Annotated in this window: 44 protein-coding genes, 2 tRNA genes and 1 pseudogene (2 of these 47 cut by a window edge); 25 read left to right on the plus strand and 22 right to left on the minus strand. The window is 63.4% G+C overall.

Features of this window, described 5'->3' with window-relative positions; all coding sequences use genetic code 11:
- The 5 genes in view from IPK75_13250 to IPK75_13270 are tightly spaced (at most 18 nt apart) and all read left to right on the plus strand, a layout consistent with a single transcriptional unit that may run on beyond the window.
- Positions 1-58: the final stretch of an ectoine synthase gene (locus IPK75_13250; protein MBK8199317.1), read on the plus strand. The gene continues 350 nt to the left of window position 1, outside the view; 58 of the gene's 408 nt are visible here — the last part of the coding sequence; its start codon lies beyond the left edge, outside the window; it ends in the stop codon at positions 56-58.
- The gene (gene thpD, locus IPK75_13255; GenBank protein ID MBK8199318.1) at positions 58-1,014 is read left to right on the plus strand and encodes an ectoine hydroxylase; all 957 of its coding nucleotides are present in this window, start codon (positions 58-60) and stop codon (positions 1,012-1,014) included. The genes IPK75_13250 and thpD overlap by 1 nt, the downstream gene beginning before the upstream one ends.
- A 1-nt stretch (position 1,015) precedes the next feature.
- Positions 1,016-2,461 carry an aspartate kinase gene (locus IPK75_13260; protein ID MBK8199319.1) on the plus strand — a complete coding sequence of 482 codons (1,446 nt, stop codon included), beginning with the start codon at positions 1,016-1,018 and terminating at the stop codon, positions 2,459-2,461.
- Entirely contained in the window at positions 2,458-3,780 is a 1,323-nt protein-coding gene (locus tag IPK75_13265; protein MBK8199320.1) for an MFS transporter, read from the plus strand. The genes IPK75_13260 and IPK75_13265 overlap by 4 nt, the downstream gene beginning before the upstream one ends.
- An 18-nt stretch (positions 3,781-3,798) precedes the next feature.
- Complete coding sequence (locus IPK75_13270; GenBank protein MBK8199321.1) at positions 3,799-5,253, plus strand: sodium/proline symporter; 1,455 nt, start codon at positions 3,799-3,801, stop codon at positions 5,251-5,253.
- A gap of 65 nt (positions 5,254-5,318) precedes the next feature.
- Here the strand turns inward: IPK75_13270 and IPK75_13275 are convergent, their stop codons facing one another.
- Positions 5,319-5,687 (minus strand): cytochrome c, encoded by a 369-nt coding sequence (locus IPK75_13275; protein ID MBK8199322.1) that lies wholly within the window; start codon positions 5,685-5,687, stop codon positions 5,319-5,321.
- Positions 5,688-5,840: 153 nt separating this feature from the next.
- Between IPK75_13275 and IPK75_13280 the strand changes: the two genes are divergently transcribed.
- A complete protein-coding gene (locus tag IPK75_13280; GenBank protein MBK8199323.1) occupies positions 5,841-6,608 on the plus strand; it encodes a TIGR00730 family Rossman fold protein in 768 nt (255 codons plus the stop codon).
- 14 nt (positions 6,609-6,622) lie between these two features.
- On the opposite strand, the gene IPK75_13285 is transcribed toward IPK75_13280, so the two are convergent.
- Genes IPK75_13285 through IPK75_13310 form a run of 6 tightly spaced genes read right to left on the minus strand, consistent with a single transcriptional unit; the run spans position 6,623 to position 12,008 of the window.
- On the minus strand, positions 6,623-7,309 hold the full coding sequence (locus IPK75_13285) for a TetR/AcrR family transcriptional regulator (protein ID MBK8199324.1): 687 nt from the start codon (positions 7,307-7,309) through the stop codon (positions 6,623-6,625).
- Positions 7,306-8,826, minus strand: coding sequence for an FAD-dependent oxidoreductase (locus tag IPK75_13290; GenBank protein MBK8199325.1), 1,521 nt, complete (start codon positions 8,824-8,826; stop codon positions 7,306-7,308). The genes IPK75_13285 and IPK75_13290 overlap by 4 nt, the downstream gene beginning before the upstream one ends.
- Positions 8,823-9,809, minus strand: coding sequence for an alpha/beta hydrolase (locus IPK75_13295; GenBank protein ID MBK8199326.1), 987 nt, complete (start codon positions 9,807-9,809; stop codon positions 8,823-8,825). Before IPK75_13295 ends, IPK75_13290 begins: the two co-directional genes overlap by 4 nt.
- Positions 9,806-11,500, minus strand: coding sequence for an amidohydrolase family protein (locus tag IPK75_13300; protein ID MBK8199327.1), 1,695 nt, complete (start codon positions 11,498-11,500; stop codon positions 9,806-9,808). The genes IPK75_13295 and IPK75_13300 overlap by 4 nt, the downstream gene beginning before the upstream one ends.
- A gap of 13 nt (positions 11,501-11,513) precedes the next feature.
- Entirely contained in the window at positions 11,514-11,768 is a 255-nt protein-coding gene (locus IPK75_13305) for a hypothetical protein (GenBank protein MBK8199328.1), read from the minus strand.
- Positions 11,769-11,771: 3 nt separating this feature from the next.
- A complete protein-coding gene (locus IPK75_13310; GenBank protein ID MBK8199329.1) occupies positions 11,772-12,008 on the minus strand; it encodes a hypothetical protein in 237 nt (78 codons plus the stop codon).
- A gap of 426 nt (positions 12,009-12,434) precedes the next feature.
- Here IPK75_13310 and katG point away from each other — a divergent pair, with 426 nt between their 5' ends.
- The 9 genes from katG (at position 12,435) to IPK75_13355 (ending at position 24,771) form a co-directional block, all read left to right on the plus strand.
- A complete protein-coding gene (katG, locus tag IPK75_13315; GenBank protein MBK8199330.1) occupies positions 12,435-14,594 on the plus strand; it encodes a catalase/peroxidase HPI in 2,160 nt (719 codons plus the stop codon).
- A gap of 148 nt (positions 14,595-14,742) precedes the next feature.
- Positions 14,743-15,462: a hypothetical protein gene (locus tag IPK75_13320; protein MBK8199331.1), complete on the plus strand. Its 720-nt coding sequence runs from the start codon at positions 14,743-14,745 to the stop codon at positions 15,460-15,462.
- Positions 15,463-15,562: 100 nt separating this feature from the next.
- A complete protein-coding gene (locus tag IPK75_13325; protein ID MBK8199332.1) occupies positions 15,563-16,348 on the plus strand; it encodes a glutathione S-transferase family protein in 786 nt (261 codons plus the stop codon).
- 116 nt (positions 16,349-16,464) lie between these two features.
- Positions 16,465-17,826, plus strand: a complete 1,362-nt coding sequence (locus IPK75_13330; protein MBK8199333.1) for an efflux RND transporter periplasmic adaptor subunit — start codon at positions 16,465-16,467, stop codon at positions 17,824-17,826.
- Between the two features lie 15 nt (positions 17,827-17,841).
- Positions 17,842-19,779: a MacB family efflux pump subunit gene (gene macB, locus IPK75_13335; protein ID MBK8199334.1), complete on the plus strand. Its 1,938-nt coding sequence runs from the start codon at positions 17,842-17,844 to the stop codon at positions 19,777-19,779.
- A gap of 6 nt (positions 19,780-19,785) precedes the next feature.
- Positions 19,786-21,138 carry an efflux transporter outer membrane subunit gene (locus tag IPK75_13340; protein ID MBK8199335.1) on the plus strand — a complete coding sequence of 451 codons (1,353 nt, stop codon included), beginning with the start codon at positions 19,786-19,788 and terminating at the stop codon, positions 21,136-21,138.
- Between the two features lie 135 nt (positions 21,139-21,273).
- Positions 21,274-23,007 (plus strand): AMP-binding protein, encoded by a 1,734-nt coding sequence (locus IPK75_13345; GenBank protein MBK8199336.1) that lies wholly within the window; start codon positions 21,274-21,276, stop codon positions 23,005-23,007.
- Positions 23,008-23,133: 126 nt separating this feature from the next.
- Positions 23,134-24,207, plus strand: a complete 1,074-nt coding sequence (locus IPK75_13350; protein ID MBK8199337.1) for a sensor domain-containing diguanylate cyclase — start codon at positions 23,134-23,136, stop codon at positions 24,205-24,207.
- A 135-nt stretch (positions 24,208-24,342) separates the two neighbouring features.
- A complete protein-coding gene (locus tag IPK75_13355) occupies positions 24,343-24,771 on the plus strand; it encodes a hypothetical protein (GenBank protein ID MBK8199338.1) in 429 nt (142 codons plus the stop codon).
- Here IPK75_13355 and IPK75_13360 read toward each other — a convergent pair.
- Together IPK75_13360 and IPK75_13365 are read right to left on the minus strand one after the other, a co-directional pair.
- The gene (locus tag IPK75_13360) at positions 24,768-27,137 is read right to left on the minus strand and encodes a serine/threonine protein kinase (GenBank protein ID MBK8199339.1); all 2,370 of its coding nucleotides are present in this window, start codon (positions 27,135-27,137) and stop codon (positions 24,768-24,770) included. The two genes, IPK75_13355 and IPK75_13360, sit on opposite strands and share 4 nt — an antisense overlap.
- Entirely contained in the window at positions 27,118-27,702 is a 585-nt protein-coding gene (locus IPK75_13365; protein ID MBK8199340.1) for a sigma-70 family RNA polymerase sigma factor, read from the minus strand. The genes IPK75_13360 and IPK75_13365 overlap by 20 nt, the downstream gene beginning before the upstream one ends.
- A 144-nt stretch (positions 27,703-27,846) precedes the next feature.
- Here IPK75_13365 and IPK75_13370 point away from each other — a divergent pair, with 144 nt between their 5' ends.
- The 5 genes from IPK75_13370 to IPK75_13390 all read left to right on the plus strand — a co-directional run bounded on the left by IPK75_13370 (position 27,847) and on the right by IPK75_13390 (position 33,784).
- Positions 27,847-28,392 (plus strand): hypothetical protein, encoded by a 546-nt coding sequence (locus IPK75_13370; GenBank protein MBK8199341.1) that lies wholly within the window; start codon positions 27,847-27,849, stop codon positions 28,390-28,392.
- A gap of 3 nt (positions 28,393-28,395) precedes the next feature.
- A complete protein-coding gene (locus IPK75_13375) occupies positions 28,396-30,063 on the plus strand; it encodes a hypothetical protein (GenBank protein MBK8199342.1) in 1,668 nt (555 codons plus the stop codon).
- Positions 30,064-30,069: 6 nt separating this feature from the next.
- The gene (locus IPK75_13380; protein ID MBK8199343.1) at positions 30,070-31,221 is read left to right on the plus strand and encodes an FHA domain-containing protein; all 1,152 of its coding nucleotides are present in this window, start codon (positions 30,070-30,072) and stop codon (positions 31,219-31,221) included.
- A 9-nt stretch (positions 31,222-31,230) separates the two neighbouring features.
- Positions 31,231-32,757, plus strand: coding sequence for a protein kinase (locus IPK75_13385; protein MBK8199344.1), 1,527 nt, complete (start codon positions 31,231-31,233; stop codon positions 32,755-32,757).
- A gap of 76 nt (positions 32,758-32,833) precedes the next feature.
- Positions 32,834-33,784: a C1 family peptidase gene (locus IPK75_13390; GenBank protein MBK8199345.1), complete on the plus strand. Its 951-nt coding sequence runs from the start codon at positions 32,834-32,836 to the stop codon at positions 33,782-33,784.
- Positions 33,785-33,796: 12 nt separating this feature from the next.
- Here IPK75_13390 and IPK75_13395 read toward each other — a convergent pair whose 3' ends face one another.
- From IPK75_13395 to IPK75_13405, 3 genes are read right to left on the minus strand one after another with little or no spacing between them, the layout of a single operon-like run.
- Entirely contained in the window at positions 33,797-37,060 is a 3,264-nt protein-coding gene (locus IPK75_13395; protein MBK8199346.1) for an error-prone DNA polymerase, read from the minus strand.
- Entirely contained in the window at positions 37,057-38,655 is a 1,599-nt protein-coding gene (locus tag IPK75_13400; protein MBK8199347.1) for a DNA polymerase Y family protein, read from the minus strand. The genes IPK75_13395 and IPK75_13400 overlap by 4 nt, the downstream gene beginning before the upstream one ends.
- Complete coding sequence (locus tag IPK75_13405; protein MBK8199348.1) at positions 38,558-39,286, minus strand: hypothetical protein; 729 nt, start codon at positions 39,284-39,286, stop codon at positions 38,558-38,560. The genes IPK75_13400 and IPK75_13405 overlap by 98 nt, the downstream gene beginning before the upstream one ends.
- Before the next feature lie 177 nt (positions 39,287-39,463).
- Here IPK75_13405 and IPK75_13410 point away from each other — a divergent pair, with 177 nt between their 5' ends.
- Positions 39,464-40,684: an alpha/beta fold hydrolase gene (locus IPK75_13410; protein MBK8199349.1), complete on the plus strand. Its 1,221-nt coding sequence runs from the start codon at positions 39,464-39,466 to the stop codon at positions 40,682-40,684.
- A gap of 13 nt (positions 40,685-40,697) precedes the next feature.
- Here the strand turns inward: IPK75_13410 and IPK75_13415 are convergent, their stop codons facing one another.
- Positions 40,698-41,564, minus strand: a complete 867-nt coding sequence (locus IPK75_13415; GenBank protein MBK8199350.1) for an alpha/beta hydrolase — start codon at positions 41,562-41,564, stop codon at positions 40,698-40,700.
- A gap of 164 nt (positions 41,565-41,728) precedes the next feature.
- Between IPK75_13415 and IPK75_13420 the strand changes: the two genes are divergently transcribed.
- Positions 41,729-43,696, plus strand: coding sequence for an MBL fold metallo-hydrolase (locus tag IPK75_13420; protein MBK8199351.1), 1,968 nt, complete (start codon positions 41,729-41,731; stop codon positions 43,694-43,696).
- A gap of 12 nt (positions 43,697-43,708) precedes the next feature.
- Here the strand turns inward: IPK75_13420 and IPK75_13425 are convergent, their stop codons facing one another.
- From IPK75_13425 to IPK75_13460, 8 genes are all read right to left on the minus strand, one after another.
- A complete protein-coding gene (locus tag IPK75_13425; GenBank protein MBK8199352.1) occupies positions 43,709-44,086 on the minus strand; it encodes a hypothetical protein in 378 nt (125 codons plus the stop codon).
- A 72-nt stretch (positions 44,087-44,158) separates the two neighbouring features.
- The gene (locus IPK75_13430; GenBank protein MBK8199353.1) at positions 44,159-45,175 is read right to left on the minus strand and encodes a DUF3137 domain-containing protein; all 1,017 of its coding nucleotides are present in this window, start codon (positions 45,173-45,175) and stop codon (positions 44,159-44,161) included.
- A gap of 78 nt (positions 45,176-45,253) precedes the next feature.
- Positions 45,254-46,981: a dihydroxy-acid dehydratase gene (gene ilvD, locus IPK75_13435; protein MBK8199354.1), complete on the minus strand. Its 1,728-nt coding sequence runs from the start codon at positions 46,979-46,981 to the stop codon at positions 45,254-45,256.
- Between the two features lie 61 nt (positions 46,982-47,042).
- A complete protein-coding gene (locus IPK75_13440; protein ID MBK8199355.1) occupies positions 47,043-48,032 on the minus strand; it encodes an isoaspartyl peptidase/L-asparaginase in 990 nt (329 codons plus the stop codon).
- On the minus strand, positions 48,029-50,869 hold the full coding sequence (locus IPK75_13445) for a valine--tRNA ligase (protein ID MBK8199356.1): 2,841 nt from the start codon (positions 50,867-50,869) through the stop codon (positions 48,029-48,031). The genes IPK75_13440 and IPK75_13445 overlap by 4 nt, the downstream gene beginning before the upstream one ends.
- Positions 50,870-50,955: 86 nt before the next feature.
- Positions 50,956-51,606: a DUF2497 domain-containing protein gene (locus IPK75_13450; protein ID MBK8199357.1), complete on the minus strand. Its 651-nt coding sequence runs from the start codon at positions 51,604-51,606 to the stop codon at positions 50,956-50,958.
- 112 nt (positions 51,607-51,718) lie between these two features.
- Complete coding sequence (locus IPK75_13455; GenBank protein MBK8199358.1) at positions 51,719-52,999, minus strand: TolC family outer membrane protein; 1,281 nt, start codon at positions 52,997-52,999, stop codon at positions 51,719-51,721.
- 100 nt (positions 53,000-53,099) lie between these two features.
- Positions 53,100-53,753, minus strand: coding sequence for a protein-L-isoaspartate O-methyltransferase (locus tag IPK75_13460; protein ID MBK8199359.1), 654 nt, complete (start codon positions 53,751-53,753; stop codon positions 53,100-53,102).
- A 145-nt stretch (positions 53,754-53,898) separates the two neighbouring features.
- On the opposite strand from IPK75_13460, the gene IPK75_13465 reads away from it, so the two are divergent.
- The 3 genes and pseudogenes from IPK75_13465 (at position 53,899) to IPK75_13475 (ending at position 55,992) form a co-directional block, all read left to right on the plus strand.
- Positions 53,899-53,972 (plus strand) — tRNA-Cys (locus IPK75_13465).
- Positions 53,973-54,263: 291 nt separating this feature from the next.
- Positions 54,264-54,339 (plus strand) — tRNA-Asn (locus IPK75_13470).
- 123 nt (positions 54,340-54,462) lie between these two features.
- Positions 54,463-55,992, plus strand: a pseudogene (locus tag IPK75_13475) (PAS domain S-box protein).
- A gap of 6 nt (positions 55,993-55,998) precedes the next feature.
- Here the strand turns inward: IPK75_13475 and feoB are convergent.
- Positions 55,999-57,671 carry the 3' portion of a ferrous iron transport protein B gene (feoB, locus tag IPK75_13480; GenBank protein MBK8199360.1) on the minus strand. The gene runs 157 nt beyond the window's last position, so 1,673 of the gene's 1,830 nt are visible here — the last part of the coding sequence; its start codon lies beyond the right edge, outside the window; the stop codon is at positions 55,999-56,001.

The raw sequence follows: 57,671 nt of genomic DNA on the forward strand, positions 1-57,671 counted from the left end.
AGTGCACGGTGCGGACGGCGCCTATCCCGCGGACGTCGATACGAAGGAGACTGTCTGATGCAATTGGAAGCCAAGGCCGACACAAAACCTGATCTTTATCCGTCGCGATTGAAGCCGCGAGCCGAATGGCTTGACCGCAGGGATCCTGTGGTCCGGGGCTTGCCCGGCATGACACCGCCGGTTTCACAAGACCAGCTGAATGCATTCTCCGAGAACGGATTCTGCGTGCTTGAGGAAGTCTTCCCTGAGGAAGAAGTTCGAAAGCTGCTGAACGAGGCAGGTGCGATGCGCGTTCGGGACGGCCTTGTGCCGGAGACGCGCATCACGGAGCGGGGCGAAGCCGGAGCCGGTGCTGTGCGCTCGGTGTTTGCGCCCCACCGGCAATCAGACGTGTTCGCGCGACTGGCAGCTGATTCGAGGCTGGCCGACGTCGCGCGGTTCCTGCTTGGCGACGACGTGTACGTTCATCAATCGCGTATCAACTACAAGCCGGCCTTTCGCGGGAAAGACTTCTATTGGCACTCTGATTTCGAGACCTGGCATACCGAAGACGGCATGCCGCGAATGCGGGCAGTCTCCATGTCGGTGATGCTGACGGACAATCACCCGCAATCGGGCCCGACAATGTTCATTCCCGGCAGCCACAACAAGTATGTGACTTGCGTGGGCGATACGCCGGAGAACCATTATCGCGAGTCCCTGAAGAAGCAGGACTACGGCATTCCGGATCAGGAAAGTCTGACGCGTCTCGTGCAAGCGGGCGGCATTGCGGCGCCCGCGCCGAAGGCCGGCTCCGTCGTCATCTTCGATTGCAACACAATGCACGGATCAAACAGCAACATCACGCCTTACGAACGGATCAACGCATTCCTTGTGTTTAACGCCTGGAGCAACCGGCTGGAAAGACCATTCGCGAACACCCGCCCGCGACCGGAATTTGTAGCGCACCGCGACGTCTCCCGGCCCATCCGCCCGCAGAAATCCTTCCCGGCCCCGCATTCGGGAGAACGATGAGATGACGCTTACAGTCGAGAAAATTGGCGGCACGTCCATCGCCGACACACGCGCGATCGTGGACAATGTCCTGATCGGACAGAGGAGGGGGAGTGCGCTCTACAACAGGATATTTGTTGTCTCGGCCTATGCCGGCATGACCAATCGATTGCTGGAGCACAAGACGTCAGGCGAGCCCGGGGTGTTTAGCCTGTTTGCGAGCGCCGCCAACAAGTGGGCCTGGACGGAGGCCTTGTCGGCAACCGCGATCGCAATGCAGGAGAAGAACGCAGAGATATTCCCGGATGAAGCCGAACTGTCGACCGCGAACAATTTCGTCCGTGAGCGGATCGAGGAGGTCCGAAACTGCCTGATCGATCTGCACCGTCTCTGCTCCTATGGCCAATTTCGTCTCGACCAGAACCTCGCGACCGTCAAAGAAGTGCTGTCTGCGCTAGGGGAGGCGCATTCGGCATTCAACACTGCATTGCTGCTTAAGAAGCATGGCGTGAATGCGCGCTTTGTGGACCTGTCGGGTTGGCGCGATGAGCGAGCCCTTGCGGTCGAGGAACGCATCGAAGATGCGCTCGCGTCAATCGATGTCACGACCGAACTTCCGATCGTCACGGGGTATGCGAATGGGCCTGAAGGCCTCGTGCGCCAGTTTGGCCGAGGGTACACGGAGGTGACGTTCGCGCGCCTCGCCGCGCAGGTAGGCGCGGATGAAGCAATCATTCACAAGGAGTTCCATCTTTCCAGCGCCGATCCGAAGCTCGTCGGGGCAGATAAGGTGCGAAAGATCGGAGCGACCAACTACGATGTTGCCGACCAGCTTTCGAACATGGGCATGGAGGCGGTACACCCTAAAGCCGCCAAGATCCTCCGTCAGGCCGGAATACCGCTGCGCGTGAAGAACACCTTCGATCCCGCCGACGAAGGTACCGTGATCCGGGCAGACCATACGCCGAATGAGTCCCGCGCCGAGATCGTCACAGGAATAAGAAGCATCTTCGCACTGGAAGTCTTCGAACAGGACATGGTGGGCGAGAAGGGGTACGATGCGGCGATCCTGGATGCACTGACACGCCACACCATCCGTATCGTTTCAAAGTGCTCGAATGCCAACACAATCACACACTATGTGGAAGGCTCGCGCAAGGCGCTGAAACGCGCGACAGCGGCTGTCGAGGCGTCGCTTCCTGGCGCCACGGTTTCAATTCGGCGGGTGGCGATTGTTTCCGTCATCGGTGCAGATATCGACGTGCCCGGTATCACGGCGACATCGCTGGTCGCGCTCCACAATGCCGGCATCGCCATCATCGGGCTGCAGCAGGTTTCCCGAAAGACCGATATCCAGATTGTCATCGATGAGAGCGATTTCGATGCATCCGTCTGTGCACTGCATAAATCGTTAGTCGAGACGTCGCAGGCGCAGCGCCTTGAGTCTCTGTTACGCCCCGCCGCATGAAACCCGGCGGGCGAAGGCCAATTGGGACGAGGACCGCACAGGGACAGCTCGGAGCGTACCGCGACGTGCTGGCCTTGGTCACGGCCTTGACGCTCTTGCAGGGCGCCATGGCGGCGGTTTCGGTCGTGATGTCGCTCAGTCTCCTGAAAGCGGGAGTAGGCGCCTCCGGCATCGGCCTCGTTGCTTCAGCCTACTCTGCGGGCTTCCTCGCGGGCACTCTGATCGCCCCGCTGGAAATCGCACGCATCGGCCACATCCGGGCGTTCACCCTGCTCGCAGGTGTTGCGGCGCTGGTCGCTTTGTCGTTGCCCGTCGTTCGCGCAAGCGTTCCGGGCTGGGCAATCTTGCTGTCGCTGGCCGGTCTCGCCGCTTCTGGAATGCTCACGGCGGGGGAAAGCTGGATCGCAAACGCCGCGCCGCCGCAAAGCAGGGGCGCGATCCTCGGATTCTACCACATGGTTTCGAAAGCCGGCGCGATCGCTGCGCCGTTCCTGGTGGCGTCCGCAATGTCCGGGTTGGCGGTCTTCATGCTTGTGGCTGCCTTTTTCATAGCCGCGTTGCTGCCGATCGCTGCCACGAACCGGAGCCAGCCTGCGCTCTTTGCCGCAAGCCCATTTGGTCCAAGACGATTGCTGCGTGCGGCGCCGGCCTCAGTGTTCGCCGCCCTTTGCGCCGGAGCCGTCAACAACTCAGTCGCGCAGCTCTATCCCGTGTACGCCGCGGACTTCCAACCCGGTGACCCGGCAGGGTTTGCAGCGAGGCTGAACGGCGCCATCCTGATCGGCGCAATGCTTGGCCTCTGGCCGATCGGACTTCTGTCGGACAAGCTTGACCGGCGCCTCGTGATTGCCGGCGCTGCGGCGCTCGGAGCGGCTGCCGCCGTAGGTCTTGCCGTGTTTGCGGGTGCAAACAGCCAAGGGATTGTACTCTTGTTTGCGGGCATCTTCGGCGCCGGCTCGCTTAGCTATTACGCCGTCGCGGTTGCAAACGCAGCCGACCGCGCAAGGCCTGAAGATATCACGTCGATGATGGCCGGTATCCTCGTAATATGGGGCGCGGGATCGATTGCCGGGCCGCCAGTTGCCGGCGCGCTCATGCAGGTCTTGCCGGGTGCGAGCGGGCTCTTCATTTTTGCATCCCTCGCGCTGGGCCTGCTGTGTGTGACATGTCTTTCGCGCATCGCGATATCGCCGCCGGTGCCCGCAGACGCCCGCGAACCTTTCGGCGTGTCACCTGCCACGAGTCTCGCAATCGCCGGGATCGATCCGCGTGGAGATGCTCAGCAGCCGGATCTCTTTTCAGCCCCGGCCGCAAACTGACAATCGGACTGCAACATCATGCTTACTGCGATCAGCTTTGTACTAATCCTCGCGACATTCCTGGCGATCGGGCTTGCCTCGGCGCGCAAGTCGAGCGGTGACCGCAAGGACTACTACCTCGCCAGTAGCAGCGTGCGCCCTTGGCTCGCTGGCCTGTCCGCGGTGGCCACAAACAATTCGGGCTACATGTTCATCGGCGTTATCGGCTTCACCTACCAGACGGGCCTTGCGGCGATCTGGCTGATGATCGGCTGGATCGCGGGTGACTTTATCGGATCCACCTTCATTCACCGCCGCCTCCGGCAAGTCACGGCGGCAACTGGCGAGGCGTCCTTTGCATCAGTATTAGCTCGATGGCACGGCGAGACATTCGGGGTCTGGCGCCGAATTGCGGCCGTCATCATGATCATCTTCCTGATTGCATACGCTGGCGCGCAGGTGTCAGCCGGTGGGAAGGCGCTGGAGGGCGTGCTCGGGATCGACCCGCGTGTCGGGGCGGTCTCGGTTGCGGCCATGGTGCTGATCTATTCGATTGCAGGCGGCATTCGCGCGTCGATCTGGACGGATGGCGCGCAGGCGATTGCCATGGTTGCTGCCATGACTGTTCTGTTTGCCGCGGGACTGGTCGGCCTCGGCGGTATCTCCGGAACATTGGAAGCGTGGCGCGGCGTGCCAGGGTTCCTTGATCTGTTTCCCGACAACCTGCTTCTGCCCGGACTTTCCGGGATTGCGTTGTTCGTGGTCGGGTGGCTGTTTGCCGGGTTTTCTGTGGTCGGCCAACCTCATGTCATGGTCCGCTTCATGGCGCTCGATGACGACCGCAACATGATCCGCGCGCGCGCGTGGTACTATGGCTATTTCACGGTTTTCTATCTGCTCGCCACGGGGGTGGGCATGCTTTCACGAATCTACTTGCCGGAACTGGGCAGCATGGATCCCGAACTTGCGTTGCCGCGGATGGCGGTGGAATTGCTGCCGCCCGTGCTGGTTGGCGTCATCCTCGCCGGCATCTTTGCGGCGACGATGTCGACAGCCGATTCCCTTGTGCTTTCATGTTCGGCCGCGTTCACGCACGATCTGGCGCCGCAACGCCTCGAAACCGCGCTGATGCTCAAGCTCGCCACTGCGGTCTCGGTCGTCATCGCGCTGGCGCTTTCCTTGTCTGAGAGCCGGAGCGTGTTCAGCCTTGTCATCCTGGCCTGGTCAACACTTGCGGCCGCCTTTGCGCCGCTCCTGTCTCTCTATGCCCTTGGACGGCGAGTGTCGGAGACGAATGCCATCGTGATGTTGGTCCTAGGTGTCTCGATTGCACTTTTCTGGCGTTTCGGCCTTGGCTGGCATGCAGACATCTATGAGGGGCTTCCCGGCATCATGGTTCCGCTTGTCCTTGGCTGGCTCGTATCCAAGCCTGCCTCGGCAGAGGTCCCCGCTGCCTGCGCCGAAGGCGCGGCCGGAGCATCAGCTCGCACATGAGAGACGCACTCCCGGATTGCAACGTTGCTCACAGCTCTCATGAGATTAGGGCGAACGATGGTCGCTCAGACGGGATCCTGTATGGCCTCGATGTAAGAGAGCAATTCGTCAATTTGGGTGGGTTCAAGCTGGAACGGCGGCATGTCCGGATGTCCAACCAGGATGCCTTCGCCAAGGGCTTCCTCGAGACTGCGTACAGGATAGTGTGATGAAATCCGCCGGAAGGGCAGGGCTTCAGGGTGCGGACTTGCACCCGTGCGCCCGGTCGCATGGCAGCCTGCACACAGCGATTCCGCGATAGCCTGACCGCGCAACTGAGGCGTCGCAATCTCCGTTTCGTGGCTACCGGGGGCGGCGCAAGCAGACAGTACCATCGTGAACGCCGCGAAGACCGGCAGCGAGCCAAAGCGCACTTCAAAACAGAACTTCGACATGCGATCCCTCCAAGTCTGCTGCTCACAGCGTCGGCGTCGCCGTGCAAGCTGTCAATACAGGCGATTGCGTAGTCCCGTTTCCGGCTATCGGCGCGTCGCGTGAAGCAGCAGATTGCATTGACGCGCAGCGATTCAGGCGTTTGATCCGACCACATGGAGGGACAGCTGCCGATGACCGATTACGACAATCAGCCCAGCTACCGCCTGGCTGCGCTCGATCAGGATTTCATCCTCGGCGACTCCATGCGCGGCGCGCGGTTCATGATGGAGTACGCCAAAGCCGAAGAACACCTTCGCAGGATGCGCGTGCGTTCGACGATCGTTGTGTTTGGCAGCGCCCGTATCCGCGAAGACGGCAATGCCTGGCAGGCAAAGACATACAATGCCGCGCGCGACTTCGGCCGTATCGCCTCCGAACGGGGCGGCGCGCTGGCGCCTCGGCATGAATGGCGAGACAACGTGATCGTCACAGGCGGTGGGCCCGGCATCATGGAGGCTGCAAATCGCGGCGCTGCGGATGCAGGCGCGGTAACGGCCGGCCTGAACATTTCAGTGCCCCATGAGCAATATCCGAACCCCTACATCACGCCGGAACTTTGTTTCAAGTTCCACTATTTTGCGATGCGCAAGATGCACTTCGCCATGCGTGCAAACGCGCTCGCCATCTTTCCTGGCGGATTTGGCACTTTGGACGAACTGTTCGAACTCCTGACCCTCACGCAGACCGGCAAGGCGCCAGCGATCCCGGTCGTCCTTTATGACAAAGCATTCTGGACACGGACCATAAACTTCGAGTCGCTCATCGAGGCGGGTGTCATCGCAGCGGAGGATCTTTCGCTCTTCGATATCGTCGATGATGTGGAAGAAGCGTGGGAACGATTGATTTTGCGGGGTCTGATGACCGACCTGTCCGGCACATGAGTGGCAAGGCCCGCTCAGGCGGGTTCGGACAGCAGCCGTCGGTTCGCAGCAATGTGGCGGTCAAGCAGCTTACGCCCAGCGGGTGTTGCGGCCGATGACAATACCAACGCGTAGCCCAATGCCGCGGACGGCAACAAGTCTCGTGTCGGAAGAGCGTCCATCGCCCAGGCCAGCATGATGCCATTGCCCAGATGGGACATCGTGCGTTCCAGCAGTTCGACCGGCATACCGATGTCGAGAAGTCCTTCCTGCTGCGCTGCAGCCAGGAGCCATCGCCAGGCGGCGCGTGTCTGTTCCTGCCGTTCGGGCGTCGCAAGGCCCGTGTCGTCGTCGCCGTTGGTGTCCAGAAGGGCTTTCCAAAGCGGCCTGTAGAAATCCGGGTCCTGAATGAAATAGCCGGCACCGAGCGCATGCGCCTCAAAGATTCGGTCGATGGCATTTTCGACCTTCAATGCCTTGAAGCGATGCAGGAAATCCCGCTCGTCTTCGAGTACGGCCATGACCACCGCACGCTTGGAGCCGAACAGGTTGTAGGGAGTCGCAACACTGACTTCCGCGCGCTGGGCGATCATCCGCATGGACAGGTTTGTGTCGCCGGTCTCCCGGATCAGGTCACGCGCGGCGCGCACGATCTTGAGACGGCGCTCAGCTTTCGCCTGCTCGCGCCGCCCAAGATCGGTGGCCGCCGGTGCGTCGGTCATGCGGCCAGCTTTCGCTGCGAGGCGAGGATGTTGATGTCGGCTTCATGATCAAGGTTCAGTGCACGCATCATTTCCGTTCGCTCCGGCCCTGGGCTCGGCGGGTACGCGGCCGCATTGAGGCGTTTGCCGCGCGCCCAATAGTACAGCACCGTGGCCAGGTTGCGCGGCTTGGCGAGCCAGGCGTCGGGGTGCTCGAGCATGTGAAAGCCGCGCATCGCCTCGCGCAGCAATCTCGTGTCGGAACGCACCGCGATGCGGATGCCGTCGTCAAGGAAGCTCTTGAGAAGGTTCGCGCGGAATGACGGCTTGAAGCCCGGCGTGAGCGCTTCCCTCGCTCGCTTGATGGCCGAGCGGTCCTGCTTGAGCTGCGTCATGTAAAAAGGCCGAAGCTCCGCCTGCAGCCGTTCGTGGAAAAGTATGGCCCGCTTTGTCGGCTCGCTCGTCTCATTTAGCACGCTTGCCAGCGCTTCAGCGCTGACAGCCGCAAAAGAACATCCACGGCCATAAAGCGGATTGGTGCGCACCAGCGTGTCACCCAGAGCGAAATATCCCTGAGTCGCCGGCTTGCCGTCCACAACCATGTCGCGCCAGCGGCTGATCAGGTCGCCCATACCGAAGACCTTGCTCGTGCGCACTGACCGCTCTTCGTTCGTCCAAGGCAACAACCCGGGAAGCTCCAGCGTGATCGCGTGGAAGATGTCGGGGTTCAGGATCGACTTGCGAAGTTCCAACTCGATTTCCGGCACCGCGATGGTGATTGAGAAGTTTCCGTTGTCGCCCGGAAACACGCCGTACTTCATGTAGCCGAGATCGCCGCTCGCTGGCGGATGATCGTTCCGATTCGGCTCTTCCTGGCCCGGGCGCAAGCGATAGTGCATCGTGAAGTAAAGGATGCCGGCCGTTTCGCTTTCCTCGCGTACATTGGCGCCGGCTTCGACAAGTTGGTCGAAGAGGATGCCACCCTTGCCGGTTGCATCGACGACCACATCCGCGGTCAACGCAACGGGCTCGGCATTTTGTTCTCCGATGACGCCGTTGATCTTGAGCGTACCGTCGGGGAGCATTGTAGAGTCCAGCCGATGAACGTTGAAGTTCGTGCGTAGCTCCACATTCGCGAGCGTTTCGACATAGCGCCGGATCACGAATTCCAGCGTTGTGCGCCGGCTGGTGATGAAGGTGAGTTCCTGGTCCTCAGGCACGGGCTTGTAGTCGGACTGTTGCTGCGCTGTGAGCATGTTGTCGAAGGTCAGATCGCGCACGCCGCACGCCTTGAGCTGTTCGAGCAGAAGGGGATGGCGGGCTTTCATGATGGTGCGCAGTCGTGCGAGGAATGCATGGCTTTGCCGCAGATGACCGACGCCCGTCCGCCGCCAGTCGCGGAATATTTCGTCCGGGTCGCCGCTTCCGATGGGGCCGTCTCGCTCGAGGATTGTCACCGGCCGTCCGGTCGGTGCCAGCATAAGCGCGGCGCAGAGCCCCCCGATGCCGGCACCGATGACGACAACCTGCTCGCTCATGCGGTGGCTCCAGACAATGCGGGTGCGTCGACCATTGCCAGGAAGTCCAGGATGTAAGCGTTCACCGCTTCAGGTGCTTCCTGCTGGGTCCAGTGACCTACCTTCGGGATCATCGCGTTGATCCGCAGGTCGGTCACGAAGTGCGGCATCATCTCGATCGCCGCCGCCGCCATCATCACGACGCCGTCATTTGCTCCGGCTACGAACATTGCCGGTTGCTGGATGGACATCGGCGCGCCGGCAGTCTGTTCCCAGTAGAGATCGTGATTGCGGTAATAGTTGATCGGCCCGCGCATGCCGGAGCCAGAAAACTCGCCAGCATAAAAATCGAGATCATCCTCGCTGAGCCAGGCCGGCAGGCTTTCCGGTTCCGGCAGGTTGGACAACAAGTCGTCCTTGTCAGTCTTGACCGGCAGTTTGGCCAGGTCGGTTTCGCCGCCGGCCAGGATCAGGAACTTGCGCAGCGAACGGCGGATGTCGGCCTCGAATTCCGCCTCTGCGACGCCCGGCTCCTGGAAGTAGAGCTGGTAGAAGAACTGGCCCTTGAACATTTCCCGCATCATCGGCATCGGCTGAACCGGCGAGCGCGGCATGAACGGCACTGACAGCGCGCCGACGGCCCTGACCTTGTCAGGATGGTGCAGCGCGGTTGCCCATGCGGTCGGCGCTCCCCAGTCATGTCCGATGACGATTGCCGTTTCATATCCCAAGGCAGGGATCAGGCCCATGATGTCATTCACGACTTCGGTCTGGCAGTAGGCCGTGATCTCGTGAGGCTTGTCGCTCTTGCCGTAACCGCGCATGTCGGGCGCAACCACGTGATAGCCGGCCGCCGCAATTGGTGCGAACTGATGGCGCCACGAGTACCAGGACTCGGGAAATCCATGCAGCAGGAGCACCAGCGGGCCTTTGCCCGCTTCAGCGATGTTCAGCGATATCCCGTTCGTCGCGACCCGGCGCTGAGTTACCCCCGGCCAGCTCATGCCGGCTCCAGCGCGCGAGCGGCGACCGGTTGGCCCGGAAGGATTTCGCCGCGTGCTTCCTGATAGCCTGCGGAAGCCGACCAGGCGACCCCGCCGCCGACGATCACGGTGTCGACGCCCTTGGCATCCCGAACATAGCGGCTGCCATCGCCCGGAACGTCCTGAACGTATTTTTCTTCGCCGCGATTGATCGTCTGCGGATCAAACACGACGATATCGGCGACGTAGCCTTGTTGCAGCAAGCCCCGATCTGAGATGCCCCAGATCGATGCCGTCTCGGACGTAATCTTCTTGACTGCTGCCTCGATGTTCATCGCCTTGAGGTCGCGCACAAAATGAGCGAACAGGTAACCAGTGTCGCCATAGGTCGAGAACGACAGGATGTGGGCGCCGCCATCGCTGGCGCCGATGTGCACACGCGGATGTTTCAACAAGCTGCCAACGGCTTCGTCGGAGTTGTGTCCCATGTCGGCCGCGAGGAAGTGGGCATCGAGGTTTTCTTCGATCGACAGGTCGATCATTGCATCGATCGGCGACACACCGCGCGCATCGGCAATTTCGCCTACCGTCTTGCCGACATATTTCTGGTTGCCGACGGTCTGCACCTGGCGAAGGCGCAGCGTGGGCCAGAGTGCAGTGTAAACGCCTGCTTCCGCCACCAGCTTTTCGCGCGTCGCCGGATCCTTGAACGCCGCAACAATCTGCTCCGGCGAGCCGAAGCGCATGATGCGGTACCAGCCGGGCAGGCGGATGAACAACAGGCTCGGCACGGCAAAGCAAAAACTGATGTCAATCGGCCGCGTCTGCACCTGCGGCCACACGCGCGCGCCGCGCGCGAATTGCTCGTCAACGCGCTTCATCACCTTGTTCACGGCATCCATGTTGTCGGCATTGACGAACAGCGGCGAGAACGTTGTGGGAATGGCATATTTCAGAGAGATCTCTGCAAGCTGGTCGAGCCGGGCGATGGTCAGGTCCGGATCGTAGAATTCCGGCACGATCTGCAGCATGCGGCCATATTCTCCCAGAACGCTGGCCAGTGCTTCAACCTCGCCAGCGTCCGCATAACGACTTGGCACCGGCTGCAGCTTCTCGTCCATATCGACATAGCTTGTCGACAGGCCGATGGCGCCCGCATCGAGGCATTCGCGCAGAACATCCTGCATGCCGGCAATCTCTTCGGGCGTCGCGGTGCGCTCCATCGCAGCGTCGCCCATCACCCAGAGGCGGATGACGCTGTGGCCGACCAGCGGCGCAACGTTGATGGCGAGACCCTTGCGGATGCGGGTGATGTATTCTGAGAAAGTTTCCCAATCCCACACCACACCTTCCTTGAAAGCCTTCAAGGGCATCTCTTCGATCTGGTTGAACATGCCAACCAGCTTGGTGCGATACTCGGCCTTGAGCGGTGCCAGCGACAGCGAGCAGTTGCCAGGCACAATCGTCGTCACGCCGTGCGACAAGGCAGGCTTGGCGTATCCATCCCAGAGGAGCTGCGCGTCAAAGTGCGTATGCGGATCAATGAAACCCGGAGCGACGACCTTGCCGGCCGCATCGATCTCCTTGCGCGCCTTGCCGTCGATTCGGCCAATCTTGGCGATGCGGTTGCCGCTGATCGCGATGTCCGCCATGAAAGCCGGCATGCCGGTGCCGTCCACAAGGCGGCCATTCCTGATTACCAGGTCGTACATTCGGTAGTCCTCCCTAATTCTCTACATTCTGCGCGCCGGAAAACCGGCTTGATGAGGCGACGAGCGCGTCGCGGACGTGTTCCCAGCCCGCGCCGATGAGGCCGTCGGGGGTATTGGCCTTGCAAGCCATCAGCAGCGAGCGAGCGGCGTATTCATCCAGCGTCACAAGGGAGCGCCCGCCGTTCTCGTGCAGCAGCGTCACGACAAGTTCGGCCTCGCCATCGTGCGCGGCGGCAATTTCCACATGGCTGATCTTTGCGTCGGCCATGTCTCAGGCGAGCGGCGGTTCTACAAAAATGACGTCGCTCGGCAGGATTGGATTGGAGCCTCGCACGCTGCCGGCAGCGCCAGCGGCGCGCATGAAGACATGCAGGTTCCAGCTTTGCAGCTTCGATACCGCGTCGTCTTCCGGCGTGCCTTTGAGTTCACGCGCTGCAATCGACTGCCATGTGTCACCGGACTGCGGCAGGATGGATTTGCGTACTTTCGACAATTCAGCTGCTGCCATGTCCGTATCCTTTGAAGTGATTTAAAAATTAGAACACGTTTTAAAAATAGCGGCAAGTTGAATTCCGGCGCAGGATCAGCATGACGCAAGGGATGCTTGACGCAGCGCTTTAGACCGCTCTCGCTGCATCCGTGTGCGATGGCAAAATGAACTGCGCTTTATGGAGAACGAATGCTCGCTGATCCAAGCACGCATCTCGCGCGCGATCCGAAGCTGCAAAGGCAATTGCAAAGATGTGCTGCGGATCGACGGACACAGCGCTGCCGAAACAGACCCGGCCCCGCCGTTCCTCGCCAGGAGGGACACTTTTGCTAGTGGCCGATCCTATAGCTGCGCACTCCAAAATCAATTTGATCAATGGAGGCAAGTCCGTCAGCTTGGGGCGACAATCCCGAATCCTCACATCGACCAGTAAGGGAATACTCGATGAGCACCGAAGCCAAATGCCCCGTCATGCATGGCGCTATCACTGTCGCCGGCGAATCAAACACTGCCTGGTGGCCCGAGACGCTGAACCTCGACATCCTGCATCAGCACGACACGAAGGTCAGCCCGCTCGGCAAGGATTTCAAATACCGCGAAGCCGTCAAGACGCTGGATTTCGAGGCGTTGAAGAAAGACATGCACGCGCTGATGACCAACAGCCAGGACTGGTGGCCGGCTGACTACGGCCACTACGGCGGCCTGATGATCCGCCTCGCCTGGCACTCGGCGGGCTCCTATCGCCTTGCCGATGGCCGCGGCGGTGGCAGCAACGGCAACATCCGGTTTGCGCCGCTGAACTCGTGGCCGGACAACGGCAACCTCGACAAGGCGCGCCGGCTGCTTTGGCCGATCAAGAAGAAGTACGGCAACAAGATCTCCTGGGCCGATCTCATCCTGCTCGCCGGAACCGTTGCCTACGAGTCGATGGGTCTGAAGACGTATGGTTTCTCGTTCGGCCGTGAAGACATCTGGGCACCGGAAAAAGACGTCTACTGGGGCGCCGAGAAGGAATGGCTGGCGCCGTCCGATTCACGCTACGAAGATGTGAACAAGCCCGAGACGATGGAAAACCCGCTCGCTGCCGTGCAAATGGGCCTCATCTACGTCAACCCGGAAGGGGTGAACGGCAAGTCGGACCCTCTGAAGTCTGCCGCTCAGGTTCGCGAAACCTTCGCTCGCATGGCGATGGACGACGAAGAGACTGCAGCCCTCACGTGCGGCGGCCACACGGTCGGCAAGGCGCACGGTAACGGTGATGCGAGCAAGCTTTCGCCGCCGCCGGAAGGCAACGACCTGGAGACGCAAGGTTTCGGCTGGATGAACCCGAACATGGACGGCAAGGCGGCCAACGCCGTGACGTCGGGCATCGAAGGCGCGTGGACCACCAACCCGACGCAATGGGACGCCGGCTATTTCAAGCTGCTGTTCGGCTATGACTGGGAGCTGACGAAGAGCCCGGCAGGCGCTGGCCAGTGGCGGCCGATCAATATCAAGCCGGAAGACATGCCGGTCGACGCGACCGACCCGACCAAACGTGTCATGCCGATGATGACCGACGCCGACATGGCCATGAAAATGGACCCGACGTACAACGCGATCTGCCAGAAGTTCATGGCAGACTTCGACTACTTCTCGAAGACGTTCGCCCGCGCCTGGTTCAAGCTGACCCACCGTGACCTCGGTCCGCGGGACCGTTACATCGGCCCGGATGCGCCGAAAGAGGATCTGATCTGGCAGGATCCCGTCCCGGCCGGCAACAAGTCCTACGACGTCGCGGCGTTGAAGGCGAAGATTGCGGCATCGGGACTCTCGATCGGCGAGATGGTTGCGACGGCCTGGGATAGCGCCCGCACGTATCGCGGCTCCGACCTGCGCGGCGGTGCCAACGGCGCGCGGATCCGTCTTGCGCCGCAAAAGGACTGGGAAGGCAACGAGCCGGCCCGCCTGCAGAAGGTCTTGTCGGTGCTCCAGCCGATTGCGACGGAAGCAGGTGTCAGCATTGCGGACGTAATCGTGCTGGCGGGCAATGTCGGTATCGAAAAGGCCGCCAAGGCTGCAGGCATCGACGTCGCAGTTCCGTTCGCTCCTGGCCGCGGCGACGCGACCGCCGAGATGACGGACGGTCCGTCCTTCGCCTCGCTCGAGCCGCTTGCAGACGGTTTCCGCAACTGGACGAAGAAGGACTATGTCGTGAAACCGGAGGAGATGTTGCTCGACCGGGCACAGCTCCTCGGGCTGACGGGACCGGAAATGACCGTGCTGGTCGGCGGTATGCGCGTGCTCGGTGCCAACTACGGTGCAAGCAAGCACGGCGTGTTCACCGACAAGGTCGGAACGCTGTCCAACGACTTTTTCGTCAACCTGACCGACATGGCAAACCGGTGGGTGCCGCGCGGCGCGAACGCCTACGATATCGTGGACCGCAAATCGGGGGCAGTGAAATGGACCGCCACCCGCGCCGATCTAGTTTTCGGTTCGAACTCGATCCTGCGGGCATATGCCGAGGTCTACGCCCAGGATGATGCCAAGGAGAAGTTCGTGAAGGACTTCGTCGAAGCCTGGACCAAGGTGATGAACGCCGACCGGTTTGACCTCCACTAAGGCCAATCCGACAACTTGATCGAACAAAGGCGGGCAGCAATTGCCCGCCTTTTTTTTGGGAGTGCGCCAGCATCATGAACTTGAGGGCGACGGCGACGGCGACTAGCGTTGCCGGGAATTGCGCACACCCCGAACCAAGGACGCCGTCATGAGAATCGCAGCCCTGTTTACCTCACTGCTTTTGACTGCCTGCGCGAACGCGCCTGCGCTGCCACCAGCCGATACGGCAGAGACCATCCAGCTCAGCCCCGGCGTCGCCTGGGTCGTTGCCGCCGAGGGGTGGGCAACTGAGGCGGAAGAGGTTTACGCAGACGCGGCAAGCTATGTGCAGGACCTGGCTTCCAGCCGGCCAGCCAAGAGCTGGGCCGTTGTGCTCGACATCGACGAGACGGTTCTGAACAATGTTGAGTACCAGGTTTCGCGAGAGCGGATCGCCGCCGGCTTTTCTGCCGAAAGCTGGCACGCCTGGACTCAGGAAGCGCGCGCCACTTTGGTTCCGGGCGCGGCAGGGTTCATTGAGGCCGTGAATGCGGCCGGCGGGCATGTGGCGCTGGTGACGAACAGGTCGGACACCGAGCAGTTGGCCACGGAAATCAATCTCGCGTCGGTCGGCCTCCTGCGCGGCGAGGATTTCCGGGTTCTGCTCACCCGCGCTTACCCCACAGCCCCCGGCGAGAAGGACGGCAGGTTTGACCTCGTTCCCGCAATGCTTGCGGCGCAAGGGTTCGCGGACGTGGAGGTGGTTGCATTTGTCGGCGACAATGTTGGCGACAAACCGAAGGCTGAAGGAGATTGGAAATTCTTCTGCATCGATCAGGGAGCTATGTACGGCGCGCCTTGCGCCGCCGTTCCCGGTCCCGGCAAATAGGTCGACGCGGGGTCAAGCGTCCTCTGGACTTGCGCTCGGCTGAAGCCCCCGACAGCATGCTGTCCTGAAGCGCGCCGCCGCGCCAGGGAGGAAATGCCTAATGTCTGATTTGCTGCTCTATGAACACCCGCTGTCGCCCTATGCGCAGAAAGTGAAAATTGCCCTGCGCGAAAAGGGAGTTCCCTTCACTGTTCGGCTGCCCGAAGGCATCGGCACCGGCGTGACGGGCACGGGATTTTCGGCGGCGAACCCGAGGGGCGAGGTGCCGGCACTTGTGCATGGCGACACCGCCATTTTCGACAGCACCATCATTCTTGAATACATCGAAGATGTCTGGCCTGCGCAGCCGATGCTGCCCGCGACGCCGGCCATGCGCGCCAAGGTGCGCATGATCGAGGACATCATGGACACCCAATTCGAAGCGATCACCTGGGGCCTTGGCGAGCTCAACTTCTTCAAGCGCGCCGAGGGCGAACTGAAGGCGCAAATGGAAGCACGCGCAGCCGAGCAGGCCGCCGCCTTCTTCACCATGCTGGAGGCGCAGCTTGGACAGCGCGACTGGTTCAATGGTGACGCATTTGGGTGGGGCGACCTGGGCGTCGTGCCATACCTCAACGGCGCTGCAGGCTTCGGAATCACGCCCCCTGAGGGCAGCCGCCTTGGTGCCTGGTTCGAGCGGGCGAATGCTCGCCCCAGCGTCTCGCTGACCCGTCAGGAGTCGCAGGCGTCGATCAGCGGCATGGCGCAGGTCGACCAGGCCGTTAAGGCAGGCCTCTTCAAGCGGCAGTACCGGGATCACCGGCTGGAATGGATGCTGAAGTCCGGAGGAAGGGACATCGTTCTCAACGGGATCGACAGCGGCACAATACGCTTCACCGGTCCATAGATCAGTCCGGCGAACGCGGGTTACGTGAGGTTCATCTGGTTGGCTGTTGAATGGGGCGACGGAAAGGAGGCTTTCAGCCGTTGAAGCCCTGAACGCAGTCTCAAGAATGAGCCCGAATGTCGAACGTTTACGCCCTTAGATCGCGCTGGAAATGGATATTGGCTTCGGTCGCCGCGCTTTCCGTGGCCGCAGTCGGCTGGAACATGGTCTTCAGCGGCGAGAAGACGCCTGAGTACCAGACTGCCGAAGTCACGCGAGGCGACATCGAAGTCACGATCTCTGCAGCCGGCAAGATCGTGGCCAAGGAGTCGGTTGCCGTCGGTGCGCAAGTCTCCGGCCAATTGACCGAGTTGATGGTGGAGGCGGGCGACGAAGTGCAGAAGGGCAACCTGCTCGCCAAGATCGATGCGACGATAGCCACAACCAGCGTTGAGGCGAACCGCGCCCAATTGCGTGAGCTTCAAGCCAGCCGGAAGCAGCAACAGGCCACGCTGGAGCTCGCAAAGTCAAATGCCGACCGCGCAACCATGCTGTTCAAGGCGGACGCCATCGCGCGGGCGGACTATGAGTCAGCGGTCGCTGAGTCAGTGGTTGCCGCGGGTCGCCTTGAGGCCATTGACGCGCAGATCTCGCGCCAGACCTCATCATTGCGCGCAGATCTCGCGACGCTCGAGTTCACCAACATCTACGCGCCGATCTCCGGCACCGTCGTCTCGATCGAAGCGGTTGAGGGCCAGACGCTGAATGCCAACCAGACTGCACCGACCATCCTCACGCTTGCGGACCTCAGTGTCATGACGGTCGAGACTGACGTCTCGGAAGCCGACGTGTTGCGCATCGCCCCGAAACAAGCTGCCTGGTTTACCACCCTTGGCGATTCCAATCGCCGCTGGGAAACCACGATCCGCCAGGTCCTGCCGACGCCGGAAGTGCTGAACGACGTCGTCCTCTACAAGGCGCTGCTCGATGTGCAGAACCCGGAAGGGCGGCTGAAGCCGCAAATGACCGCACAGGTGTTTTTCGTGACCGGGTCGGCGAAGCAGGCCGTACTCGTTCCCGTGACCGCTCTCCAGTCTGCATCACCGCGCCGCCAGCGGCCTGACGGCGCCGAGCGCGTGGCCAGTGGCAGCGCGGAGCGGCCCGCCCGAACCGGAGGTATCATGCAGGCCGAAGCCGCAGAACCTCCATCCGGGGAGGGGGGAGACAGCCGCCGCGCCGCGATGCGCGCCGCGCGCGAGGCCAACCCCGATGCGGAAATGGCAACGGTGCTGGTCATGGACGCCAAGGGCCAGCCGCAACCGCGTCCTGTGCTGGTCGGCCTCAAAACCCGCACGCAGGCCGAAGTGTTGTTCGGGCTGGAGCCGGGCCAGGTAGTCGTGACCGGCGAAGTTTCAAAAGACAAGCCGGCCTCCGAACCGCAGGCCCAGCAACGCAATCCGATGGGCGGCGGTCCGGGCGGCATGCGACGTCCCGGCTGATCGGAGGCGCGTGCCATGAACCAGCCTTTGATCGAACTGCGAGATGTTCAACGCTACTACGGCGCGGGCGACACGGAAGTGCGTGCGCTGGACGGTGTATCCCTGACCATCCAGCCAGGTGAATTTGTAGCCATTGTTGGCCAGTCGGGCTCCGGCAAGTCGACCTTGATGAACATTCTGGGCTGCCTCGATCGGCCGACAGCCGGAACATATACGATCCGTGGCCAGAATATCGCGGGCCTCGATCCGGATGAGCTTGCTGCGCTGCGACGCCAGACCTTTGGTTTCATATTCCAGCGCTATAACCTGCTCGCCAGCGTTTCGGCGTCGGAGAATGTCGAGATACCCGCCGTCTATGCAGGGCTAAACCTAGCGGAGCGGCGCGAAAAGGCCGCCGGGCTGCTCAGCACACTCGGTCTCGGCGAGCGGATTCATCACAAGCCCGGCCAGCTTTCCGGCGGGCAGCAGCAACGCGTGGCTGTAGCGCGCGCACTCGTCAACGACGCCGAAGTAGTGCTTGCCGACGAGCCGACCGGCGCGCTGGACTCCGGCTCGAGCAATGAGCTGCTCAACCTGCTCGAGTCGATGCACGCGAGCGGCCGCACCATCATCCTGATCACACACGATTCAAAAGTAGCCGCGCGCGCCAGACGGGTCATCGAAATCCGCGACGGAAAGATCGTGTCCGACACAGGCGCTTCCGCGCAGGCTGTTTCCGAGGTGAAAGCCGAACCGGCGCAACGCAAGGGCCCGTCGCCCCTCGTTCAGGTCATCGAGTCAGTAAAGATGGCTTTCCGGTCGCTGCGGGCCAACCTGTTCCGCACGGCGCTGACGCTACTGGGCGTGGTGATCGGCGTCTCGGCAGTCGTGGCGATGCTCGCCATCGGTGAAGGAAGCCGTTCGGAAGTCATGGCACGATTTGAATCGATGGGACCGAACCTGCTCTTTGTGCGGCCCGGAGCGCCGGGCACGCGCATGCGCGGCGGCGCAATCGCCACGCTCACGCTGGATGACGTCAAAGCGCTCGGCGAACTCGACAATGTCATCGCAGCAGTGCCATCCCGGACCGGAAACGCAACCCTGCGCGTCGGAGGCAAGGATTATTCTAGCTCCATCGAAGGCGTCTCCGAGGATTGGCCGATCGCTCAGAACAGGGACATGAAGTACGGCACATTCTTCACGAAAGACGATGTGGATAGTCGCATTGGTGTGGTCGTGCTTGGCACGACGGCCGCCGGCAACCTCTTCGACAATGTGGAGGGCGCGATCGGGCAATATGTGTTCCTGGGCGGCGCGCCATTCGAGGTCGCTGGCATCCTGGAAGAGAAGGGCGCTTCATCCTGGGGACAGGACCAGGACGACGTGGCCCTTGTGCCGATCACCACCGGCATGATGCGGATCTTTGGCCAGAGCTATCTGTCGTCGATCACGATCGCCGTCGATGACACCAAACAGATCGCTGAGACGGAAACGGCTGCGCACGATCTGCTGATGGCGCGGCACGGGACCGAAGATTTCCAGATCCGAAATACCGCCTCCATCCTTGCATCCGTCGAAGAGACGCAGAACTCGTTTTCGATCCTTCTTGGATCAGTGGCCGCAATCTCATTGCTGGTCGGCGGCATCGGCGTAATGAACATCATGCTCGTGAGTGTCTCCGAGCGCACCCGTGAGATCGGCGTGCGGATGGCAACCGGCGCGCGGCGGTCGGATATCATGACCCAGTTCGTGGTAGAAGCTCTGGTTGTGGGCGGCCTGGGCGGAATCGCCGGCGTGCTTATAGGCCTTGGCGTCTGTTTCATCCTTTCGCAGTCCGGAATGACTATCGCCATAACGGCGCTGCCAGCCATCCTTGCGTTCAGTTCGGCGTTGGGCACCGGCCTCGTGTTTGGCTTGCTACCCGCGCGTAAGGCGGCCCGCCTTGATCCGGTCATGGCGCTCGCTTCGGAGTAATTTCGTATGATCCGCTCACTGATCCTGACAGCATCCATTTTCACGCTTTCTGGCTGTGCGACGACCGAGCGCGCGCCCGATGCTGGCAATCGTGCGGGTCTCGTCATGCCTGACGGTTTCGATTACGCGCAGGAGATCGACGGATTGAGTGAACCGGAGCGGAAGTGGTGGGCCGCGTTCGATAGCCAGCCGCTGGGTGAATTGGTCGCGCGCGCAATGGCAGCGAACCAGACGCTCGCTCAAGGCGTTGCGAACGTGGATGCGTCGCGCGCCGCCCTCAAGGTCTCGAATGCCTCGCTGCTCCCACAGGCCAGCGCTAGCCTGTCAGCGTCGAGCGACACGCAGTCTGGCCTGGACGACATGAGTTCCTCAGGTCGGCTTTCCGCCTCATACCAGCTCGACCTCTTTGGGGCCAACGCGGCGAGCCGGCGCTCAGCGCTCGCGAACGTCGACGCTGCCGTTTTTGGCCAACGCGCACTGGAGCTTACAGTTCAGTCGGATGTTGCCACAACCTATTTCAATCTGCTTTCAAGCCGCGAACAATTGAGCGTGGCACGCGAGAACCTTCAGACAGCGGAGCGAATCTTCGAGATCGTGAAGGTACGCTATGAAGCCGGGACGATCTCGGGCTACGATGTGTCGAGCCAGTCAGCACAACTCGCAAACGCGCGAGCGCGCATCCCGCAACTCGAGGCTCAGATTGCGAGCCTGGAGACAGCGCTCGCGATACTGCTCGGACAGGTGCCCCAGGGCTATGTGGCGCCGGACCAGGACATTTTGGAGATCGACCTGCCACTGGCCGCACCTGGCCTGCCTTCCGATCTGCTGCTGCGCCGGCCTGACCTCATGCAGCTGGAAGCGGGGCTGCGGGCGTCGGACGCCAACATCGATGCGGCACGGGCGGCGTTCGTTCCAAGCATCGACCTCGGCGCCGGCTTGTCCGGACTTCTGACGGGCGGCGGAGACATCACGGGATCACTTTCTTCCACGATTGCGGCGACTATATTTTCCGGTGGCCGGCTTGAAGGCCAGCTTGAAGGAGCGCAGGCGCGCCGCGCGGGCTTGATTGCAAACTATCGGCAGGCAGTGCTCAGCGCGCTGAGGGATGTTGACGTCAGCCTGAATGGCATCAGCGCCAGTGCGGCGCGTGAGGAGCAACTGCTGATCGCGCGGCGCGCAGCGGCGGATGCGCTAGAGGCAGCCGAACTGAGATACCGGACCGGGGCAGGCGACCTGACAAGCTTGCTGACGGCTCAGCAGACCTATGCAGACGCCTCGAACAATTTTGTGCTCGGCCGCCTGGATCGATTGACTGCGGCGATAAACCTGTATGTGGCGCTCGGAGGCGGCTACACCTAGCGGGCCCGCTTGCTTGGCGCGCAAGTGTTGCCGACAAGTTTACGACTTCCGTGCAACTCGGCCAATCGTTGTCAGCCGACCCAAACCAAGATGTGCAATGGGTGACGTCTCCTCTGATTCAGGAACGGCCTGCCAATGCGCGCTCTTCAGCACCCATCCGTCCAACCCCGTGAAGCGGCGCTGCACGCACACACCTACAATCCGGAAGCCAGTGCTTTTCACGCAGCGATCAGCGACTATTCGCCTGAACGCCTGGAAGCGATCATAGGCCACGCCGCAACCGCCTTTGGCAACGAACCTTATCTCACGACAGTGCTTCCAAACGGATTGTCTGCAACGCTGTCCTTCGCAGACGTCGCGGAGCAGTCGGCAAATCTCGCGCGATATCTGCGAGAAGATCTCGGACTACTGCCCGGCGCTGTGGTGGCGGTCCAGTCGCCGAATTGTATCAGTTACGTTGTGTGTCTGCTCGGCATCCTGCGTGCCGGGCTCGTGCTGTCGAACGTCAACCCGCTCTATACCGAGACCGAGACACGCCGCCAGCTGCGCGATTGCAAAGCACAGGCTCTTATCGGTTCGGAAGTCTTTTCGGCCACCATCGACCGCGCGGTGGTCGGAACCGGGGTCGCGCATGTCATATCGGTTTCGCTGACGGACTTCTTCCCGGCGCTGAAACGCTCCGGCTTGGATTTTGTGCTCCGTCGCATCAAGAAGCTGGAGCGGCCTTTGAACGTGGCGCATGTGACCCTGCGCCATGCACTTCAGCGCGGATCGAAACACTCTGTTCCAGTCGGTTTGTACACCGAGCAATTGAACGACAACCGCGACGCGATCTTCCAGTATTCGGGTGGCACGACCGGCACATCGAAGGGTGTGCGGTTGAGCGTGGCGGGGCTGGTGACCAATATCGACCAGTTCGTCAGCCTGTCTCCGTCATTGGCGTCGATGCGCGGACAGTCAATGCTGCTCGTCTTGCCCGTTTATCATGTCTTCGGCCTCTTCGCCTCAGTCATTGCTCTTCGGCATGGTGTGCGCCTTGTCCTCGCGCCCAGCCCGAAACCACTGTCGAACCTCAAGGCGTGCTTCGAGAAGTTTCAGCCAACCATCTTCCCGGGCGTGAACACGTTGTTCGCAAAGCTGATGGAAGAGCCTTGGTTCGTTGCCAATCCGCCGAAGCTGAACCTGACGATATCCGGCGCAGCCGCGCTCGATCCGTCGATCGGCAAGCGCTGGCGCGAAATGACTGGATCGGAGGTCATCGAAGGTTACGGCATGACGGAAGCGACGACGCTGCTGACGGTCAATCCGGCAGATGCGCGTCATCGTCCGGGTACGGCCGGTGTGCCGCTTCCTGGTACGCAGGTCCGGATCCTGCTTGATGATGGCCGATTTGGCTTGCCGGGCGAGGTCGGCGAGATTGTTGCCAAGGGGCCTCAGTTGATGGCGGGCTACCTGCACCGTCCGGAAGAGACGGCCGCCGCGTTCAGGGATGGCTGGATGCGTACCGGTGATATCGGCGTGCTTGATGACGAGGGCTATCTCAAGATTGTCGACCGGGCAAAAGACATGGTCTTGGTCGGTGGCTTCAACGTTTTTCCGGCAGAAGTGGATGAAGTGTTGAATGCCTGTCCCGGCGTGCTGGAAGCGGCCAGCGTTGGCATCAAGAAAGAGAATTCGGAAGAGGAACTGGTGGCGTTCGTCGTGAGGCGCGATCCCGGTCTCGACGAAGCGAGCGTCTTGCAGTTTTGCGGACAGCAACTGACTGGCTACAAACGTCCGCGCAAGGTGCATTTCGTGGAAGAATTGCCGAAGTCGCCAATTGGCAAGATTCTTCGCCGCGAGCTGCCCTTTCTTGCGCAGCGGGTTTGACGGACCGTTAAGGTAGATTGAGGCCGTCGTTGGCGGTATTTTGGGTCGCCCACGCGATAACGAATGATAAAGCAGCTTCGATTATCGATTCTGGTTCAGGGGTGAGCCAGTTCGAGATCCGGGTGCATGATTTATCCGCCACAAGGGTTTGAGCAGCAGAAGAGCGAAGTGCTTCAGCGCTATCGCATTCTCAATGGCGCTGAAGTGCATGTCGCCAGTCAGATCGCTCAGACGGCGGCAATGGCGCTTGGCGTGCCGACCGTCCTGGCCGTCCTGAACGAGCGCTATCGAACCTGGTATCGCTCCGACTACGGCGTAAATCCGCGCTGCCTGAGCCAACTGCAAGAGTTTTGCACACACGCCAATCTTGCCGAGTCGGCATTCACCGTTCCCGACGCGCGCGCCGAGGCCTACTTTGCAGCCGACCCCGTTGTCACTGGCGCCCCGGGTGTCGTTTTCTTCGCCGGGGCGCCGCTGCGCGATCCGGACGGCAAGCGTTTCGGCACGCTCTGCCTGATCGATCACGTCCCGAAGCATCTCGACGACAGTCAGTTCCAGTTGCTCAAGAGCTTTGCCAGTATCATCAGCCAGGACATCTGCGTGCGCAGCGCCGCGCGCTACGCCGTTCGCGACCTCATCGAAGCTGAGCACGACAAGAGCGATCTGTTCGATCTGGCCATGACCGATCCCCTTACAGGCGCGCTGAACCGCCGCGCGTTCTTCAGGATGGCGGAACGCGAAGTCCTGCGCGCAAGCCGGCACGGAAAGCCGCTCTCAGCGATGATGTTCGACATCGACCATTTCAAGCGCGTCAACGACGTGCACGGCCATGGCGCCGGCGACGATGTGCTGGTGCGTCTGTCGGCTTGCGTGACGCAGAACATACGGGATGAAGATCTTTTCGGCCGGCTCGGCGGGGAAGAGTTTGCGCTCATCCTTCCGGAAACCGAGCCGTTGCGGGCCATGATCCTTGCCAACAGGCTGCGTCTCGCCGTGGCCGATCTCGATCATGCCGGCAAGGACGCGCCCTTCAAGGTGACGATCAGTGCGGGCATCAGCGAGCCGGGTTTCGCCGATCTTGATGTTGTCCCCGCGCTTGAACGCGCCGATGCCGCGCTCTACCGCGCCAAGCAAAATGGCCGCAACCGGGTCGAACTGGCCTTGGCGCGCGGCGCCGACGACGATCGCGACGTCGCATAGCGCGGCCGTCGCTGCGGGGTATGCGGCGCGTCTGCCTTGACCCGTTCTTGCCCGATTTGACGCCTTGCAGTTTGAAGGCGCATGTTTCCGCTTCGCGCCGCCAATGCTTGAAACCGCCAACGGGAGACAAATCGAATGATGCGAATGCTTGTGGTTGCCCCTCTCATCCTGTTGCCCGTGCTGGTGTATGCCTTGGTCGCCGTGTTTTCAGGCGACGGCGGCGCCGATGCCAACCTTCAGGGCGCGCTGTTCAGCATGCCCATGATGTCGGGCGGAAAATGGCGATTCACACTTGGCGACTTCGTTCTGTTGATCGGCCTCGTCACGCTGTTCATCGAAATTCTCAAGGCGGCGCGCACCCGCAACGACGCCATCGTCAATCACTCACTGTCGATGCTGCTCCTGCTGGTCTGCGTGATTGCATTCCTTGTTGTACCCGGCTTCGGCACGTCTGTATTTTTCCTGCTTGTAGTCATGTGCCTGCTCGATGTGATCGCGGGCCCGATCGTCAGCATCGTGGCCGCCCGGCGCGATTTCGGCGTGGGAGATGGTCTCGGTTCTTAAGCCGGGCAGTCTGCTTCGAGATAAGCCTTGAGGCCGGTCCGGTCGGGAACGAATTCCGGGTCCGCCAGTCGAGCCTCGACATCGAACGACGCGCGGACCCTGGAAATGACTCCGCAGGCCCAGCTGCGCGCGTCGGCAGGTGGGTCGATCTCGGCGGCCTGCGACGCAACGTGCAACAGGTTCGCTTCATAGAATTCGTTTCCCGGCACCAGTTTGCCAAGGTCGATCAGCAGCTGCGCCGCTTCCTCGATCGCCGCCCGAGCCTCCGGCAGGTTTCCGAGCGCCCATTGCGCCGTCGCCCGCTTCTGCAGCATGGCCGACAGTCCTTCCGGTCCGCCGGCGTCCTCGGGATCATCGGCGAGGATCTTGCGTGCCATTTCGACAGCATTGTCCGCATGCAGGGCCGCGTCTTCGAGGTTGCCCGCAAGCCGTGACGCTGTTGCGTGTTCGCCCTCGGCCACCATCAGCTGCGTCATGTGATAATAGCTCTCAGGCGTTTCGGCGAGCGCGCGCTTCCTGAAGTCTATCGCGAAATCCAGCGGCTCGATCGCTTCGGCGCCGCGGTCCATGCCGATCAGGGTCGTTGCATGCTGCATCGCGAGATAGGCTGCCATCTCTTCGCCGCCACCCATCCGTTCTGACATCTCCGGCGTAATCTCGGCGCGCCACTGCGCAACATTTTTCAGCGCCTCGTCACGTTTGCCCTCGTTCTCGAGGATCTGGAGCAGGTCCGTGCGCAAGCTCCAGAAATGCCTCAACACGCGCTGTTCGTTTTCATCCTTCAAGGCGAGGCCCTGTTCGGCGAGTTCAAAGCCGCGCGCGTTATGAAGCCGCGCCTTTTCGAGGTAGCGCACATGATACACGAACTGCATCGTCAGCATACGTTCGACCATGATCTGTTCAGCGATGGCAATCGTGTCGGTCGGATCTCGTGCGATCACTTCGTCCAGCGTGGCTTCAGCGTCGAGAAAGAGCTGCCGCGAGGTTTCCGTGTCGCCCAGGTTGGCTATGCCAACGCCCCCGTAAAGATCGGCGAGGCGGGATGTGATGATGCCGACTTCCAGAAGCACGTCAGTCGGCGCCTCCTGGTCCAGCTCCAATCCGTTGATGTAGTCGCGCACGACGCCTGCGAGTGCCTGGCGCGCTTCGAGCGAACCGGCGATCTCGTCCGCCTTGTCGTAAACATCGAATACCAGCGTCCGGCTGAGCTCACGGGCTTGCGTGAAACGCGCGTTTGCGAGCGCCAATGCCTTCTCGGCGCGGTTGTATTGCAACAGCGTCACCGTCAAGGCGGCCGAGAGACCGAGGACCACCCCCGCCACCGCGAGCGCGGTAACTTTGTGCCGGCTGATGAACTTCGCAAACCGGTAGCCGGATCCGCCGCGATAGGCCGACACGGGACGGCCGGCGCGCAAGCTCTTGAGGTCGTCGTCGAGCGCATCCACGGATGGGTACCGGTCGGCTGGATCGGCGGCGCAGGCGCAGGCAACGATCGCCCGCATCTCCGGGCTTTGGTCTTTGCCTGGCACCAGGTCGTCGAGCAGTTTGCCGAGAGAGAAAATGTCCGACAGCGTGGTCGCCATCGCGCCGTCCAGGCGCTCAGGTGCGGCATATCCTGGCGTGTAACTGAGGCTTGGCAACTTGCCAGAACGACCCGGTGAGACGGACGTCGAACCAGCGCGCTCGGGCGGTCTTGAAATGCCGAAGTCAATCAGCTTTACCTCGCCCTCGCGGCTGACGAGAACGTTCGAAGGTGTGATGTCGCGGTGGATGATCAGGTTCTGGTGGGCGAACTGCACGGCGGCGCAGAGCTTGGCAAACAGATCGAGACGCGCATCAAGCGACGCGGACGTCTGTTCCGCCCAGGTCAACACGGGCAGACCATCCACCAGTTCCATGATCATGAACGGCGAGCCGTCATCCATTTCGCCGCCATCATAAAGCCGCGCAATGTTCGGATGGTTCAGCGCCGCAAGGATCTGCCGTTCGCGTTGGAAGCGCTCAACCAGCACGTCCGACAAGACGCCGGGCCGAATGACCTTGATAGCGACTGTCTGGTCAAAGTTGCCGCTGACGCGCTCCGCCTTGTAAACCGCGCCCATTCCGCCCTGACCGATTGTGCCGACAACCTTGTAGGCACCGATACGCTCCGGGATCGGAGCATCCGAGGCATCATGGCCGGCGCCGCCGGTTTTGAGCGCGCCCGGATGCGCACGTTCGGCTTCCAGCAGCGCAAGCACGCGGCTTTCGACCGCGACGTCGCCGTTGCAGTTCGCACGCACCCATTCAACGCGGACATCGGATGGAACATCAAGCGCGCGGGAAAGTAGTTCGAGCGCCGCGCGCTCAATCGATCCGGTGCTCATCCTGCCTCGCTTCATTCAGGCAATCGAGCAACCAGGCCCGCGCCACACGCCAGTTTCGCTTGACCGTTGCTTCGGACACGCCGCGCAACGCTGCAATTTCTTCGAGTGTCATGCCGCCGAAATAGCGCAGCTCGACAATCTCGGCCTTGTCTTCGTCGATGACGCTGAGCCGGATGAGCGCTTTCTCCAACACATCCATTTCAATCCGGTCGGACTGGCCGTCGGACAGTCGGGAGACAAGGGTCACCTTTTGATGGTGTCGCTTGTCAGAGCGCTTCTTGCGGGCATGGTCGATGAGCACTCGGCGCATCGCGCGTGCCGCAAGCGCTAGGAAGTGGACCTTGTCGGCCCATTCAACCTGTTCGACACGCATCAGGCGAATGACCGCCTCGTTAACGAGGTCGCTGGTTGAAAGCGAAAGGTTGCGCTCCGCCCGGATCAGGCCCGCCGAAATCTGTCGCAGCTCCGAGTAGAGCTGGGTGAAAAGCCGGTCTCTTGCGCCAAGGTCCCCGGCGCGCCAGCCATCCAGCAGCTGCTTTGCTGTTTGATCGTCCGAGTGCGCCAATTTGGCCTCCCCTCAAAGGGTGAAGCAAAATCCATGCTTCGACAAGCCTTTGGCAGGCCTCCAAATATTTTTTGCGGCGCGTGACCCGAAAGCGCGACGGCCCGCGCCTTCATCTACAGGAGCGACAATGGGAAGGCGCCGCACATGGAACAAACCCTCGACAAGATCCCGCCGGAAGCGTGGCCAATCGTGGATTTGCTGTTCAACCTCACAATGGCGGCCGCCGGAATCTGGCTGGCGGTCACGGCGTTTGTCATCTGGCGACGCCATGCGTCCAACCTGACGCCGGTGAACGCCGCCGAGCGTAGTCGCAAGGCTCAACCCGACTTTCTGAAGGTGGACCAGAAAGCCCGGGAAGAGGCGATCGAGCGTGGGGACAAATTCGAAAAAGCGCTCGATCGGCGCGATGCCGCCGAAGAACGGGCGGCATCGCGTCTCAAGCCGGCAAAGTCGGCGCAGAAGGCGGCCGGTCTTGCCGCGCTGATCATGTCGATCTTTACGATGCTGTCGGTGGTCACCTCGTCGGTTTTCACGCTGACCGGCGCCGGCCAGCTCGCCGGGGAGTTTTCGACCTGGGAGCGCGCCCGCGCCATCATCGAGGCGCACCCGATCGCCTTCACCCTCTGCGTGCTGATCATCCTCGCACGCATCTACACGCATTTCTTCCCGCCAGCTCAGAAGGAGGGCTGATCCATGGCCTCGATGCCGCTTGTACTGACCGATCCCGAACTGCTCGCCGAATTCGTGCGCGAGTCGGATTTCAAGACCTTCTTCGAGAAGCGCTTTGCAACGCCTCCTGACATCGCTGCCCTTCTGTTTCGCAATGGCCAGCTGATTGACACCTTCAAGGGCGCCCATTTCTCGGTCGGCGGAATCGCGACCGCAATCAAAGGCATCGCAGGCGGCTCGACGCATATCGCCATCATGCTCGCTGACCTGAAACCGTTCCAGGTGAAGCTGCCGATCCGCGCCTTGTCGCGCGACAATGTCGAGATCTCAGGTGTGGCTACGCTGGAACTGCAGCTCAACCCTGACAAGCCGTCGAACATTCTCGGGCTGATGGGCGGCGTGTCACGCCAGCAAGTCGACGCTGAGGACGGCAAATCTGTTCTGCCGGGCCGCAAGGCTCTGTCGCGGATTGATGTGCTTGACCGGATCGCGCCTCATTTCACCGACCGGGTTGTCGAAGCTGTCGTCGGCCGGATGGATGCAGCGGACATTCGCGGCGAAGGCGGCCTGCAAGACAAGATCCAGGCCGACATGATGCGGGAAGCCGAACGCGTCTGCGGCGATCTTGGCGTGCTCGTGCGCGCAGCATCCGTCGAATGGGCGATGAACGCCGTCGAGCGTGAGGCCATGGACCGCGCGCAGGTCGAGCGCCAGCAGGAGGCGCTGGACTACCAGCTGGGCCTGCTCAAACGCGAGGTGGAGCGGCAGTCGGAAGCGACGCAAGTACGCATCGAGTCGTCGACCGACCTGACGAAGCTGCAGAACGCCAGTGACGACGAACTGGCGCATATGGTGCTCCAGAGCGAAGTACGGTTCCTCGACGCGCGTGAGGACGTCACCCGCCGTCACGAAATGGAAGCGTTGGCGCACGAAATCGAGGTGCTTCGCACCGAACGTGCGGCCAAGATGGAAAGCGAGATCCAGGACGCTGGCCATCTGATCGACCTTACGGCCGAAGCCGCGAAGCTGCGCAAGACCGAACGCGAGATCGAATTGCTCGACGCGCAGCATGTCCAGGCGCTCAAGAAAATGGGTGTCCTGACAGATCTTGAGTTGCGCGAGCGCACACAGCGCATGGAGCTCGACCTGGCCCGTGTTGCGCAGGAACAGTCGGCCCGGAACCTCAAGAACCTGATGGATATTGAGGGAACGCAGGCCGACCGCGACGCCGATCGCGGCATCAGGACTGACAAGTCCAAGACCGAGAATGATATCGCCCGGATCCGTGCCGACACAGATTCCCGCACGGCGCAGCTGATGGCGGGTGCCAAGATGACGCCGGAACAGATCCTCGCGATCAATGCCGGCCTGTCGCCGCATGTGGCCGAGGTTCTGAAGGAACAGGCGCGTGCGCGCGCCGATGCGAACAACGACTCGATGTCGATCATGCGTGAACTGATCAAGGGCGCGGCCGACGAGCGGTCCGAGAGCCGCGCTCATGAACTGGATATCCTGAAAGCGGGTATGGCCGGCGCGTCTGGCGTCGCACATGGCGCGGGCGGCAAGCCCGCTCCGGCTCCGGGTGAGGCGGCAAGCGCGGATCCGGCATCTGTCGAATGCCCAGAATGTGGCCGCACACTTGCCGCCAAAGCAAACTTCTGCACCGGCTGCGGCCACAAGATGCGGACCTGACCGTCAATGTCGCGCAGCCCCTCATCTTCTCAGCTGCCGCCGCGCACCCAGGCGGAGTGCTGCTACGCGGCGGCCCTCCAGCACGACGCGACCTATTGCGGCGAATGCGGAAAGCCCCTCGTACGCTGCATGGCGGCCGAGGAGTGCGGCGGGCTGCTGGATGACAATGGCCTGTGCACGGTTTGTGTCTCGCCGCACCTTCAGATGGACGCCGGTGCGACCACGGCGGCCCAGGTAGGCGGCGCGGTATCAGTGCCGCTGTCGCTATCCAATCGCTCCGCAGTCGGACGGCCCCTTTTCGTGACCGGGCTATGGAGCCGTGAGGCATCCGGCGCATGGGTCGAGGAGACGTTGGGCTGGGAGCGCCTTGAGGCCGGCGAAACCCGTCCGTTCACGATCGTCGCCGATGAGATCGAAAAGGCCGGCGCGCACAGCCTCCAGGTATTGGTGGCCCTCGCGAGCCGTTGGCGTTGGCGTCAGGAGAACTATGCATTCATTGCCCAAGCCACGCTGATCGTCGCCGATCCCTCGTCAGAGAAGGCCCCGGTCGTGAATATCGGCGGGCAGAGCGCGGGTCACGGCAACCTCGTGTACATTTCCGGAAAGAATGAAACCCGGCAGGGACCCTCAACCACCGTCGAAGCCTTGTCGCTGCCGTTGGTACGCGCCGAGCGCGACGAACGCCGGCTCGGGCTGCGCGGCATAGATGCAAATCTCTCAGTGCCGCGTCAGGCGGCCATTCGCTGGCAGGGATTTCCGAAAGGCGACGCACCCGTCAACGGTCCGATCCTGACGAGCGACGGCGTGTTTGCCGGCGGGCGCAGCCGCACGCGGCGGCAGGGCGGCGATGGAGACATCCGTCTGTTGGTCGAAGGCCCTTCCGGAGTCGATGAAGGGCTCAGCCAGCTGATTTCTCGCCGCCACTTCGAACTCTACATTGAATCCGACCGGTTGATGCTCCGCGTCACCGGTGGCGGCGGCCTGCGCCTAAACGGCGATGCCTTGGGTGAGGGCAAGGTTCGTCAGCTGTCCGATGGCGATACGATCTCGCCCATCGTCACGGCGCCGCAAAGCCTGAGCCTGAAACTTTCCTTCCAATCCGAACACGGAAGTGTGCGCCAGATCAATATCCGCCGCCTCACCTCCGCAACGATGTAGGTCAACGCCATGCCCAAGTGCACGAAATGCTCTGCCCCGATTGCTGCCGGAGACCGGTTCTGCCCGGAGTGCGGCACCGACCAGCAGGCCCGAAATCTCGAAGGCATGATGACCATCGGCGGCCTTGAAACGCTCGACCACACGCAAACCCGAAACGCCGGCAAGGAAGCCCAAGCCGAACTTGCGGCCGGAACAGAATTCGCTGGCCGGTATGTCATCGAACGCGTCGTGGGCAAGGGCGGCATGGGCGTTGTCTACCGGGCGAAAGACAAGCTCGCTGACAAGGCGGTGGCCCTGAAACTCATCCGTGCCGAACGTCTTGGCGGGCAGGGCGCCGTCAAGCGGCTCATTTCGGAAGGCCTGACCGCCCGCGACATCCGGCATCAGAATATCGTGGCTGTGTATGATATCGGCGACGCTGGCGGCCAGCCGTTCGTGTCGATGGAATACCTTGATGGCCAATCGCTGCGCGACTGGCATCGCGAAAAGATTCGCCAACGCCAGGATGTGCCACTGCGGGTCGCGGCCCGTATCGTGGCCGAAATCCTCGATGGCCTTGCGGCCGCTCATGCGGCCGGCGTGATCCACCGCGATCTGAAGCCCGAGAACATCATCCTCGTCTCGGAGCCGAGCGAGACGGCAGCGCCGCTGAAGATCCTCGACTTCGGAATCGCGCGCGTCGCTGGCTCCGCGACGGACAGTGGGACCGGCACGGGTCTCGGCACACCGCGCTACATGGCTCCGGAACAAGTCACCAATGCGGATTCCGCCGGCGCGCCCGCAGACCTCTACTCTCTGTCGGTCATCTTTTACGAATTGCTCGTCGACGTGCTGCCGCAAGGACATTGGCAGGCGCCGTCCGGCGGCCGTTCCGATGTGCCGCAAGCCATCGACCAGCTGATCGAAACCGGTCTGTCCAACCGGCCTGCCAGCCGGCCGCAGACAGCAAAGGAATACCGCGCCGCGCTCGTCAACGCAGTGAACCTCGCAGTCCCCGGCCGCACCACGCGCAAGAAGGAAGATGCCTTGCCGGCCTTCGAGATTCCGAAGGTCAGTCCGTCGATCAGGAAATGGGTCGCGATCGGCTCCGCTGTTTTTCTCGGCATCATCCTGCTGGCGGCGCTTATACCCGGCGCCGATGGTTCGGACGAAGTCTTCGACAATGGTGGCGGATTCGAGGAGACGTTCGACAACGACGTCACCAGCGGCGGCGGAACATCTGCCCTGGGCGCGCTCAGCGGTCAGTGGAACGATGGCCTCGGAACGATCTACTCGGTCCGCGTCGGCAACGACGGATCGTTCTCGGGCGGCGGGCGAAACGCCTATGGCTATAATGTTCAACTGAGCGGCCGGTTCAGCGGCACCAATGCAAACTACACGCTCTCGGTTCCCGATATCGGCATGTCGTTCGGCGGCTCCATGCAGTGGGATCGCGGCTGCCATATAAATTTCGAGACGCGCGATGCTGCCAACAATGTCGTCGAACGCGGACAGATGCATGTGAACCATGAACCGGGTGGCCCATGTCCGGCTTAGTCCGCGTCTGGCCGCACACTCGGGCAATCCATCGCGATGCCCGTCTACTCTCAGCGATTCCAAGAAGGGGAAACTGATGTCTGGAAACTGGTCTGAATACAGCCTCAGTGGCTGCCGCTTCGAAGCGCGCCCATCGGCCGCGCCGGTGCTGTCCGCGCCGAACATCCGGTTGCCTGACCGGGTCGACCTGCGCGTGCATTGCTCGCCGGTCGAGAACCAGCTCAAGACCAACTCTTGCGTTGCCAACGCCGTAATCGGCGCGCTGGAATTCCACCATCTCAAGGCCGGCCGTCCGTTGACGGACCTTTCGCGCCTGTTCGTGTATTACAACGCGCGCATCCTGTCGGAGTCGACCCAGAAGGACGAAGGCAGCTTCATCCACCACGGCATGGCCTCCATCCTTGCCTATGGCGCCTGCGAAGCGCGTCTCTGGCCATTCATCGAGGCGATGGTCACCTCCCGTCCCACTGATGCCTGTTACCAGAACGCGTCTTCCTATGAGGCCGTGCAGTACGCGCGCACGCCGCGAGGTGTCCCGGCGCTGTCCGCGCTCGCACAAGGCCTGCCGATCGTGTTCGGCATCTTTGTGCCGGGAGAATACTATCAGACGGCCGCACAGACCGGGCGCATGCCGAAGCCCGGTCAGGCGCCGCAGCAAAGCCCGGCCATGGGCCACGCGATGCTGATTGTGGGCTACGACATGAACGAACGGGCCTATCTGGTGCGCAACAGCTGGAGCGCCTCATGGGCCGAGCATGGGTATTGCTGGATCCCGTTCGAGACGATGGACGCCTGGTCGCGTGAAGAGGATTTCTGGACGATCGGTGCCATTGAGGAAGCTGCGGGCTTCAAGCTGTCTGGGCCCAGCCTGACCGAGTCGATGAAGGGCATCGGTGTGTCGAACGACCTGCTGGAAGCGCGGGCTGAGAAGCTTGCCGCGCTGCGCACAGGTTTGCGAGAAAAGCTCTCTGGCGACCTTGAATCCGCAAAGCGCGATTTCCGCAGCCGGTTGCGCGACAAGTCCTGAGTCGCCGTCGCTTCAGTGAAAGTCCCGGCTTCGCGGGATAACACGTACGTCGCGCGGGTGGTGTGCCATTTCGCTTCTGACGCCCGGCGGGCGCCGGTTGGTGATGGGCCGGACAACTTCGTCCGCGTTCGCGAGGACACCTTTCAGCGGATCGCGCAGACTGTCCTCTGACAATAGGGACAGGTCGCCCGTGCAGTCGATCAGCTGCTCCGCCACGATATGGGTCACATTGTCAGCCGTCTGGACACGTCCTTTCACGTGCAGGATGCGCGCGTTCATGACAACCGGACGAAACCGCTCCATCACACGCTGCCACACCACGAGGTTGGCGATGCCGGTCTCGTCTTCCAGCGTGATGAATACCACGCCGTTGGCCGATCCCGGCCGCTGGCGCACCAGTACCAGTCCCGCCGTCTGCACCCGCCGCCCGTTGGGTTGCGCGCTTGCTTCAGCCGTCGAAAGGATGCGCCGCGCCCCATAGGCCTCCCGCAGGAAGGCCATCGGGTGCGCCTTCAGCGACAGGCGCGCCGTCTGGTAATCCTGGATCACGTGTTCCGAAGCGGGCATCAGCGGCAGGTCTGTGCCCGCTTCGTCGCCTTGTTCCGGCACGTCCGCAGCCACGAACAGCGGCAAGGACTGGTTCACCACCTCGCCGCGCACCTGCCACAGGGCCTCGCGGCGGTTGAGGCCGACCGAGCCGAACGCATCGGCGCTGGCCAGCTTTTCAAGCGGCGCACGGTGCAGGCCCGTTCGCCGGCGCAGGTCGTCCGGCGAGGTGTAACCCGGTCCCCGCGCCGCCATCAGAGTCTCCATCTCTGCTTCGCGCAGCCCGTCCACCTGCCGGAATCCGAGTCGCACCGCACACAGGCCATCGCCCTTGTCGGCCGGCTCCAGCGTATTGTCCCAATCGGAATAGTTCACATCCACCGGGCGCACCTCCACGCCATGTTCGCGCGCATCGCGCACGATCTGGGCCGGCGCATAGAATCCCATCGGCTGGCTGTTCAGCAGCGCTGCGCAGAAGACGTCCGGGTGGTGGCACTTCAGCCAAGAGGAGACGTAAACCAGCAAGGCGAAGGAGGCAGCATGGCTTTCCGGGAAGCCATACTCGCCAAATCCCTTCACCTGGTCGAAGCATCGTTTGGCAAACAGCGGGTCGTACCCGCGCGCCACCATGCGCGAGACCATCATGTCCTCATAATTCTGGATCGTGCCGACCTTTCGGAACGTTGCCATCGCCCGGCGCAGGCCGTTGGCTTCGTCGGGTGTGAACTTCGCGGCATCGATCGAGATCTGCATCGCCTGCTCCTGGAACAGGGGCACGCCCAGCGTCCGCTGGAGGATCCGCGACAACTCGTCTGCAGGGCCATGAGCCGGGGAAGGGCTCGGGAAATTGACCGGCTCCAGCTTCTTCCGCCGGCGCAGGTAGGGGTGCACCATGTCGCCCTGGATCGGTCCGGGGCGCACGATGGCGACCTCGATCACCAGGTCATAGAACGTGCGCGGCTTCAGGCGCGGCAGCATGTTCATCTGCGCGCGGCTCTCCACCTGGAACACGCCGAGACTGTCACCTTCGCACAGCATGTCATAGGTCGCGGTGTCATTCTGCGGCACCGTGGCGAGATTGAATCCCTCGCCCTTGTGCGCTTCAAGGAAGTCAAAAGCCTTGCGGATGCAGGTCAGCATGCCCAGCGCAAGTACATCCACTTTCAGGATGCCCAACGCGTTGATGTCGTCCTTGTCCCACTCGATGAAGGTGCGCGCGTCCATCGCCGCATTGCCGATCGGCACGGTCTCGATCAGCGGCCCGCGCGTCAGCACGAACCCGCCGACATGCTGCGACAGGTGGCGCGGAAACCCCATCAGCTGCTGTGTCAGCTGGATGGCCCGCCGGATCAGCATGTTGTCCGGATCGAGTCCGGCCCCGGCAATCTGACTGGCCGAAATGCTGCTGCCCCATCCGCCCCAGACAGATCCCGCCAGTGCGCCGGATATCTCTTCGCTCAGGCCCAATGCCTTGCAAACCTCGCGTACGGCCGAGCGTGGCCGGTAGCAGATCACGGTTGCCGTCAGTGCCGCGCGGTGACGGCCATACCGTTCGTACACGTACTGTATAACTTCCTCGCGCCGCTCATGCTCGAAGTCGACATCGATGTCCGGCGGCTCCTTGCGCTCGCGTGACAGGAAGCGTTCGAAGAGGAGGCTTGTCTCGGCCGGGTCAACGCTGGTCACGCCAAGACAGAAACAGACCGCCGAGTTGGCCGCCGACCCGCGCCCCTGGCACAGGATGCCTTGCGACCTTGCCCATGCGACAATGTCATTCACCGTCAGGAAGTAGGGGGCGTAAGCCAGTTCGCCGACGAGGCTCAGTTCCTTGCGCAGCTGGTGGGCAACAGCTTCCGGAATCCCGTGCGGATAGCGCCATTTCGCGCCTTTCCAGGTCAGGTGCTCCAGATGCGCCTGCGGCGTTGATCCGGGCGGGACAGGTTCATCGGGATATTCATAAGCCAGCTCGTTCAGGCTGAAGGTGCACCGCGCAGCAATTTCAGCCGTGCGCGCCAGCGCCGGCTCGAACCCCCTGAACAGCCGCGCCATCTCGCGGGCATCCTTGAGGTGGCGTTCGGCATTCGCGTCCAGCCGGAAGCCGGCTTGCGTGATGCTGCAATGCTCCCGGATGCAGGTCACCACATCCTGCAGGGGCCGGCGTTCCGGCTGGTGGTAGAGCACGTCATTGATGGCGACGAGCGGCGCGCCTGCCCGGGCGGAGATCTCGGCCAGCCGCGCGATACTTTCCCGGTTGCGGCCTGCGTACGCATAGCGGGCGGCAAGGTAGGTCCGCCGAGGGGCGGCCGCGCTGATGGCCTGCAACGCACGCTCGAACGCAGCGTCCGGCACGCCGGGTGGCAGCACGATGAGTACATGTCCTTCGCAGGCGCCAAGGATGTCCGCCAGCTCCAGATGGCAATCGCCCTTTGCTGCCTTCAGCTTGCCCTCCGACAGCAGGCGGGACAGGCGCCCGTAGGCGGCCCGGTCCTGCGGGTAGGCGATGATCTCCGGCCCGTCGACCGGCACCAGCCGCGCGCCCACCAGCACTTTCAGGCCGGATTCCTTCGCGGCCAGGTGTGCCCGAACGACCCCCGCAAGCGTATTGCGGTCCGCAATGCCGATGGCGGACAGGCCCAGTTCGGCCGCACGCTTCACCAATTCCTCCGGATGGCTCGCGCCCCGCAGGAACGAGAAGTTGGTGGTCACCGCAAGCTCTGCATAACCGCTCATGCGAACAGTCCCTGTACGAACCATTCCGGCATCTGGCCCCGGCCGTCATCATACAGGCCCTCGCGGAACACCCAGTAGCGCCGCCCGTCGGCGTCCTCGATCCGGTAATAGTCGCGCGTGCGCGGCAGCTTGCCGGGCGCTGCATCCTTGCCCGGCAGGAACAGCCACCATTCCGGTGCGATCCGCTCCGGTCCGTCCGAGCGCACCACGCGCCGCATCACCCGGCGCCAGATAAAACTCAGCGGCGGGCCGTCAGGCACCTGCGCGATCACGTCCACCCGCTCGGGCCAGCCCAACATCCGCACAGGCCGCAATCCTGCCAGGCGGGCAGGCAAAACGGCAGGTCCGGGGATCTCGCCGGTAAAAACAGCCTGCCGCTCGGCCGCGTCCGGCGCATGCCGCGCTTCGGCGACCACAAGGGTCACCGCGCCGTCCCCGAGACGGGCATTGATCCGGTCGGACATGGCCGCGAGCGCGACCTCGTCAATCCGGCTCGCCGCAAGTTCTCCGGACAGCGGCCGGCTGCCCATCTCCATTGCATCCGTCCGCCGCGCTTCCAGCAGCAAAAGGTCGATCCCGAAGCCCGGGTCGATCCGCGCCAGCTTCTCGCGGAACAGCCTCAGCACGTGCTCCGGTGCGCGCACCGGACGCGCCGCCTGCGCCGACACTTCGGAAACCTGGCCGTCCGTATGGAAGGCGCTGAACACAAACCGCCGGGCGCCCACGCCCTTTCCGGAAAGTTCGGCGCACAGCGCCTCGGTCAGCTGCTGCAGGCCGGCTTCTATTCCGGCGGGCTGGGTCAGCGGCTCGGGGCAGGGCAGCCGGCAGACATGCTCCGCTGGCGGACGAAGCGGCACGATGGGCTCGCGGCGGATACCAAGCGCCTGGTCGAGGCGCAGGCACACCGCATCTGCCGCCGCCCGCGACTGGAAGCGCCGCGCCAGGGCCTTGCGGTCAATGCCATAAAGCTGGCTGATGCGCGTCAGGCCAAACCGGCGCAGCAGCGTGGCGGCTTCCGGCGACAGCCGCAGCGCCTGTGTCGGCAAGTCGCCGATCCCGTCTCGCTCCCCGCCTTCCGGCACGACATCGACAACGCCCTGTCCGGTTCCGAAATGCGCCAGCGCATGCGCTGCCCCCGGCGTGCCCGCCATCGCAATCCGGTGGAGATATCCCGCCCGCGCCAGCCTTTCGGACAAGGCGCCAGCCATCGCCTGTTCGCCCCCGAAAAGATGGTCGCATCCGGTTGTCTCCAGCAACAGGCCGTCCTCCCCATCAAGCGCCACCAGCGGCGAGAAGCAGGTGGCCCACCGCGCCAGCAGGCGCAGCGCTCGGGCGTCTTCCTCCCGGTCGATTTCTTCCGCTGCCAGGTGCGGCACGCTGGCGCGTGCATCGCTGAAGCGCATGCCGGGGCCGATGCCTGCCGCCTTGGCCGCGGCATTCGCGGCTGCCACAGTCAGTCCGTGAGCGGATGTTTCGTGCAGGACAAACGGCCGGAGCTTAACCGGCCTTGCGGACAGGGGTTTGCCGTTGCGCCGGGCGCGGCGCAGCCGGTCCAGCGGCCATTCCGGAAACCACACCGAGAGATAGCGTTTCATCATTCCACTCGAGATCAAAACTTGCGCCCGTGGCATTCGGCGCAGACCGGCACCGTTCAAGTGTGGCCCGCCAGCGCGGATGGCCCGGGGCGTGCGGATCGTAGCGGTTCGGCGCCGAAGGCCGGGGGCTGATCCGCCAGCGGGTCGCGGCGGCCGTTGCGCCTTCGCAGGTATGCGGCATCAGCAAGACCACCGGCACACCATGCCGCCCGGAGGCCAGCGTCAGACGGCGTGTCGCCGTGAAATCTGCCGCTTCGATGTCGGCTACCACAAGGCTCACCGCACCGGACACCACCGCCTCCTCGACCGCCCATAGCGCATCCGAAAGCGTGCGCACTGCCACGTTCAGGCGCACCGGCGCTGCCGCCTGCATCTGGTGCAGCGCGGCTTCCGGCACTTGCCCGAGATCGCCGGACAGTTTGCCCTGGCTGATCCAGATCCAGGCGCCCGCTTTCGGCTGGCGCACGGCCGCCAGGGCAAACCCGGTGACGGCTGCCCGGTCCCCGTACGCCGCCTCAGCCACCTCATGCAGCCCGGCCAGACCAAGACCGAACGGGAAGGCGGCCGGCGCTGCAGGCGCTGCCGTCACAGGTCCCAGAAGGCCTCGGTTCTTGAGCGTGGCAATATCCATATGTTCTTATTTTGTTCTTTTGAGATTGAGTCAATGCCCATCGCGTCCCGGGCGATTTTTCCACAGGTCCGCAGGCGGCGGGGCCGGTAACGCGTGCCTCGCCATCGCCGCGCGATCACGCTAGACGCTGAAAGGCAGCCAGAGCGCCGCGCCGAGGCGCACCATACAAGGACCACCATGCCCGTTTCGCAGTTCAAAGGCTTTGCCGGCGTCTCGATCCGGGGTGAGCGCCGCGGCGATCCGGACGACCCGCTGGTCCTGCTGGTCCACGGCGGCGGGCAGACCCGCGAGGTCTGGAATGAAGCTGCGTCCGCCCTCGTGCGCGCCGGGCGCCAGGTCATCGCCATCGACCTGCGCGGTCACGGCCAGAGCGAATGGCCCGAAGACGGGCGCTACGATTTCGGCGCCTATGTCGAAGACCTGCGCGCTATCCTCGCCCAGTTGCCCTCGCGCCCTGTCATCGTCGGCGCGTCGCTCGGCGGCTGGGTAGCGGCTGTCGCGCTCGGCGAAGACGGCGGCCACCTCGCCTCCGGCCTGATCCTTGCCGATGCCCCGCCGCATCTAGACCTCACTAACATCCGCGCCGCCGCCGGCGCCTTGCGGGCCGCCTCCGAAACTGACCGGGGCGGCTACGATCCCCGCATGCTCGACCGCTTCGATCTCGAAGAAGCACTGAACCGGTTCAAGGCCGCCGCACCGAAGATCAGGATGCCAGTCCTGTTCGTGCGCGGGGCGCTCAGTGCGGTCACCGATGCCGCCGCCGCCGGAAAGATAGTCGAGCAGATTCCGGGCGCGGAGTATGCGGAGATTGGCCAAGCCGGCCATCTCGTCGCGTCCGACCGTTCCGACCTCTTCAGCGCGACATTGCTCGACTTCCTCGAGCGGCGCATCCCCCGCTTCGTGCCGGAATACCGATCCGGTTCGGACGCGCGCACCCTGCGCGATGCCCTCGGCTGCTTTGCGACCGGCGTCACAGTCGTCACCACCTTCGAGCCGGGCGGCGAGCCGGTCGGTCTCACCGCAAACTCATTCACATCGGTCTCGCTCGATCCGCCGCTGCTGCTTGTCTGCATCGCCAAAACGTCGAGCAGCCTGAAGGCGCTCGAACAGGCGGGCCATTTCGCCATCAACGTCCTGCACATCGGCCAGCAGCCGGTATCCGGCCTGTTCGCGGCCACGACCGGGGAACGTTTCCGGCAAACGCCGTGGAAACGCGGCCAGCATGATGCGCCGCTTCTCTCCAACGCGCTGGCAAACTTCGAATGCCGCAAGCATCAGATGCATGACGGCGGCGACCATGTCATCCTCGTGGGCGAAGTGCTCCGCGCGACATTCGATCCCCGCCGCGATCCCTTGCTCTACTTCCGAGGCAAGTATCGCCGCCTGCATTTTTCTTAAGTCCGTATGCGGACTAGAGAAACGCCTTCAGGTCCGCCACAAACCGGTCAAACTGGTCATGGTGCAGCCAGTGTCCGGCATTCTCGTACACCTTCACCGACGCATTCTTGAAATATGCGATCCGGCCATCCTTCTCGGGGTTCGAAGCCCAACTGTTGGCGCCATACAGCAGCAGCGTCGGGCAATCGATCTCCTGCCACAACGCCTGCACATCCTCGTTCGGCATGTCGAACGGCACCATCACGCGGAAATAGTTGTCGAACTTCCACGAATAGGTGCCGTCTTCGTTCTGGCTGATCCCATGAATCGTCAGGTGCCGCGCCTGTGCATCGGTCAGGTAGCTGTTCTCGGTCTTCATGCGCTCGTAGGCTTCCTCCAGCGTCGCATAGCGTTTCGGATTGCGCCCGGCCGCCTCGCGTTTGGCCGATATCCAGTCGCGCATCCGCTTGCCGACCGGCTCACCCATGCGCTCCTTCAGCATCTTCGGCGACGGCCCCAGTCCCTCGATCGCCACGATCTTGCGCACGTTCTCGGGATAGATGCCGGCATAGCGCAGCGAAATGTTCCCGCCATAGGAATGCGCAACGATCGTGACCGGCGCCAGCTGCTTCTGGTGGATCAGCTGCGCGAGGTCATACACGCAGGAGCGCGGCGAATAGTCTCCGTCTGCCGACCAGGCGCTGTCACCATGCCCCCGAAGGTCCGGCGCAATCACATGCCAGTCCTTGCGCAGCTCTTCGGCGACCCAATCCCAGCTGCGGCAATGGTCGCGCCCGCCATGCAGCAGGATCAGCGGCGGCGCCTCCGGATTGCCCCAGTCGGCATAGTGCAGGCGAAGGCGCTGGGAGTAATAGCTGTTCGATGTCGGTCCTGTGATCATGCGAGCAGTTAGACCACGCGGAACGGCGCCGTCCAGACGTTACGGTTCGGGGCGACGCAAGGGAAAACCGGACCCGGAGCCGTTGCGTCTTGTGTCCACTCGTTTACGTTATCGCGACAGAGGCGCCGCCCTTCACCTGCAGGCGCCCATCCGGGGAGATACTCATGCGCCACCTGCTCGCAACCCTCGCGGCGACGCTCGCCTGCGCGGCCTGCACGACACCGCCGCTCACCATCGCACCGTCCACCGGTGCCGCCACACCCACCACGATCGCGGCGAACGCGGCATTCTCGGCAACGCTCCCCTGGAGTGACGAGAGCGAGACCGCGCTCGCCTCGAAAGGCTTTATCGCCACGCTCGCCGACCCGAAGATCCGCGCCGCCGATGGCCGCGTCGTGTTCGATGCCAGCGCGTATGACTTCGCCGACGGTCCTGCCGCCGATACGATGAACCCGAGCCTCTGGCGCCACCTCAGCCTGCTCAACAATCACGGCCTGTTCGAAGTCACGCCCGGCCTCTGGCAGGTGCGCGGGCTCGACATCTCCGTGATGAGCGTGATCGCGACCGAGACCGGTTATGTCATCGTCGATCCTCTGACCTCGATGGAAACGGCCGCAGCGGCCATGTCGCTCGTGCGTGAGCACCTTGGCGACAAGCCGGTCAAGGCGGTTATCTACACGCACAGCCACGGCGACCATTTCGGCGGCGTGAAGGGGGTCATCAGCGAGGCCGACGTAGCCGCCGGCAAGGTGCAGGTCATCGCGCCGGACGGCTTCATGGAACACGCCGTCAGCGAGAACCTGATCGCCGGCCCGGCTATGACCCGCCGGGCGAACTACCAGTTCGGCACGCGCCTCCAGCCCGGTCCGGCCGGCCAGGGCGGCGCGGGCATCGGCACCGGGCTCCCGAGCGGAACCTTCAGCCTGATCGCGCCGACCCACACCGTCAAGGAAACCGGCGAGAAGCTCGTCATCGACGGAATCGAGATCGAGTTCCAGGTCACGCCCGGCACGGAAGCTCCTGCCGAGATGAACTTCTACCTGCCGCACCTGCGTGCCCTCTGCCTCGCCGAAAACGCCAACGCCACGATGCACAACGTCCTGCCGCCGCGCGGCGCGCTGGTGCGCGACTCAAAAGCCTGGGCTGACTATCTCACGCAGGCGATCCATCTCTACGGCGACAACACCGACGTGATGTTCGTCTCGCACGGCTGGCCGCGTTGGGGACACGACGAGGTGCTCGCCTTCATGGCGTCCCACCGCGATGCCTACAAATACCTTCACGACCAGTCCGTGCGCCTGATGAACAAGGGCTACACGGCCGAAGAAATCGCCGAGGTTATCGCGTTGCCGGATTCCTTGTCCGCCAAATGGTACAACCACGGCTATTACGGCACGATGGCCCACAATTCGAAGGCCGTGTACCAGCGCTATCTCGGCTGGTACGATGCCAACCCCGCCAACCTCAATCCGTGGCCACCGGAAGAGCTCGCCAGGCGCTACGTCGCCGCAATGGGCGGCGCAGCAAAAGCGCTCCGCCTCGCCGAGGAAGCCTATGAGGGCGGCGACTACCGCTGGGCCGCTGAAGTCACGAAGCAGATCGTGTTCTCTGATGCAGCCAACGAAGACGCACGTGAACTTATGGCCCAGGCGTTCGAGCAGATGGGATACCAAGCCGAAGGTTCGCTTTGGCGCAACATGTACCTCACCGGTGCAGCAGAGGCGCGCAAGGCGCCAGAATCCGCGACCGTGTCGACGCTCTCGCCGGATGTCGTGTCCGCCATCTCCGTCGAGCAGGTATTCGACATGCTCGCGGTCCGCGTCGACCCGGCCTTGGCAGAGGGCAAGTCGGTGTCGATCAATTTCGAGTTTCCTGATCTCGGCGAGACCCGCCGCGTCAGCATCCGGAACTCCGTCCTCGTTCATGAGGCAGGGGACGGACAGTCCGCCGACGCAACGCTGAAGCTTCCGAAAGCAGCTTTCCTCGGCATGATCTTCGCCGGCCAGAAGCCGCCAGACCTGATCGCCAAGGGCATTCTCACGATGGAAGGCGACCCGACCGCCGCGGCCACGCTCCTCGGCGTCCTGGATCCACCCGCACCTGCCCAGCCCTTCGCCATCGTCACGCCCTAGGCGGCGGGGCGATCAGCCTTTCGAGGTGCAGCGCGTGTTGAAGGCGGCGACGTCGTCATTGAAGCGAACGACCGCATCCTGCAGGGCAAGTTCGTCGCGTGCGAGCTTCGCCTTGGCCGCTTCATAAGCGGCCTTGGCCTCGTCGGCGGCAGCGGCGTGCGCCTTCGAGGCGAGGCGGTGGATTTCCACGTCCTCCCAAGCTTCGCCGGACACTTCGGTCAGTTCGGCGGCGGCGTCGCGCGCCGCCGTCAGGTCAGCGATTTCGGTCTGGCGCGGTGCCAGCGTCGCCTGCATGGCCTTGCACGCCGCCGCATCGCGCGTGCCGGCCGCCAGCGCCGGCGCGGCGAAGGCGAGCGAGAGAACTCCGGACAGGATGAGGGCACGCAGCATGAGCAAGCAATCTCCGAACACTGCGGCAATTATTCGGCGCGCGCCTGAAGCGGTGGTGAACAGAATGCGGCGCTAAGGTGTCGGCGCGGCCGGCGGCGGCATCCGGCTGCGTCCGGCCGTCACGGCATCGATCAGGCGGAACACCGCCGCGAAATCATTCAGCAATTCGTGCACCCGGTCGGCGCTGTCCAGCGGCTTGAACATGGAGCCCGGCTCGAACAGGTTGCCGCCCTGTACAGTGATCAGCATTTCTCCGCCGTCGAACGCGGTCTTCAGCTTTCCGCCTTTGAACGTCGTTTCCAGATCGACCAGCTTCTGCATGAGGTCCGGCGTCAGCAGGTATCGGCTCTCCACCTGGTCGGTCGTGTAGACTTCGAAGATCTTCTCGAACCGGGGATCTTCGAGGGCAGCGCGCTGCAGCCCCTTTCCGCCGCCGAACCGGTTGAAGAATCCCGCATCTCGCGTCACCAGCGTGCGGCCGTAGAACGTCTTGTGAAAGTCGAACCGCACGCACTGTCCGCGGAATACCGTCACCCAGGTCGTCCGTGTGCGGCCTTTTGAGTCCGTCGTCGTGCGGCGCTCTTCCAGATGTGCCTCAAACAGTTCGAAATCGACCGCGCCGCGCCGCCCGGTCAGCAGGTCTTCGAACTTCGACCGGTCCCAACCCGGCACCACGCCCACTTCCTTGTGGCGGAAGATCGACTCGCATGTGCCCGGCGCCGCGGTAAAGGACAGGTTCAGCTGCCGCGCAATCGGCTCCACGATCAGCGCCTTCGCCTCGCCGGCGAGCTTCATGATGCCCATGTTACCCCAGCCGATCACACCGAAGCCGGCAATCGCGACCAGAATCGAAACGACGGGCATCTTCAGCACGAGCAGTCCCAGCAACGCGCCGCCGACAATGATCGCGCCGCCAATCCAGCGGGTCTGGACAGCCTTCTGGGCCGCCGCCACCCGCTCTGCTTCACGCGCAATCAGGTTCGGGCGTATTTCCTGCTCGTACAGCCGGTCGAACCCGGCAAACTCCGGCGGCAGGTTGCTGAGATCAATCGGGCCGCCTGGCACCGGTGCCTCGTCTCGCTCGCTCATGTCCGAATCCCCCGGTCGGCAATCAACCCGCAGCTTAGAGCGCGCAGGCCGGAACCGGAAGGGCAGGGCGGCCGCGCCTCAGATATCCGCGTAGACGTGGTCTTCGCCTTCGAAGCCGGGATGCGTCACCGCGCCTTGATGGGCGGGCCCGACGAGCTTGACGAACTTCTGCAGCGCGCCAGAGCCGTACATCGTCTTGCGCGGTTTCCAGTCGCGCTTGCGATCGGCCAGCTCGGCAGGCGTCAGGCGCACGTCAATGGTGCCCTTGATGGCGTCCAGCGTGATGATGTCGCCGTCGCGCAGCAGCCCGATCGGTCCGCCATCCGCCGCTTCCGGCCCCACATGTCCGACACAGAAGCCCCTCGTCGCGCCCGAGAACCGGCCATCCGTGATCAACGCAACCTTGTCGCCCATGCCCTGGCCATACAGCGCCGCCGTCGTCGACAGCATCTCGCGCATGCCTGGTCCGCCTTTTGGGCCTTCGTACCGGATCACCAGCACCTCGCCTTCCTTGTAGGCGCGTTCGGACACCGCCTTGAAACAGGCCGCCTCGCCGTCAAATACGCGCGCCGGGCCGGTGAAGGTCAGGTTTGCGAGACCGGCGACCTTCACGATCGCGCCATCCGGCGCCAGCGATCCCCAGAGACCGACGACGCCGCCATTCGGAGAGATCGGATCATGCGCTTCGCGGATGACCTTCTGGTTCTTGTTGAACACCACGTCCTTGATGTTCTCCGCCACCGTCTTGCCGGTCACGGTCATGCAGTCCCCGTGGATGAGGCCCGCGTCGTACAGCGTGCGCAGCAGCATCGGCACGCCGCCCGCTTCACCGAAGTCCTTAGCCACATACTCGCCGCCCGGCTTCAGGCTGACGATGTACGGCGTCTTCGCAAAGATTTCGGCGACATCCTTGAGGTCAAACTGCACGCCGCATTCATGCGCCATCGCCGGCAGGTGCAGCGCCGCATTGGTCGATCCGCCCGTCGCGGCCACCACGACCGCCGCATTCTCGAAGGCCTTGCGCGTACAGATATCCCGTGGGCGGATGTTCTTTTCGATGAGGTGCATCACCGCCTTGCCGCTCTCGACGCAGTAGGCGTCGCGGTCGAGGTTCGGGGCCGGCAGCGCCGAGGAAAGCGGCAGCGCGAGGCCGATCGCTTCGGAAACGCAGGCCATCGTATTCGCCGTGAACTGGCCGCCGCAGGCGCCGTCACCCGGGCAGGCCAGCTTCTCGATGGCATGCAGCTTCGCTTCGGTCATCTCGTTCGATCCAGCCGCATGCGCGCCAACCGCCTCGAACACGTCCATCACCGTGATGTCCTTGCCTTCGAAATGCCCCGGCATGATCGAGCCGCCATAGATGAACACCGACGGCACGTTCAGCCGCAGCATCGCCATCATCATGCCCGGCAGCGACTTGTCGCAGCCCGCCACGCCAACCAGCGCATCATAGGAATGTCCGCGCATCGTCAGCTCGACCGAGTCCGCGATCACCTCGCGGCTGACCAGCGACGAGCGCATGCCTTCGTGGCCCATGGCGATGCCGTCGGTCACGGTGATGGTGCAGAACTCGCGCGGCGTACCATCGGCCGCCTTCACACCTTTGCTCGCCGCATGTGCCTGGCGCATCAGCGCGGTGTTGCACGGCGCCGCTTCGTTCCAGCACGACGCCACGCCCACGAAGGGCTTCTGGATGTCCTTCGTCGACAGGCCCATCGCGTAATAATAGCTGCGGTGCGGCGCGCGCTCCGGCCCTTCGGTCACGTGGCGCGAGGGCAGGCGGGACTTGTCCCATTTCTTGGTCATCGGCGGTTTCCAATCAGAGTTTCAAAAGGCCCTAGCGCGCAATTTCCTTCCGGAAAAGAGCCTATTCGTCGCCATAAATGGCGACCTTTGCCCCGGAGGCGTCAATCTGGCCGCGGTACATGCCCGCAGAATTGAACACGAACGCGGGCACACCGTCGCCGCCAATGACGATCACGCCGCCATCGCCGCCGAGGGCGGCCACCTCGTCCAGCGCCACCTGCGCCGCCGCGTCCACGGGCTCGCCCAGCAGTTTTACCCGGTCGCAGATCGTCTTGGCGACGCCGACCCGGATGAAATACTCGCCATGCCCGGTCGCCGACACCGCACACACGCCGTTCTCGGCATACGTCGCCGCGCCGATCAGCGGCGTGTCGCCCACGCGGCCGGCGGCTTTCGCCGTCATCCCGCCGGTCGTGGTTGCCGCCGCAAGGTTGCCGTTCACATCGATTGCCACCGCGCCAACCGTGCCGTGCCGGTCGGCTGCCGTGCGCATGCGCTCGTCGAGCACGCGCTGCAAGGCTTCGCGGCGCCAGTCGGTGTCGAAGTAGGTGTTGTCGACCATCTCCAGCCCTTGCGCCTCCGCAAACGCATCGGCGCCGCCGGCGGCAAACATGACGTGTTCGGACTGGTCCATCACCGCCCGCGCCGCGAGGATCGGATTCTTCACGCGCGTCACGCCGGCCACCGAACCGGCATTGCGATCGCGCCCGTCCATGATCGCGGCGTCCAGTTCGTGGCGGGCATCGGCTGTGAACACCGCCCCATAGCCGGCATTGAACAGCGGATCGTCTTCCATCACCAGCACCGCCGCCTGCACGGCGTCGATCGCTTCGCCGCCGCCGCGCAGCACGTCGGCGCCCGCTTCCATCGCCTCCTGCAACGCCGCCTCGTAAGCCGCTTCGCGTTCCGGCGTCATGTCCGCGCGCAGGATCACGCCGGCGCCGCCATGGATCACCAGCCGCCAGTCCGTCGTTTCCGCCACCGGGGCCTCCACTACTGTCGTACACGCCGCAAGCGCGAAGCCGAGCGCGGCCAGCGCGGCGCGGATCACGAGATACCCGCCAGCGCCGTGCGCGCCGCTTTCAGCTTGTCGCGCCGCACCGACCAGTCCTTCAGCCGCTCACGGTTTTCCTCGACGATTTCCTCCGGCGCCCGTGCCACGAAGTCGGCATTGCCGAGCTTCTTCTCGGTTGAGAGGATGTCCTTCTCGAGCGTCGCGATCTCCTTGTCCAGGCGCTTCTGCGCCTCGTCGCGGTCGATCAGGTCTGCAATATGCAGCGCCGCCACGGTCGACCCCACGAGCGTCGACACCGAACCTGCGGGCAGGGCATCGGCCGTCGCCGTTTCATCGAGCCGCGCCATGCGCCGCAGCACGTCATCATTGCGCGTCAGCCGCTCGACATCTTCCGCCGACGGATTGACCAGCGTCAGCGGCACCTTCGCCCCGGCCGGCACGCCGAGATCATTGCGCAGCGAACGGATCTCCGTGATCATCTCGATCAGCCATTCGATTTCAGCGCTCGCATCCGCATGTCCAAAACCAGTTGCAGCCGGCCAGGATTGCAGCATCAGGTAGCCCTTGTCATCCGCACGGCCCGGCGCTCGGCGATCCCACAGCTCTTCGGTCACGAACGGCATGAACGGGTGCAGCAGCTTCAGCGACTCGTCCAGCACGAACCCGCACACCGCGCGCGTCTCCGCCTTCGCCGCATCATCCATGCCCGCCAGCAGCGGCTTGATCAGCTCCAGGTACCAGTCGCACAGCGTGTTCCAGATGAACTTGTAGAGCGCGCCGGCCGCATCATTGAACCGGTAGTCTTCCAGCCCCTTGGTCACTTCGGCAACACAGTCCGCCAGTTCACCGAGGATCCACTGGTTGACCGGCCGTTCGGCCGCACACGGATCATAGTCGCCCGGTGCGCCGCACTCGTTCATCTCGGCGAATCGTGCGGCGTTCCAAAGCTTGGTGGAGAAGTTACGGTTGCCTTCCACAGCCTGTTTCGACAGGCGGATGTTACGTCCCTGACCGGCCATGCGGCCCATCGTGAAGCGCAGCGCGTCCGCGCCGAACTCGTTGATCAGCTCGAGCGGATCGATGACGTTGCCTTTCGACTTCGACATCTTCTGGCCCTTCTCGTCGAGCACGAGGGCATGGATGTAGACGTCCTTGAACGGCGTCTGGCCGGTAAACTCGATGCCCATCATCATCATCCGGGCAACCCAGAAGAAGATGATGTCAAACGCGGTCACCAGCGTGGAGGTCGGGTAGAAGGTCTCGAGGTCCTTCGTCTTCTCCGGCCAGCCTTGCGTGGAGAACGGCCAGAGCCCCGACGAGAACCAAGTATCGAGCACGTCCTCGTCTCGCCAAATTGCGAACACTCGTTCCTTTTCGGTTCGGTCAAATGTGAACGTTTGCTCTTTCGCTTGCTGCTTAGAATCCGCGACGAACACGTGACCCGGATAGACCGTCATCGCCATTCTCAACGCTTCCGCTTCGTCTTCGGCAACGAAGAGTTTTAGTTGGTTTTCAATAAATAGGTCGCCAGAGGTTTCAAAACCGTACCAGGCCGGAATCCGGTGCCCCCACCAGAGCTGGCGCGAGATGCACCACGGCTGGATGTTTTCCATCCAGTTGTAATACGTCTTCTCCCAGTTCTCGGGCACGAACCGCGTCTTGCCCTCGCGCACCGCGGCAATCGCCGGCTGCGCCAGCGTCTTCGCGTCGACATACCACTGATCCGTCATCCACGGCTCGATCACGACGTTCGAGCGGTCGCCGAAGGGCTGCTCGATCTTCACATTCTCGATGTGGTCCAGCAGTTCGGCCGCTTCGAAATCGGCAACCACTTTCTCGCGCGCCTTGAACCGGTCGAGGCCGCGATAGCTTGCCGGAATGCCGGCCGCATCGGCTTCGGCGTCGTCGACGATTGCCGCCACCGCGCTGAGGATGTTCAGCTTCGCCAGCCCGGCGCGCTCGCCAACCTGGAAGTCGTTGAAGTCATGCGCCGGCGTGATCTTCACCGCGCCCGAGCCCTTCTCGGGGTTGGCGTACTCATCCGCCACGATCGCCACCTTGCGTCCGACGATCGGCAGCTGGACGAACTTGCCGACGAGACCCTTGTAGCGTTCGTCGTCCGGATGCACCGCAACGCCCGTATCGCCCAGCATCGTCTCGGGGCGCGACGTCGCAACGACGATGTAGTTGCGCGTCTCCATCGTGACATTGCCGTCTTCATCCTTGACCGGATGTTCGTAGGTCACACCGTCCGCCAACGGATATCTCAGGTGCCAGTAATGCCCCGCAACTTCCTTGGTCTCGACCTCGAGATCCGAAATCGCCGTCTGAAAATGCGGATCCCAGTTCACGAGGCGCTTGTCGCGGTAGATCAGCCCCTTGTTGTAGAGATCGACGAACACTTTCGTGACCGCTTTCGACAGGCCTTCGTCCAGCGTGAACCGCTCCCGGCTCCAGTCGCACGACGCGCCCAGCCGTTTCAGCTGGCCAACGATCGTGCCGCCGCTCTCGGCTTTCCATTTCCACACGCGCTCGACGAATGCTTCGCGCCCGAGGCTCGCGCGGCTCTCGTTGCTGCCGCCGGCCGCCAGCTGGCGCTCCACCACCATCTGCGTCGCAATGCCCGCATGGTCGGTGCCCGGCTGCCACAGCACGTTCTTGCCGCGCATCCGCTCGAACCGCACCAGCACGTCCTGCAACGTGTTGTTCAGGGCGTGCCCCATGTGCAGCGAGCCGGTCACGTTCGGCGGCGGGATCACGATGGAATAGGCCTGCGCGCTCGTGTCGCCCGATGGATGGAAGCAGCCCGCTTCCTCCCAGGCCTTGTAGAGGCGCGGCTCGGCTTCGGTCGGGTCAAATCTCTGGTCAAGCATCTTCGGAAATCAGTCTGGCAAAAGCACAAAAGAAAAGCGCGCCTGTGAAGGCGCGCCGTTCCCTATATCAAGTTTAGGGGCTGAGGCTAGCGCGCCATGCGGGCGATGCGCTGTACTTCAGCTTCCACTTTCTCCTCGACGATCGTCGGCAGGTTGGCGTCCAGCCAGTCCTTGATCATCGGTTTCAGCATTTCCTTGATGAGCCCCTCGATGGTGTTGTCACCGCGGACCTCCATTTTCGAGATCAGCTTGCCGAGGGCGCCGGCGGCGACGTCTGCGGTCTGGTCATCCGTGAGGACGGTTTGGGCGTAGCGGGCGCTCGTTTGCATGGTCGTCTCCGAAGCGGGGAAGGTGGGGCGTGCAGGCGGTGTGCGGGTGATCGGTGCCGGAGCAGCCGGGGCGGGCTCGGGCACGGCCTGGCCGGCGGCCTCGCGGGCGCTGCCCAGCATTTCCTCGAAGGTGAACTCTGGCCCGGTCAGCTTGGTGGTCATGACCGGAGCCGGTTCCGGGGCATCATCGGCCTCGAACATCGTCTGGTCTGTCTCGTCGAGGATGTCGCCAACCGTGGCGTCCTCAATGTCCTCATAGTCGTTCACTGGCGCGGGCGACACTTCCCGCAGCGGCGTGACGGTCGGTCCACCCGCGCGAGCCGGTGCCGGCTCATCGTCCGAGATGATCTTGCGGATCGACGCGAGGATTTCCTCCATCGTCGGTTCTTTGTGTGCTTCGTTGGCCATCTTAGCCCCTCGTTACTGGAATCGATTCCCAGACCTTTAGTCAGGGGTAGGCCGAATCCGGTTAACAACCCTTTGACAAAGTTAACGCGGAAGCGCGCCCGGCGCCAGTCGCTCAGCCGATGGTGTCGAGTCCGCCGGTTGCCCGCAACAGCTGGTGTGCTGCCACGTAGGCGTCCCGTTCCGCGCCCACCAGCGCCAGCCGGGCCTCGAACAGCTGCTGTTCTTGGTCCAGCACGTCCAGCGTCGTGCGTACGCCGACGGCCAGCTCTTCCTTCGCGCCTTCATAGGCGATTTCAGCGGCCTCGACCTGCCGGCGCGACGCCTCGATGGCCCGTGTAGCCGCTTCGTAGCCGTACCAGGCCTGCGCTACCTGTGCCCGCACCTGTGTCTCGAACGCGTCGATCCGGCGCCGGGCCTGCTCGCGCTGCAGCTTCGCAGCGTTGACCTGCGCCTTCACGGCGCCGCCGGTGAACAGCGGGATGCGGCCCTGCGCCACGGCGGACACGTTGGTGTCGCGGCGGCTCGTGTCGCCCCAGGTCTCCTGGATGCCGGCCGTGCCGACGATGCTGATCTGCGGACGCCCGTCCGCCCGGGCGATGTCCACGCCCGCGCCGGCCGCGCGCAGGTCCTCACGGGCCGCCTGGATCGAGGGATTCTTCGCTTCAGCCTCGGCAAACGCCGATTCGACATCCGGCGGCAGCACGGGGAAGGGCGGCGGGGCCGCCAGGTCGCCTGGCGCCTGACCGGTCAGGAATTCATAGAATGCTTCGCTGCCTTGCAGCGTCGCCTCTGCGCCGGCCAGTGCCGCGCGGGCGCCTTCCAGCCGCGCCTGCGCCTGCGCCACGTCCGTGCGCGTCACCACGCCGACCTCGAACCGGTCTTCGGCCGCGCGCACCTGCTCGCTGGTCACTTCAACATTGTTTTTCCGGATGGCCACCGCTTCACGGTCCCGGCGCACGTCCACATAGGCCGTCACCACATCGAGGATCAGGTCCTGGCGCGCCGCATCGAAGGTGCTGTCGGCGGAGTCGATGCCCGCTTCGGCCTGCCGGATCCCGGCGCTCACGCGCCCGCCCGTGTAGATCGGCTGGATTGCCTGCAACTGCGCGGCCGCAATCGGACGGTCGCCCGTACCGAAGTTCAGCACCGAATTGGTATCGACATATTCATAGCCGCCGCTGCCGGTCAGGTTGACCTGCGGCAGCGCGCCGGAGCGCGCCAGTTTCAGGTTCTGGCGGGCGATATCCGTCTGATACTTCTGGATTTCCAGCTGCGGGTTGGTCCCGAAGGCTGCGGCCACGGCTTCGCTCAGAGTCTCCGCCTGTGCCGGGGCACCAAAGGCGAGGCAAGACAGGCTCGCGCCAAGAAGAAGGGTCAGTTTCCGGGAGCGCATCGCAGTTCATCCTCAGCTGGGCACAGGCAATATAGTGACCCGGCTGCAAAGGTGAACACTGTTCACCTTGCGGCAGAGTCGCACCAGCTGCGTCTACCAGTCAGAAGCTAAAGCTAGGTTTCCGGTCAAAGGCCGAAAAACGCGGCGGGCAGGCGTCAAAGCCTTCCCGGGCCGCCAGGGTGGTTCCGGCCTTGGTGAACACCTTGCCGCGGCCGATTCCGCCCTCTTCAGCCATCACGACCGCCAGCCGCCCGCCTTCGCGCAGCTGGCCGGCCCAGGCCCCCGGCATCGTCTCGATCATGCCGGCCACGTAAATCACGTCGAACGGCGCCTGTTCCGGCAGGCCCTTGTCCAGCGCGCCCTCCACAGGCGCGGCGCGGTCAATGCCCACATCGGCAAACCGCTGGGCCATCGCGTCGACCAGCGCGGCGGTCTCTTCCAGCGCAATCACGGTGTCGGCGAGATGGCTGATCAACGCCGCCTCGTAGCCCGCCCCGGCGCCGACCACGAGCACCACATCGCTCGGCCGGATCCCTGCCAGCTTGATCAGTTTCGCGGTATCGCGCGGCGTCCACAGCGCCCGGCCCGGCGAGGTGGCGATCTCCAGTTCGGAATAGGCCACGCCCTTGCGCGAATTGGGCACGAACACTTCACGCGGCGTGCGCAGGAAGGCGCTCACGATCTCCGGATTTGTCACGTCGTTCGGGCGGATCTGGCTGTCCACCATGATCTCACGGGCCTGATCGTAATCCATGCGAGTCACTTCCATCTGCGAAGCTGCCAGTCAGGCGCCATGTAACACGACGCGCGCGCCGCGCAATCTTCCAGCCGCCGTGATTTTGCCTGCCGGGGCCGATTGTCTCGCCCCCCAAGCCTTGCTAGGGAGCGCTCCTGCCTGAGGCTCCATGGCGGAGTGGTGACGCAGCGGATTGCAAATCCGTGCACCCCGGTTCGATTCCGGGTGGAGCCTCCAGACCTTCCCACACTGCTGAAACCCGCGCCGCACCGGCCTCCGGTCAGGTATGAACAGGTCAAATCCACATTACTGGAGTTCGTTAACCCCGAATTAACCATATCGGGCGACCTTCAACGTGTCTTCTTTGGAGACACCCACCATCACCCAACGCCTTCGGCGGGAGCTCACGCTCCCGCCCTTTTTTCTTGTGGCGCAGGCAGGGGCAGGGCCCTCCCAGAAATTGTGCAAGGGCCGCAGTTAGGCACTTGAACAGGGTGCGCGGTCTGCTATTCCCCCGTCTCCGGCTATTCCCTGATAGCTCAGTTGGTAGAGCAGGCGACTGTTAATCGCCCGGTCGTAGGTTCGAGTCCTGCTCACGGAGCCACTTCCCCGAAAATTCACGACAGCGCGGAACCAAACGCCATCTCGCGCGTGTTGTCTGGTTGAGTGTATTGCTCCGGGGGACTTCGTGACATCAGATGCAACGACGCTGGCGGCGCTGACCGATGAAAAGCGCTACCAGCTTCTGATCGACGCGATCACCGATTTCGCCATCTACATGCTGGATCGCCGGGGCTTCGTCAGTAGCTGGAATCCCGGCGCCCAGCGCTTCAAGGGCTATACCGAGAGCGAGATCATCGGCGAGAACTTCGAGCGCTTCTACACCGAGGAAGACCGCCGCGCCGGAAAGCCGAAGCTCGCGCTGGAAACAGCTGCCCGGGAAGGGCGCTTCGAGGCGGAAGGCCGGCGCGTGCGCAAGGACGGCAGTGAGTTCTGGGCGAGCGTCGTCATCGACGCGATCCACGACCCGTCGGGACACGTCATCGGTTTCGCGAAGATCACGCGCGACATTTCCGAGCGCAAGCATGCCGAGGATGTCCTCAACCAGGCCAAGGAAGCCCTGTTCCAGACGCAGAAACTCGAAGCCATCGGACAGCTCACCGGCGGCGTCGCCCACGACTTCAACAACCTGCTCATGGTGGTCCTGTCGAACCTCGAACTGCTTCGCAAGCGCTTGCCGGCGGACGCGGAGATGATTTCCCTGCTCGACAATTCGCTCGCCGGCGCCCGGCGCGGCGTCACGCTTACCCAGCGCATGCTGGCCTTCGCCCGCCGTCAGGAACTTGCGCCGCGCCCCACTGCGCTGCCGGCGCTCCTGCATGGCCTCAGCCCCATGCTCGAACAGTCGATCGGCGCCGGTATCGACCTCGAATACCATTTCCCGGCCGGCCTGCCGATGGTCACGGTCGACCCTCACCAGCTCGAGAACGGCCTCCTGAACCTCATCGTCAACAGCCGCGATGCGATGCCGGACGGCGGCCTCATCACCATCTCGGCGCGCCGCGAGACAGTCGAGCAAGATAGCCCGCTCGGTCTCGAGCCGGGCAACTATGCGACCCTCTCCGTGACGGACGATGGCAAGGGCATGGACGAGGAAACCGTCCGGCGTGCCGTCGAACCCTTCTTCACCACCAAGGGCGTCGGCAAGGGCACCGGTCTCGGCCTTTCGATGGTGCAAGGGCTCTGCGCCCAGTCCGGCGGCACGCTCGAGATCCGCAGCTCGCCGGGCCGGGGTACCACAATGACGCTGTGGCTGCGTGCAACCGCGCCGGCCGCCGTGCACGTCGACCCTGTCAAGGCGGAGCCGCCCAAAGTCCCGCCGGCCGCCCGCACCTTGAACATTCTCGTCGTCGACGACGATCCGCTGGTCCTGATGGGAACGTCCGCAATGCTGGACGACCTTGGCCATACCGCGATCGAGGCCTCCTCCGGCGAGGCGGCGCTCGCCATCCTTCGCAACACTCCACGCATCGATCTCGTGATCAGCGACCAGGCCATGCCGCACATGACCGGCGTCCAGCTCGCCGAACGCATCGCCGCCGAGTGGCCGGCCCTGCCTGTGGTCATCGCAACAGGCTACGCCCAGCTGCCGCCGGGCACGTCGATCGACCTGCCGAGGTTGAGCAAGCCCTTTGCCCAAAAGGACCTCGAAGACTTGCTGCGCTCGATGGCCGGCCGCGTACCCGCGATGTCTTGATCGGCGTCAGAGCAGCGCGGTAGCGATCCAGTAGGTCGCGCCCGCCGCGATATAGGCCAGCGCGAACAGGTAGACCACGATCAGCGCCGTCCAGCGCCAGGAGTTGGTCTCGCGCTTTGCAACGGCCAGGCTCGCCAGGCATTGCGGCGCGTAGACATACCAGGCGAGGAAGGCGAGCGCCGTGGGTAGCGACCAGGCCGACTGCAGCACGCTCGCCAGGCCAGCCTCGCCGCCGCCCTGCACCGCATACACCGTGCCGAGCGCGCCGACCGCCACTTCGCGCGCCGCCATGCCCGGCACCAGCGCGATCGAGATCTCGAGATTGAACCCGATCGGTCGCAGCACCGGCTCAAGGATCGATCCCAGCATCCCGGCGAACGAATCGCGGATGCCGCCTTCCGTCGCCGGATAGCTCGCGAGAAACCAGAGCACGACCGACACCGTGAAGATCACCGTGCCCGCGCGGCGCAGGAACGCCCAGGCGCGCGAAAACAAGTTGATCGCGAAGTCATGCAGTTCCGGCAGCTTGTAGCTCGGCAGCTCCATCAACAGGGCCTGCGGCGGGCCTTTGGTCACCGTCCGCTTCAGCACGAACGCAACGATCACGGCACTGACGATTCCCGCCAGGTACAGCCCGAACATCACCAGCCCCTGCAGCCCGAACGGACCGACACTCGTCGGCGGAATGAAAGCCGCAATGATCAGCGTGTAGACCGGCAGGCGCGCCGAACACGTCATCAGCGGCGCCACCATGATCGTGGTGATCCTGTCGCGCTCGTTCTCGATCGTGCGGGCCGCCATGATGCCCGGAATCGCGCAGGCGAAACTCGACAGCAGCGGGATGAAGGCCCGCCCGTTGAGGCCCACCCGCAACATGATCTCGTCCATCATGAACGCCGCGCGCGCCATGTAGCCGGAGGCTTCCAGCAGCAGGATCAGCGCAAACAGGATCACGATCTGCGGCAGGAACACGATCACGCTGCCCACGCCGGCGATGATGCCGTCGGTGATCAGGCTGCGGAACCAGTTGTCCGGCATCACCGATTGCAGCCAGCCGTTCAGTGCGCCGACGCCCGCCTCGATGGCATCCATCGGCCCCGTCGCCCAGGTGAACACCGCCTGGAACATCAGGAACAGTGCTGCCGCCAGAATCAGGGGCCCGGCAATCTTGTGCAACACCACGCGGTCAATCGCGCGCGTCGCCCGGTTGATCGCCGGCTCCTCGAGGATCACTTCGCGGGCAATGTCGCGCGCTTCGCGTTGCAGCGCCTTCAGGTTCTCGGTCGTCGGCGCCTCGGCGGTGCGCTGCGCGGTCCAGCCTTCAGACGCAATCTGTTCATCAAGCCGCGCAAGCAGGGCGGCGCGCCCGCTCGAGCGCGTCGCGCGCGTCGGCACAACGGCAACGCCCAGCCGGCGCTCGAGCGCAGCCACGTCGATCTTCACGCCGTCGCGCTCGGCCAGGTCGATCATGTTCAGCGCCAGCACCATCGGCCGTCCCAGCGCGCGGACCTGCAACACGAAATGCAATTGTGTGCGGATATCGCCGGCATCGATCAGCAGCAGCAGGCCGTCCGGCATCGGCTCGTCGGCGCTGCGTCCGAGGATCGTGTCGACCGACACGCGCTCATCCAGCGACCGGGACGAAAAGCCATAAATGCCGGGCAGGTCCAGCAGGTCGA

This window comes from Acidobacteriota bacterium, from assembly GCA_016712445.1.
Lineage (GTDB): Bacteria > Pseudomonadota > Alphaproteobacteria > Caulobacterales > Hyphomonadaceae > Hyphomonas.

Coding starts and splice junctions, on each gene's coding strand:
- IPK75_13445 (MBK8199356.1), bottom strand. CDS start 50,869: ATGCTTGACCAGAGATTTGACCCGACCGAAGCCGAGCCGCGCCTCTAC.
- IPK75_13340 (MBK8199335.1), top strand. CDS start 19,786: ATGATCCGCTCACTGATCCTGACAGCATCCATTTTCACGCTTTCTGGC.
- IPK75_13395 (MBK8199346.1), bottom strand. CDS start 37,060: ATGAGCGGTTATGCAGAGCTTGCGGTGACCACCAACTTCTCGTTCCTG.
- IPK75_13350 (MBK8199337.1), top strand. CDS start 23,134: ATGATTTATCCGCCACAAGGGTTTGAGCAGCAGAAGAGCGAAGTGCTT.
- IPK75_13385 (MBK8199344.1), top strand. CDS start 31,231: ATGCCCAAGTGCACGAAATGCTCTGCCCCGATTGCTGCCGGAGACCGG.
- macB (MBK8199334.1), top strand. CDS start 17,842: ATGAACCAGCCTTTGATCGAACTGCGAGATGTTCAACGCTACTACGGC.
- IPK75_13260 (MBK8199319.1), top strand. CDS start 1,016: ATGACGCTTACAGTCGAGAAAATTGGCGGCACGTCCATCGCCGACACA.
- IPK75_13305 (MBK8199328.1), bottom strand. CDS start 11,768: ATGGCCGACGCAAAGATCAGCCATGTGGAAATTGCCGCCGCGCACGAT.
- thpD (MBK8199318.1), top strand. CDS start 58: ATGCAATTGGAAGCCAAGGCCGACACAAAACCTGATCTTTATCCGTCG.
- IPK75_13280 (MBK8199323.1), top strand. CDS start 5,841: ATGGAGGGACAGCTGCCGATGACCGATTACGACAATCAGCCCAGCTAC.
- IPK75_13375 (MBK8199342.1), top strand. CDS start 28,396: ATGGCCTCGATGCCGCTTGTACTGACCGATCCCGAACTGCTCGCCGAA.
- IPK75_13290 (MBK8199325.1), bottom strand. CDS start 8,826: ATGAGCGAGCAGGTTGTCGTCATCGGTGCCGGCATCGGGGGGCTCTGC.
- IPK75_13355 (MBK8199338.1), top strand. CDS start 24,343: ATGATGCGAATGCTTGTGGTTGCCCCTCTCATCCTGTTGCCCGTGCTG.
- IPK75_13330 (MBK8199333.1), top strand. CDS start 16,465: ATGTCGAACGTTTACGCCCTTAGATCGCGCTGGAAATGGATATTGGCT.
- IPK75_13425 (MBK8199352.1), bottom strand. CDS start 44,086: ATGCTGCGTGCCCTCATCCTGTCCGGAGTTCTCTCGCTCGCCTTCGCC.
- IPK75_13430 (MBK8199353.1), bottom strand. CDS start 45,175: ATGAGCGAGCGAGACGAGGCACCGGTGCCAGGCGGCCCGATTGATCTC.
- IPK75_13320 (MBK8199331.1), top strand. CDS start 14,743: ATGAGAATCGCAGCCCTGTTTACCTCACTGCTTTTGACTGCCTGCGCG.
- IPK75_13270 (MBK8199321.1), top strand. CDS start 3,799: ATGCTTACTGCGATCAGCTTTGTACTAATCCTCGCGACATTCCTGGCG.
- IPK75_13265 (MBK8199320.1), top strand. CDS start 2,458: ATGAAACCCGGCGGGCGAAGGCCAATTGGGACGAGGACCGCACAGGGA.
- IPK75_13345 (MBK8199336.1), top strand. CDS start 21,274: ATGCGCGCTCTTCAGCACCCATCCGTCCAACCCCGTGAAGCGGCGCTG.
- IPK75_13390 (MBK8199345.1), top strand. CDS start 32,834: ATGTCTGGAAACTGGTCTGAATACAGCCTCAGTGGCTGCCGCTTCGAA.
- IPK75_13450 (MBK8199357.1), bottom strand. CDS start 51,606: ATGGCCAACGAAGCACACAAAGAACCGACGATGGAGGAAATCCTCGCG.
- IPK75_13455 (MBK8199358.1), bottom strand. CDS start 52,999: ATGCGCTCCCGGAAACTGACCCTTCTTCTTGGCGCGAGCCTGTCTTGC.
- IPK75_13295 (MBK8199326.1), bottom strand. CDS start 9,809: ATGAGCTGGCCGGGGGTAACTCAGCGCCGGGTCGCGACGAACGGGATA.
- katG (MBK8199330.1), top strand. CDS start 12,435: ATGAGCACCGAAGCCAAATGCCCCGTCATGCATGGCGCTATCACTGTC.
- IPK75_13460 (MBK8199359.1), bottom strand. CDS start 53,753: ATGGATTACGATCAGGCCCGTGAGATCATGGTGGACAGCCAGATCCGC.
- IPK75_13360 (MBK8199339.1), bottom strand. CDS start 27,137: ATGAGCACCGGATCGATTGAGCGCGCGGCGCTCGAACTACTTTCCCGC.
- IPK75_13380 (MBK8199343.1), top strand. CDS start 30,070: ATGTCGCGCAGCCCCTCATCTTCTCAGCTGCCGCCGCGCACCCAGGCG.
- IPK75_13275 (MBK8199322.1), bottom strand. CDS start 5,687: ATGTCGAAGTTCTGTTTTGAAGTGCGCTTTGGCTCGCTGCCGGTCTTC.
- IPK75_13285 (MBK8199324.1), bottom strand. CDS start 7,309: ATGACCGACGCACCGGCGGCCACCGATCTTGGGCGGCGCGAGCAGGCG.
- IPK75_13325 (MBK8199332.1), top strand. CDS start 15,563: ATGTCTGATTTGCTGCTCTATGAACACCCGCTGTCGCCCTATGCGCAG.
- ilvD (MBK8199354.1), bottom strand. CDS start 46,981: ATGACCAAGAAATGGGACAAGTCCCGCCTGCCCTCGCGCCACGTGACC.
- IPK75_13415 (MBK8199350.1), bottom strand. CDS start 41,564: ATGATCACAGGACCGACATCGAACAGCTATTACTCCCAGCGCCTTCGC.
- IPK75_13370 (MBK8199341.1), top strand. CDS start 27,847: ATGGAACAAACCCTCGACAAGATCCCGCCGGAAGCGTGGCCAATCGTG.
- IPK75_13405 (MBK8199348.1), bottom strand. CDS start 39,286: ATGGATATTGCCACGCTCAAGAACCGAGGCCTTCTGGGACCTGTGACG.
- IPK75_13310 (MBK8199329.1), bottom strand. CDS start 12,008: ATGGCAGCAGCTGAATTGTCGAAAGTACGCAAATCCATCCTGCCGCAG.
- IPK75_13400 (MBK8199347.1), bottom strand. CDS start 38,655: ATGAAACGCTATCTCTCGGTGTGGTTTCCGGAATGGCCGCTGGACCGG.
- IPK75_13420 (MBK8199351.1), top strand. CDS start 41,729: ATGCGCCACCTGCTCGCAACCCTCGCGGCGACGCTCGCCTGCGCGGCC.
- IPK75_13410 (MBK8199349.1), top strand. CDS start 39,464: ATGCCCGTTTCGCAGTTCAAAGGCTTTGCCGGCGTCTCGATCCGGGGT.
- IPK75_13300 (MBK8199327.1), bottom strand. CDS start 11,500: ATGTACGACCTGGTAATCAGGAATGGCCGCCTTGTGGACGGCACCGGC.